Raw genomic sequence first — 56,189 nt, 5'->3', positions numbered from 1 at the left:
GTCCATCGCCGTCTACCGCGGCCTCAACGCCGCACACCGCGCCGCCCGCCGCACCGGCTCCCTCATGCCGCCCGCCCACATCCTCAACGCCCCGACCCGGCTGATGAAGGACATCGGATACGGCAAGGACTACCAGTACGACCCCGACACCACCGACGGCTTCTCCGGCGCCGACTACTTCCCCGAGAACATGGACCGCGAGATCTACTACCGGCCCACCCGCAACGGCCACGAGGCCGAGATCGGCCACCGCCTGGAGCGCTTGGCCCGGCTGCGCGCCCAGCGGCGCCGCACCGAGACCGGACCAGCCAGCGCGGATGCCGCTCTGCCCGGGCCCCCCGATCAGTGGAAGTAGGCACCACCAGGACCCGTGCCATGCGAGCCGCCGTCCTGACCCGGCCCGTCACCGCCGAACAGCTCACCGTCACCGAGGTGCCCGTCCCCCGACTGCGCCCCGGCTGGGTCCGCGTCAGAGTGTTCGGCGTGAACGAGTGCAGGAAGGGGGCCTCCGACTCGGACTTCACCTTCCCCCGCATCCTTGGCATCGAGGGAGCCGACGCCGCCCCTCGCGCCCACGACCCCTCCGCTGAGTCCGCGACGAACTGACCGCCGCCTGGGCCCAGTTCGCCTCCACCGGAGATCCCGGCTGGCCGCCCTACGACCCCGACGCCCACCCCAACGCCCGGCAGTTCGGCGGCGACACGGACATGCTCACCGAGCCGGCAGCAGACGATGCGGCCGTGATCTGGGAAGCATCGCGGCAACGCCCCTGAATGTCCGCACGGAGTGGTGATACGTGCCGACCTGCTATCAGCGGACTCCGCCTCACGTACCGGCGCGACGGTACGCCGATACGGCCTCGTGCCTGTTCGCGCCCGAGCAGTGGACCAGGCAGCGAGACCAGTTCCGCCAGCTGGTCGGCAGGCCTGCCTCGGCCAGGGCCGCGCTGGAGGGGTGCGAGGAAGGCCTTCAGGTGGCGATGGGGACGACCTCGAAGGTCACGAACGGGCTACGGTTCTCGTCCTGCCCTGAGACAGCAACCTGCGAGGTTCGACGTGCACCACTCTTGGCCCTCACGTGGCAGTTGGTGAGACAGGAGAGGGCCTGAGACATGCGAGCTGTTCATAAGGCGCACCGCGGGGACGCCCATCTCGTGGCGCTGCTCTCCGCAGAGCTCGACCCTGTCGAGGCCCTGGTGAGCCACACCGCCACCGGCAAGGGCATGGCGCCGCGCTGGATTCTGGCCACGCGCGGCTGGCGGCGTGCGGACTGGGAGGCGGCCGAGGGACGGCTGCGCGAGCGTGGACTGCTGGACGGCGAGGGCGAGTTGACCGAGGCGGGTACGGCGCTCCGGACCGATCTCGAGGAGCACACGGACCGCCTCGACCGAGCGCCGTACGAGCACCTGGGCGCCGAGGGCGCCGAGCGGCTCACCGAGCTTGCGCGCGGCTTTCTGATGACCGCGGTGGCAGCCGGCGCCTTCCCCGCGAACCTCAGCGGCAAGGGCTGACGTCTACCGGGGCACTCGAAGGCAACCCGGGAGACGACAGCGACCGACTCCGGAGGTATCTCTCGTGTTCCGCGCCATCGCCGACGTACTCCGCTCGATCGGCTCGGCGATCGCCACTGTGGTGACGCTCCCCTTCCGGCTGCCGGCCCGTCCCTTCGGCGGAGCCTCGGGAAGCGGCCGCCGAAGCCGCCACGTCTGAGGCGGCGCGCGACACGAGACCCGGCCACCCGGCACAATGCACTGTCAAGCACAGCCAGCACGAGAAGGCGAGTCGGGGAACCGTGACGACGTCCATCGAAGGCAGGATCGCCGAGGAGCTCGGCGTACGCGAGCGGCAGGTGAAGGCGGCCGTCGAGCTGCTCGACGGCGGGTCGACCGTGCCGTTCATCGCGCGCTACCGCAAGGAAGCGACCGAGATGCTCGACGACGCGCAGCTGCGCACGCTCGAGGAGCGGCTGCGGTATCTGCGGGAGCTCGAGGAGCGGCGGGCCGCGATCCTGGAGTCCGTACGCGAGCAGGGCAAGCTGGACGAGGCGCTCGAGGCGCAGATCCGGAGCGCCGACACCAAGGCGCGTCTTGAGGACATCTACCTGCCGTTCAAGCCGAAGCGGCGGACGAAGGCGCAGATCGCCCGCGAGGCCGGTCTCGAGCCGCTCGCCGAGGGGCTGCTCGGCGACCCGTCGGTGGAGCCGCTCGCGGCCGCGGCGGCCTTCGTGGACGCGGACAAGGGTGTGGCGGACGCCGCCGCGGCGCTGGAGGGCGCACGGGCGATTCTGGCGGAGCGTTTCTCCGAGGACGCCGACCTGATCGGCGAGCTGCGCGAGCGGATGTGGACGCGGGGCCGGCTCACGGCCAAGGTGCGCGACGGCAAGGAGGAGGCGGGCGCCAAGTTCGCCGACTACTTCGACTTCGCGGAGCCGTTCAAGGACCTGCCCTCGCACCGGGTGCTCGCCATGTTCCGTGGCGAGAAGGAGGAGATCCTCGACCTGGTGCTGGAGCCGGAGGAGCCGTCGGAGCACCCAGGGCCTTCGACGTACGAAGGGATGGTCGCCCGGCGTTTCCGCATCGCAGCCCCCGGGGAACAGAGCCGTCCCGGCGACAAGTGGCTCGCGGACACGGTGCGGTGGGCCTGGCGGACACGGATCCTGGTGCATCTGGGCATCGATCTGCGGCTGCGGCTGCGTACGGCCGCCGAGGACGAGGCGGTACGGGTCTTCGCGGCGAACCTGCGGGATCTGCTGCTGGCCGCGCCGGCCGGCACACGGGCGACGCTCGGACTCGACCCCGGTTTCCGTACGGGTGTGAAGGTCGCCGTCGTCGATGCGACGGGCAAGGTCGTCGCGACGGACGTCATCCACCCGCACGTCCCGGCGAACAGGTGGGACGAGTCGCTGGCAAAGCTGGCGCGTCTCGCCAAGGAGCACTCGGTCGATCTGATCGCGATCGGCAACGGCACGGCTTCCCGCGAGACCGACAAACTCGCCGGTGAACTGTGCGCCAAGCAACCGGAGTTGGGCCTCACCAAGGTGATGGTCTCGGAGGCCGGCGCTTCGGTGTACTCCGCTTCCGCGTTCGCCTCGCAGGAACTGCCCGACATGGATGTGTCGCTGCGTGGGGCCGTCTCCATCGCGCGCCGCCTCCAGGACCCGCTGGCGGAGCTGGTGAAGATCGACCCCAAGTCGATCGGTGTCGGCCAGTACCAGCACGACCTGTCCGAGGTGAAGCTCTCCCGTTCGCTGGACGCGGTCGTGGAGGACTGTGTGAACGGCGTCGGCGTCGACGTCAACACCGCGTCCGCACCGCTGCTTTCACGGGTGTCGGGCATCGGCACCGGCCTCGCCGAGAACATCGTCGCGCACCGCGACTCCAACGGTCCCTTCCACTCGCGCAAGGCGCTCAAGGACGTGGCACGGCTCGGCCCGAAGGCCTACGAGCAGTGCGCGGGCTTCCTGCGGATCCGGGGCGGGGACGACCCGCTCGACGCCTCCAGCGTGCACCCGGAGGCGTATCCGGTGGTCCGGCGGATGGTGAAGACCGTCGGCGACGAGGTGGCCTCGCTGATCGGCAACGCACCGGTGCTGCGCTCGCTGAAGCCGGCGGAGTTCGTGGACGAGACGTTCGGTCTGCCGACGGTGACGGACATCCTGCGGGAGCTGGAGAAGCCGGGGCGCGACCCGCGGCCGGCGTTCAAGACGGCCACCTTCAAGGAGGGCGTGGAGAAGCTCGGCGACCTTGCGCCCGGGATGGTTCTGGAGGGCGTGGTGACCAATGTCGCGGCATTCGGCGCCTTCGTGGACGTCGGTGTCCACCAGGACGGTCTGGTCCATGTGTCGGCGATGTCCAAGACCTTCGTCAAGGACCCGCGGGATGTGGTGAAGCCGGGCGACGTGGTGAAGGTGAAGGTCATCGACATCGACATCCCGCGCAAGCGGATCGCGCTGACGCTGCGGCTGGAGGACGAGGCCGCGCCGAAGGCGGGCGGCGGCCCGAAGCAGCGTGAGCGGGGTGAGCGCGGCGGCCGTCCGCCGCAGCAGCGGCGTCAGCAGGGCGGCCAGGGCGGCCAGGGCGGGCAGGGCGGCCAGGGCGGCCGCGGCGGGGACCGTGGCGGCAACCGCCAGGCTCCGGCGCCGGCGAACAGCGCGATGGCGGACGCGCTGCGGCGCGCAGGCCTCGCGGATCCCAAGCGGCGCGGCTGACCACGCACGCGGGGCCCCGCCACCGGACGGTGGCGGGGCCCCGCGTCGTTTTTGCGTTCTCACCCCAGTGAGTGGTCACCGATGCCCGGCCGACGCCGGCGGACTGTGCCGGCCGGACCCCGCTCGAAGGTGGTCAGTGCTCCGTGATCTTTCCTCCGGACACCTCGATACGGCGCGTGGTGTGGACCGCGTCGAGCATCCGGCGGTCGTGCGTGACCAGCAGCAGCGTGCCGGTGTACGAGTCGAGCGCGGACTCCAGCTGTTCGATCGCCGACAGGTCGAGGTGGTTGGTCGGCTCGTCGAGTACAAGGAGATTGACGCCGCGGCCCTGGAGCAGCGCCAGCGCGGCGCGGGTGCGCTCGCCGGGGGAGAGCGTGGTCGCCGGGCGCAGTACGTGGTCCGCCTTCAGTCCGAATTTGGCCAGCAGGGTGCGGATTTCGGCCGGTTCGGTCTCCGGGACGGCCGCGCAGAAGGCGTCGAGCAGTGTCTCGGTGCCGTAGAAGAGGCCGCGGGCCTGGTCGACCTCGCCGACCACGACGCCCGAGCCGAGCGAGGCGTGCCCCGCGTCGAGGCTCAGGCGGCCGAGCAGGGCGGCGAGCAGTGTGGACTTGCCCGCGCCGTTGGCTCCGGTGATGGCGACCCGGTCCGCCCAGTCGATCTGCAGGTCGGCCGGGCCGAAGGTGAAGTCGCCCCGGCGGACCTCCGCGCTGCGCAGGGTCGCGACGACCGATCCCGAGCGCGGGGCCGACGCGATCTCCATACGGAGTTCCCACTCCTTGCGGGGCTCCTCCACCGTGTCGAGGCGTTCGATCATGCGCTGCGTCTGGCGGGCCTTCGCGGCCTGCTTCTCGCTGGCCTCGCTGCGGAACTTGCGGCCGAGCTTGTCGCTGTCGGTGGCCTTGCGGCGGGCGTTCTTGACGCCCTTGTCCATCCAGGACCGCTGCATCTGCGCCCGGCCCTCGAGCGCCGCCTTCTTGTCTGCGTACTCCTCGAAGCCCTCGCGGGCGTGCCGGCGGGCGGTCTCCCGCTCCTCCAGGTACGCCGAGTATCCGCCGCCGTACAGGGTGATCTGCTGCTGTGCGAGATCGAGTTCCAGGACCTTGGTGACGGTGCGGGTGAGGAACTCACGGTCGTGGCTGATGACCACGGTGCCGGCGCGCAGGCCCTGGACGAAGGCCTCCAGGCGCTCGAGACCGTCCAGGTCGAGGTCGTTGGTGGGCTCGTCGAGCAGGAAGACGTCGTAGCGCGACAGAAGAAGCGAGGCGAGGCCGGCGCGGGCCGCCTGGCCGCCGGAGAGACCGGTCATCGGCTGGTCGAGCCCGACGGTCAGACCGAGCGAGTCGGCGACCTCCTCGGCGCGCTCGTCGAGGTCCGCGCCGCCGAGGTCCAGCCAGCGCTCCAGGCTGGTGGAGTACGCGTCGTCGGCGCCGGGCGCGCCGTCGACGAGCGCCTGGGTCGCCTCGTCCATGGCGATCTGGGCGGCGGCGACGCCGGTACGGCGGGCGAGGAAGTCCCGTACGGTCTCCTCCGTCCGCCGCTCGGGCTCCTGCGGCAGATGGCCGACGGTGGCGGTGGGCGGGGAGAGCTTCAGCTCGCCCTGTTCAGGACTGTCGAGTCCGGCGAGCAGGCGGAGCAGGGTCGATTTGCCGGCGCCATTGACACCGACGAGGCCGATCACATCGCCGGGCGCGACGACGAGGTCGAGCCCGGAGAAGAGCGAGCGGTCGCCGTGTCCTGCGGCGAGATCCTTGGCGACGAGGGTTGCTGTCATCAGATGGCTGATCCTAACGGGACGCTTTCACAGGAGGCCCGCCAGCCGGTACAGGGCCAGGGATCCCGCGACCGCGACATTGAGGCTGGCGCCGGTGCCGACCATGGGGATCTCGACGCATTGGTCGAGCAGGTCGAGCGCCTCGGGCGGGATGCCTTTCTGTTCGTGGCCCAGGACCATGACGGTGGGCTGCCGGGCGGCGGGCAGGTCGCCAAGTCGTACGGCTTCGTCCGCGAGCTCCACCCCGATGATCCGCGCGCCCCGCTCACGCTGCCGTGCGAGCCAGCCCAGCGGGTCGCCGGTCCAGTGCACGCAGAGCGGTTTGCGCAGGGTGTTGCCGCGGGCCAGGGCCTCGGGCACCCACGGGAAACGCGGCACGGTGAGACAGGCGCCGACGGCGTCGCAGGTACGGGCGAGGGTGCCGAGGTTGACCCCGTGCAGCGGCCAGAGGGGCGCGGCGTAGAGGTGATCCCAGCAGGACTGGGCGCGGGGACGACGGGTGCGGCGAAGTTCCTCGCGGGTACGGGTGCGGATGGAGGGTCCGCCGTTGCGGCCGCTCATCGGTCGCACGGCTCTGGTTGCCGCCCCCGGCCGGGTCTACGGTCGCCCCGGTCGGCGGACGGAGTCCGGCGCAGCGCCCCGAAGCCCATGAGGCCCCCCAGGGCCGAACGGCGCGAGGGACGCGTCCGGGAAAGGCCGGCGGGTCCGCCGTTGCGGTCGCTCATCGCCTCCGGGTCGCTCGCGGCGAAGGGCCGAGTCCGGGGCCATCCGGGCCGGCGGACGGCGTCCGGCGCGAGGGGCACGTCCGGGAAAGGCCGGCGGGCCCACGGTTCAGTCGATGCATCATGCGTGGCGATTCGCGGCTCGCCCGGGCCATCGTCGGTGTCAGTGCACCATCGGTGCGACCAGCACGCTCCCCGTGGTGCGTGCCACAAGGAAGGATTGCCCCTTCACCGCCCGCGCGTCCACCGGAATTCGGTGCTCCCCCGGCTCCAGCATCCCGTCGAACAGCTCCCGCGCATGCGTGCGGTGGAGCCGGTCGAGGCGGTACGCCACCAGTCGCACCCGGCACGCCGAGGTCACCTCCACGTCCGCCGCGTCGTCCGACACCGTCAGCCGGGTCAGCCGACGGCGCTCCAACGGGCTGCGGTCCAGGGCGTGTTCGATCTGGGCGACCAGCAGCGGAATGATCGGGGCGAGCCCGTCGACGTACGCGACCCGCACCTCCGCACGCTCGAACGCCGCACGCACTTCCGCACGTTCCCGCTCGCCGACCGCGCGCCCGAAAGCGACCGCGCCATAGGTGCGCAGCTCCTCCGCGGGGACGCCCGCCGCATCGCTCGTGATCTCCGCGCCGATGCCGATGGTCCGCAGCGCCGCGGCGAGCTTCGCCAGCACGGCCACCCGCGCGCCGATCAGCAGCACCCGGCGGCGCACAGGCCCGGCGTCCCCGCCGTCCGTCAGCAGCCGTTCCAGCTCGGCCCTGTACTCATCGCCACGGAAGCGGAACGGCCCCATCCCGTGGTAGCCGTTGAGCTCCAGGTCCGCTCCCTCGTCCGTCTGCCAGGCGAAGTCCCGCCACACGATGTCGTCCCCGTCGCGCTCGATGACGGCGGTCACCGCTCCGCATTCGATGCCTTCGCACTCGGGACAGCCGTAGATCACACAGCGCCCGCCCTCCAGCGGCGCCGGGCACTCCAGCAGCAGCATGCGCACATGGGCGGTGAAGATCGCCGGCGGTACGTCGGAGGCCAGCGGCGAGACCGCGTCGAGGTCGGAGAGCTGGAACAGCAACGGCCGCCCGTCGACGATGAAGTCCAGGAAGTCCCGGTGCACTTGGTAGCCACCATCCGCGAGGACTCCGCCGGCCCGCATCGCCGGCGCCAGCCCGAAGGTCGCGTACTCGGCAGACATGTCCTGAGTATCCCCAGTTATGAGGTGATCTGAGCACGGCATCCGGCATTGGGCTACGGTCCCGCCATGAGCGGCGATGTGACGGTGGTGGGCGGCGGGGTCATCGGGCTGACGACGGCCATAGTGCTGGCGGAGAGCGGCCGCCGCGTACGGGTGTGGACGCGGGACGCGGCGGAGGAGACCACATCGGCGGTGGCGGGCGCGCTGTGGTGGCCGTACCGCATTCAGCCGGAGAGGCTGGTCGGCGACTGGTCGATCGTCTCGCTGCGGGTGTACGAGAAGCTGGCAGCCCGCCCGGAGGAGACCGGCGTGCGCCTGGTCGCGGGCGTCCAGGCCGGTGAGCGGCTGACAAGGCTGGGGCCGTGGGCCGCGCAGGTGGAGGGGTTGCGCGAGGCGCGAGCGCGGGAGCTGCCGCCGGGGTACGACTGCGGGCTGTGGGCACGGATCCCGCTGATCGACATGCCGGTTCATCTGGCCTGGCTGCGACGGCGGTTCCAGGCGGCGGGCGGCACGCTGGAGACCCGTACGGTCGGCGGTCTCGCCGAGGCGGCCGAGGAGGCGCGGGTCGTGGTCAACTGCACGGGGATCGAGGCAAGGCGGCTGGTGCCTGACGATCAAGTGCACGCGGTGCGGGGGCAGTTGGTGCTGGTGGAAAACCCGGGGATCGAGGAGTGGTGCACCGCGGTCGACCATGCCTCGGACAGGACGACGTACTTCTTTCCGCAGCCGGGGCGGCTGATCCTCGGCGGCACGGCCGACGAGGACGACTGGCGGCTCGAACCCGATCCCGCGACGGCCGAGGAGATCGTCGCGCGCTGTGCGCTGATCCGTCCGGAGATCGCGGATGCGCGGATCCTCGGACACCGGGTGGGCCTGCGCCCGGCACGGACCGAGGGCGTACGGATCGAGGCCGGACCCCTGCCCGGCGGTGGCCTGCTGGTGCACAACTACGGGCACGGGGGCGCGGGTGTCACGGTCGCCTGGGGCTGCGCGGAGGCGGCGGCCCGGCTGGTGCCGTAGGCGCGCGGGCTCCGGTGGCGTACGGCGCCGCAGACGAACGCACATGCGGCACCGCCCGCCCCGACAGGAGCGGGCGGTGCCGCACGGCCGGGAACTACGCGTTGCGGTCGGCGTCCTCGCACTGCTGGGCCTTGGCCCGCAGCGCGTTCGCCTTGGCGTTCAGCCGCCTGTACTCCTCGATCTTGCGCGCGGCGCGCGCCCGCTGCGCCGCCTGCTCGGTCTTCGCGGCCTCCTGGCGGAGCTCCTCCGGGTTGCAGGTGATGACACCCCTCGCGGACACGGCCGACACGGCGGACTCCGTGCCGGTGCCGGCAGCCTGCGCGGGCGCGGCGGCGAACAGCAGTCCACCGGCCATCGCCGTGGTCACTGCGAGCATGGTTGTACGACGCATCTCAATCTCCAAGTACAAAGTCGTGCGCCCCCGTTGGGCGTGTTGTCAATACTCGCCGGTAACTTTAGCCGACGTGATCACGCGGTCCCGTACCGGCCGCTTCAACACGCGATGACCGCCTCCCCCGAGGCGAGGTGGTAGGTCGCACGGGCATCGAGCAGCAGCGGGATCAGCTCGCGCTGGGACTGCCGCAGCGGCACGAAGGCCCCTTCACCGACCGGCCGCACCATGACACCGTGCAGGGCCAACTCGTCCTTGACGTCCGCATACTGCGCCGCGTCCAAACGGTAGCCGCAGGGTGGATCGGCGAGGATCTGCTCCGGCTTCGCCGGGTCGTTGTCGGCGCCACCGAGATAGACCGGGCCGCGGTCCTTGAACCCCGCCAGCCGGGCACCGGTGGTCGCGGTCTCGATCCGGGTACGCCGTTCGTCGGCGAACGAGAACAGCCCGCCCAGAGCGTCGAGTTGGCTGGCCACCCGGCGCCGGTTGTTCAGCGACGTGTCGGCCTTCTCCACATCGGTCACGGGATCGACGCGGCTCTCAATGAGGAGACCCACCGCGTTCTTGACGCCGGCGGCATTGCGCAGGATGCGCTCCTGACCGTCTCCGGCGGTCTGCTTGATGGGATCGCCGGTGACCGGGTCGGTCCAGATGCCGTAGGTGCCGGTACTGAAGCCGCCTTCGTGCGCGGCCGGGCGGACATACCGGTCGGAGAGTATCTGCGACTCCTGGTGGACCTTGGCGTCGGTGTTGAGATTGCGCGGCCAGAGGTCGAAGAGATCCTTGTCGTAGTACGGCGGGGTGGCGCCGTACTCGTGCAAGTCATAGATGACGTCCGGGCGTTGGTCACGGACAACAGCCGCCATCGCCCGCCCCTCGGCGGTCTGGAGCGCGATGTGGTCGCGGTTGATGTCGACGCCGTCGGAGTTGCCGCGGGTGTCCGCGGCCCGCCCGTCCGGGTTGGCCGTGGGGACGACGAGAATCCGTGTCCGGGACAGCAGGCGCCGGGTCTCGCTGTCCCTCGCATACGCCAGATCACGTATCCGGCTCAGACAGGCGTCGCGGCCCGAGGGCTCGTCGCCGTGCTGACTGCAGATCAGCAGCACCGCGTTCGAGGTGTGCTGCGCGCCGATGCGTACGAGCTGCAGCGGACGGCCCTGCTTCGTCGTCCCGATCCGGCCGACCGACACCCGGTCGCTGCCCCGGTCGACGGCGGCGAGGAACTCCTGCTCCTCGGGCTGACTGGTCCAGCGCGCGCCGTTGCTGGTCTCGAAGCCGGTACGGGGCAGGGCGTGCGCCGCCTCGGCCGGCGCCGTCACCAGCGGCACTGCCAGCGCCGCGGCCGTGACGGCGAAGGCGAGCGTGCGTATACGGAACTTCATCGGCTGCCGCCTCCCGGAATCGGGCGGATGGCTCGCGGCTCGGCCACACCGCTGAGCCGGGACGGGCTCGGGGCAACCGCTGCGGCGGACCCGGCGGTGGCACGCACAAAGGCGGCCGCACCGCCGACGATCGGCAACCGCGCCGACGTCCGGGCCAGATCGAGGCTGAGTGTCGGCGTGGTGGCGGGCGGGTCGATGAGGTCCTTGTCCGTGCCTCCGACGATCAGGGCGAGCCGGTGGCCTGCCGGGACGACATGGTCACTGGCGTGCAGATCGAGGGTGATCGTGTACGCCCTGCCGGGGGTCAGCGGGCGGCCCTTGGCGTCGGAGGCGTAGTTGCCCAGATCGGCCCAGCCGCGGCTGAAGACCGTGTAGTCGACGGCAGCCGTGCGCGCTTGCGTCGCCTTGAAGCAGGGGCTGTCGCCCGGGGTGCTCGCGCCCCAGCAGGTGCGTTCGGTGAGGGTGGTGATGCCTTCACCGGCGGTGGCGTAGTCACGGATGGTGCCGGGGCCGAGATCCACGAGCACGGCGGAGAGATGGGCGCTGGAGGTCGACGGCGTCGCGGTGATCGTCACCTTGGAGGAGCCGGACAGCCGTAGATCACGGCCGAGCGGTTTGGTGATGAATCCGGCCTTGGCGGAGGTGGACCGGTCGATCTGGGTGGCCCAGTCGGTCTCGTCCAGCTTCGGGTCGTCGTTGAAGGTCTCGACCGAGCCGGGGCGCGCGGGCTTCAGACCGAGAGTGCCGACGCCGGCGGCCGTGCCGTTGCCCGGGCGGAGGCTGGTGGTGTGGGTGGCGCGTGGCGGCCAGACGCGGTCGGTGGACCACTGGTCGGGGGCGCGCTCGATGTCGGCCATCGGCTCATGGTCGATACCGTTGTCGTAGCCGAGGAGGTAGTGGTCGAACCAGCGGTGCAGGGTCGCGACCCACTCGGCGCGCCGGAAGTCGAACGGGTCGACATGCCCGGTCTGCGAGAGCCAGACCTTGCGCTCCACGCCTTCGTCGGCGAGCGCGTCCCACCACTGACCGAAGTGCTTGGTACGGACGTTGAGGTCCTGCATACCGTGAACGGCGAAGACGCTCGCCGTGACATTGTCCGCGTTGCGCACATAGTCGCGCTCGCTCCACAGCCGGGTCAGGTCACCGGTCCGCGGAGCCTCGTCCACCAGGCGCTTCTGGACGGCCTGGCAGCGGGCTCGGGCCTCCGGGCTCTCGACATAGTCGGAGAGCCACTCGGGGCCCGAGTCGTAGAGCGGGGCGCCCTTGGCGAAGTAGTAGTCGTACCAGGAGGAGATGGCGGAGATCGGGACGATCGTCTTGAGCCCCTCGACCCCGGTGGCGGCAACGCCGTTGGCGATCGTGCCGTCGTAACTCTTGCCGATCATGCCGGTGCTGCCGTTGGTCCAGCCGGCGCGGGCGGGCTCGCCGCCGGTGCGGGTGGTGTACCCCCGGGCGCGGCCGTTCAGCCAGTCCACAACAGCCTTGGCGGACTGGATGTCGGAGCGGCCGCCGACGTCGACACAGCCGTCGGAGCGGTTGGTTCCGGCCAGATCGACCGCGACGAAGGCATAGCCGCGCGGAACGAAGAAATTGTCGTAGAAGAGCGGGAACTGGACGACATTGCCGTTCGCGTCGTACGTCTTCTTCTGGCTCTCGTTGCCGCGACCGCAGCAGGAGTAGTACGGACTGGCATCCATGATCACGGGAATCTTCCGGCCCTGCTGGGCGGGTTCGCGCGGCCGGACGATGTCGACGGCGACGCGGTCGGTCTTCCCGTCGCCGTCGCCGTCGAGCCGGGTGTCCACCCATACGGATTCACGGATCGCGTGCTCGTAGGAGTAGACGGGCCTGCTCTCCCGTACCGGCGCGCTCTGCGCCCCGGTCGGCGAGAGGGTCATGGTCATCAGGGCGGCCGAGGCCGCCACCACCAGCGATCTGTACGTCAAGCGGGTGACCCGCGCACGAATCGGCATGGGCGGAAGGTACTCCGGCCAACTCCCCTGCAACAGGGGGCAATCTGGGCATCAAAGTGACCGAAGGGACACCCGGGATCATGTCGGCCGAATGGCGATCACGTGAAAGGCCGAGCGGCGTCCTGACTGCGGGCGCCGGGTCTGAATAGGCTTCAAGAGATCATCAGTCCCCACGACTTGGAGCATCCGTGCACCGCAGACTTATCGTCCCGAGCGCGCTCGCGGCCTCTCTGCTGCTGGCGATCCCGGCATCGGCCGCCGACAGCTCTCCGGGCGCCCCGGGCATCGGCGACCCTTACTACCCGGCCAGCGGAAACGGCGGATACGACGTATCCCACTACGACCTGAGGCTCACTTACGAGCCCAGTACGGATCTGCTGACGGGTACGGCAACGATCCTCGCCACCGCCAAGCAGAACCTGAACCGCTTCAACCTCGACTTCGGACTGAAGGTCAGCGAGGTGCGGGTCAACAACAAGATCGCGAAGTTCGCCAAGGAGGGCGACCAGGAGCTGGTTGTCACTCCGGCCACGCCGCTGGAGAAGGGCACCTCCGTCTCGGTGGTCGTCCGGTACGCGGGCAAGCCCTCCGAACTGAGCATCGGCGGCTACACAGCCTGGCACCGCACTCCGGACGGCGGCGTCGCCGCCCAGGAGCCGGACTCGGCCGTGTGGTGGTTCCCGAGCAACGACCACCCGCTGGACAAGGCGACGTACGACATCTCGGTGTCGGTGCCGGACGGCACCCAGGCGATCAGCAACGGCGTGCTGCAGTCGCAGAGTTCGAAGCTGGGCCGGACGCGCTACAACTGGCGCTCCAACAAGCCGCAGGCGTCGTATCTCGCCACGCTCGCCATCGGAAAGTTCGACATCACCACCGACAAGACCGCCGACGGGCTGCCGATCCTCAACGCGTACAGCAAGGATCTCGGCGACAATGCCGGGGCGGCGCGGGCGAGCGTCGAGCGGACCGGCGAGGTGGCCGAGTGGCTCACCGGGGTCTTCGGCCCGTACCCCTTCAACGCACTCGGGGGCTACGTCCCCAATGTCACCAGCAGTTTTGCGCTCGAGACGCAGACCCGGCCGTTCTACAGCCCGCGGCAGTTCGCGAACGGCGCGAATGTCTCCGTGGTCGTCCATGAGCTGGCCCACCAGTGGTACGGCGACAGCGTCTCCGTCGACGGCTGGAAGGACATCTGGGTCAACGAAGGCTTCGCCCGCTACAGCCAGTGGCTGTGGTCGGAGAAGGAGGGCGAGGGCACCGCGCAGGAGCTCGCGGACTACGTCTACGCCCAGCACCCGGCCGACGATGCGTTCTGGACGGTCAAGCCGGGCGACCCGGGTCCGGACAAGCAGTTCGACATCGCCATCTACGACCGGGGCGCGCTGGCGCTGCAGGCACTGCGCAACAAGGTCGGCGACAAGGACTTCTTCGCCATCCTCAAGGGCTGGCCGAAGGAGCACGCCTACGGCAACGCAAAGGTCGGCGACTTTGTGAAGTACGCCGAGAAGGTCTCGGGCAAGCCACTGGCCGGGCTCTTCGACAGCTGGCTCTACCAGCCGTCGAAGCCGGGCGCTCCTGCGGCGGCCGGAGCGCGGAGCGCTCGGGCGGACGTCAAGCACGTCCAGCCGAAGTCCTGGAAGACGATCGCAGCGACGAACACCGTCCACGACCACTGAGACGTGGCATGAGCGCCGCCGTCCCGCGAGAGGGACGGCGGCGCTCTGCCGTGCCACCTTCTCGCTGCCCTCTCCTTTCCCTTCCGCGGACTGGAGGGGAGCGCTCTCAGAAGATCATCGGGACCCGGATATCCTGTTACCCGGCAGCGTTCTCCCCCGCTGTCGCCTGAAGCAGCTGACTGAAGCAGACGAGGAGCGCCCGCCTTGCCCGAGCAGACCACTGGGTCCCGCCCCACTCTGGAAGCCGTCGCCGCCCGCGCCGGCGTCTCCCGGGCCACGGCCTCCCGTGTCGTCAACGGCGGCGCCGGTGTCCGGCCGCCGCTGGTCGACAAGGTCCGCCAGGCGGTCGAGGAGCTCGGATACGTACCGAACCACGCGGCGCGCACCCTGGTCACCCGGCGCAACGGCGCAGTCGCCGTGATCATCGCCGAGCCCGAGTTCAGGATCTTCTCGGACCCCTTCTTCGAGCAGCAGGTGCGTGGCATCAGCCGCGAGCTGACGGCCTACGACTCCCAGCTGGTGCTGCTGTGGGTGGAGGGGCCCGGTGACTACGACCGGATCGCCCGCTATCTCGGCGGCGGTCATGTCGACGGCGCGCTGGCCTTCTCGCTGCACAACGACGACGAACTGCCGTCGATCATCCGCCGGGTCAAGGTACCGACCGTCTTCGGCGGCCGCCCCGGCTGGCCCGGTGCCGCCTCCGAGCTCGCCGTCCCGTATGTCGACTGCGACAACCGCGGCGGCGCCCGGGAGGCCGTACGGCATCTGGTCTCTCTCGGCCGCGAGCACATCGCGCACATCGCGGGCCCGCGCGACCAGACCTCCGCGCTGGACCGGATCGACGGCTACCGCGATGTCCTGCTGGACGCCGACCCGGAGCTGGTCTGCCAGGGCGACTTCACCGCGGACAGCGGCGCACGCGCGATGGCTGAGCTGCTGGAGCGCCGCCCCGGTCTGGACGCCGTCTTCGCCGCCAACGATCTGATGGCCTCGGGGGCGCTGCGGACACTGCGCGAGCAGGGTCGTCGGGTGCCCGAGGATGTCGCGCTGGTCGGCTTCGACGACATGCCCTCGGTCGTCGAGTCGACCGATCCGCCACTGACAACGATCCGGCAGGACATAGAGGGAATGGGCCGGTTGATGGTCCGACTGCTGATGCGCGTACTGAATGAGGACGAGCCGGGGGCCGGGGCCCCCGCATCGGTGATCACTCCGACCACGCTGGTGCGGCGGGCCTCGGCCTGAGTCGCCGGGGACCCGTCGCACACCGCATGGTTGCTTCAGTCGTCAGGTGAAGGGGATCACCAGCACCGAACGGTCGGTGCCGGTCTGGAGCGTGGCGGTTCCGTTGCCGATCGCGTTCCACACCTCGAGGCGTACGGTGCCGCCCTTGAGGTCGCCGAGGGTTCCGGTCGCCGACTTCAGGCCGCGTGACTGGGCGTACTCCTCCCAGCCCGTGACCGGGTCGGTCGCGAAGTACTGGTAGGTCTCGGTCCGGTCGAAGGTGCCGTCGCCCGTGAGGTCGTAGCTGATCCTCGCCTGCTGGCCGAGTCCGACCGTCGTGCCCGCGTCCAGCTGGAGGCGGAACGCCGTGGCCGCGCCGGGAGCGAGCGTGCCATTGACCTTCTTGATCTCATAGACGAGCGGCTGGTGCGGGGTGCCGTCGTAGTTGGCGCCGGCCGCCGAGGAGATGGTGTCGGCACCCGCCGTGCCACCCGCCGCGGTGGTCAGTACCCCGCCGGTGCGGAGCTGGAAGGTGTTGCCCGTGGGCGGTTCCGGGTCGGGACCGGGGTCCGGGTCGCCTCCCCCGGTGCCCGTGCCGGTCGCCGTCGAGCGCGCCGGGACGGTGAGCTTCGCGCCGTCGGAGAAGGTCACCGTGCGGGCCGTGGCACCGTAGTTGTGCGCGGCGTAGGTCCGTACCGTGCCCTTGGTGAAGACCGCGGAGCTCGGGATGTCGCCCGTGACCGTCGCGTCGGGGGCGCCGAGCGCGTCGAGTGTGCTGATCCAGTGGTAGGTATGCGCCTTGGACTCGCCCTGCTCCGGGGTGTAGCCCGCGTTGCCCGCGTCCCACTTGGACTTCGCCGATGCCGGGTCGGCCAGCGCCTGGAACTCCCAGAGGATGTCGCGCCATTCGACGGCCGGGCCGCCGTTCTCCCGTTCCATCTCGGCGATATTGCGGCGGATCGCGGCCTTCTGGCTGCCCAGATGCAGTGAACCGCCCGTCAGCGGAAGGGCGTTGATGCCGTGGATTTCCTCGGGGTTGGCGGTCCACCAGGTGGCGTACGCCGCGCCGCTGCCCCACACCATGCCGACCGTGTCATGCCCGAAGGAGGACGGGAAAACCTGCTGGTCGGCGTCGAACCAGTACTGCGCGATCGCCTCGGACTCGGTGGTGAGCAGATAGGTGCCGAGGTCGCGCAGCGCGGTGTCGCCGGTGGCCGAGCCCCACAGCACGAGGCCCGCGCTGAGGTTGATGGACTCCGAGGACGACTCCTGGTTGTTGCCGGCCGCGAAGCCCTGGTGTCCGGAGGCCCAGCTGTGGCCCGCGTACACGTCGAAGCCCCGCAGGAACGGGAAGGCGGTGTCGGTGCGGCTGGGGTTTGCCGCGTCCCGCACCAGGGTCTTCACCATGCCGCCCCATGCCGAGTCGGCAGCCCAGGCCTGGTCGTACTGGGCGACGATCGCGGCCGCGTACACGTAATAGCTGTAGTGGAAGTGGTGGTCGTTGAGCTCGGTGTCGCTGCCGTACGAGGCCGGGTAGCCGGTGAGGGTCTTCCAGTCCTTGTCGTACGAGAACTCGTTCGCGCCGCCTGCCGTGAACCAGTCCTGGAGCCGGCCCTTCATCAGGGCCAGCAGTTTGTCCCTGGTCGCGGTCTCACCGATCTGGTCGGCAACGGGCACGAGCTGGGCGAGCTGTCCGAGCACCTTGCCGGTCCAGTAGGTGTCCGTGTAGCCCTTGAACGGGTCGGGGTCGTTCGCCACCGCGTCGAGGTAGCCCCTGAGCCGGGCCGTGTCGACAGCGTTCGTCTTCGGCAGTGCGGGCAGCACCGCGGACGCTTTCTGGCTGGTGGTGAAGGAGGTCGCCTCACGGACCTTCATGGTGCCGCGCGGCGATACATAGGTGTACGGAGTGAGCGCGTCCGTGGTGTTCAGCCACTGATGGCGGTAAAGGGCCTGGAGCGTGCCGCGCTCGGTGCCCTCCTTGGCCTCGGTGGTCAGGGTGTAGGTGGCGTTCACGGTGCCACCGGTGTAACTCCAGCTCGCCTTGGAGCCGGTGACGAAGCTGTACGCGTACTTCTTGTACGTGGCCAGTGCGTCGGTGGAGGGCAGTACGGCGAGCGAGAAGTAGTCCTTGGTGCCGAGTCCCGCGGTCACGGTGGAGCCGGAGACCGTCCAGTCGCTGCCGCTCGGCGCGAACAGGGCGTAGTGATGCCCTGCGACGGTGATGCCGAGGACATTGCCCTGGTCGGCGAAGACGGTGGGCGCGGCGGCGGTGGTGATCTGGGCGTTGCCGCCGGAGCCCTTGGCGTATACGAAGGGCAGGCCGTGGCCGATGGTGGTGCGCAGCGTGCGGACGCCGTCGGACCAGTAGGGGGTCACGGTCCAGTCGGACCAGTCGTCGGCCTTGGTGTCCGGTGAGTTGAGCCCGGTGATGCCGAGGGTCAGGTCCCGCTTGTGGGCGTACTCGTACTGGCGGCCCTCGCCGACGATCGCCGGGGTCGTCGGGTAGCCGACCTCGAGTCCGCCGGCGGTGGCCTGGTAGGTGAGGGGATGGCCGTACATGGGGGTGGAGTACGGGTTGTCGCCGTACCGCTGGAAGGCGAGCGAGGTCCACCAGTCGTTGGTGGGGACCGGCTTGTCCTTGGCTGCGGGGGTGACCTTGGGCGTGACCGGCGCGCCGGTGTTGGTGGTCGGGCCCGACGTACCGGCGGGGCGGGTGTCGGAGTAACTGCCGGAGCCGACGGGGACGGTGGCGGCCGCCGCCGGGGTGGCGGCCGGGCCCAGACCGAAAGCGGCCAGGGCTGAGACCAGTACCAGCGCGGCAGCTGGTCTGGTGCGGGTGGCTGGCATGGACGGCACCTCGAAGTCATCACGGGAAGGGGCGTCCGAGAGCGCTCTCAGATGGGGAGGAACGTAAAACTCCTGAAACAGAGGTGTCAATACGCGGGACACAGGGAGTAGTTCGCGCCGAGTCCAAGCCGTTATGCCTTCGAGTCTTGACGGGGCGGACGCCTCCGGGGCACGCTCCAGACGCATCTCTGAGAGCGCTCTCAAGCGATCTCGCTCCACCGAAGCCAAGGGAGGCTTCCCATGCCCAACGCCCGAGCCGCCAAGAGAACCGCGGTCCGCCTGGGTGCGGTCGCGCTCGCAGGGGCACTGCTCGCCGCCTGTGGATCCGGATCGTCGGACGGCGCATCCGACAGTGCGGGCGGCAAGGTCACGCTCACCGTGGACCTCTTCGGATCCTTCGGCTACAAGGAGGCCGGGCTCTACGCGGAGTACGAGAAGCTCCACCCGAACGTCAGGATCAAGCAGACCGACACCGAGGACGAGCAGGACTACTGGAAGTCGCTGCAGACGCGGCTCGCCGGCGGTGGCGGCCTCGCGGATGTGCAGGGCATCGAGGTGGGCCGGATCGCCGCGGTCACCCAGCAGCAGTCCGACAAGTTCGAGGACTTGAAGCAGTACGGCGCCGACAAGCTCAAGGACCAGTTCGCCGAGGCCAAGTGGTCGGCGGCGACCGGCAAGGACGGCCAGGTCCTCGGACTGGGCACGGATGTCGGCCCGGAGGCCATGTGCTACCGCTCCGACCTCTTCAAGCAGGCCGGTCTGCCCACCGACCGCGCGGAGCTCGCGAAGAAGTGGTCCACCTGGGACGGCTATCTGGCGCTCGGCAAGGAGTACAAGAAGAAGGCTCCGGCCAAGAGCGCCTGGATGGACAGCGTCGGCAGCCTCTACACGATCATGATCGGCCAGGAGAAGGAGCGGTACTACGACGCCTCCGGGAAGCTGATCTACGAGAACAACCCGGCGGTCAAGGCCGCCTGGGACGCCTCGGCCGAGGCGGCGAAGTCGGGCCTGAGCGCCAAGCTCGACCAGTGGTCACCGCAGTGGAACCAGGCATTCTCCGCCGGCTCGTTCGCCACGATGCCCTGCCCCGCCTGGATGCTCGGCTACATCAAGGGCCAGGCCGGTGACGCCGGCAAGGGCAAGTGGGACATCGCCAAGCTGCCCGCAGGCGCCGGCAACTGGGGCGGTTCGTATCTCTCGATCCCCCGTGCCGCCAAGCACAGGAAGGATGCGTACGAGCTGATCCAGTGGCTCACCGCACCCGAGCAGCAGGCCAAGCTCTTCACCAAGCAGGGCAACTTCCCGTCATCGACCGGCGCCATCGCCAAGGTCGCGGCGGCCAAGGACCCGTACTTCTCGGACGCGCCGATCGGCCAGATCTTCGGCGACGCCGCCAAGGCGGCACCCGTCCAGGTCCTCGGAGTCCATGACAAGAGCGTCGCCGACCAGATCACCAACGCGCTCAGCGAGGTCGAGCGCAAGGGCACCGCGCCCGACAAGGCCTGGTCGACCGCGAAGAAGAACGTGGAGAACGCCACCGGCTGACCCATCGGTGCCGGGGAAGTGCGGGACGCCACCCGAACCTCCCCGGCACCGCTCAACTTCCTCAGGCCGGTCCTGATTCCCGGCCGGACCGGCCTCCGGCTGCTGGTCTTCCGCAACCTCCCGTTCCCACTCCTCGAAGGGCCGCACCGTGACCCTCACCGCCAGCGCGAAGCCGGTCTCCCCCCGGCCCTCGGCCGCGCGCCGCACCTGGCGCACGCTCTCGCCGTACGCCTATATCGCTCCGTTCTTCGCCTTGTTCACCGCCTTCGGGCTCTTCCCGCTGATCTACACGGCCTTCGTCTCGCTCTACCGGGTCGAGCTGCAGACGCCCGGGGAGATGGAGTGGCGTGGCTTCGGCAACTACACCGCGCTCTTCGGCGACGAGATCTTCTGGACCGCACTGGGCAACACGTTCACCATCGGGGTGCTGTCCACCGTCCCGCAGCTGGTGATGGCGCTGGGCCTGGCCCACTTGCTCAACTACCGGCTGCGCGGCCGGACTTTCCTGCGCACGGCGATGCTGCTGCCGTACGCCACCTCCGTCGCCGCCGCGACCCTGGTCTTCGCGCAGCTCTTCGGCCGCGATTTCGGCCTGATCAACTATGTGCTGGGCCTTGTCGGTTTCGATCCGGTGGACTGGCAGGCCGGCACCATCTCCTCGCAGATCGCCGTATCGACCATCGTCATCTGGCGCTGGACCGGCTACAACGCGCTGATCTATCTGGCGGGCATGCAGTCCATCCCGAGCGAGCTGTACGAGGCCGCCGAGATGGACGGGGCCTCGCGCTGGCGGCAGTTCGTCCATGTCACCCTGCCGGGGCTGCGTCCCACGATCCTCTTCACCGTCGTCGTCTCGACGATCGGCGCCACCCAGCTCTTCGGTGAGCCGCTGCTGTTCGAGGGTTCCATCTCCGGCGGTATATCGCACCAGTACCAGACGCTCGGTCTCTATATGTACGAGCAGGGCTGGGGCTTCTTCCATCTGGGCCGGGCCGCCGCCATCGCCTGGGTGATGTTTCTGCTGATCCTGGTGCTGGTCGGGGTCAACGCCCTGATCGCGCACCGCCGTTCCCACAAGGAGGCCGGCCGATGACCGTGCTCGCCGCTCCGCCGACCGAGCCGGCCGCCGAGGGCACACGACCCGGGCCCACGCGCCGGACGAGGAACCGGGCCGGGGGCACGATGCAGGGCGGCAAGCTCGCGTACGCGATCCTGATCGCCGCCGTCCTCGTCTCGGCGTTCCCCTTCTACTGGACGATCGTCGCAGCCAGCCGCTCCAACGCCGATCTGGCGAAGGTGCCGCCGACGCTGCTGCCGGGCTCGAATCTGTTCCACAATTTCCAGGCGGTGATGGAGGAGGCCGATATCGGCAAGGCTCTCCTCAACTCCTTCATCGTCTCCGGCTCGATCACCGTCGGCACTGTGCTCTGCTGCACGCTCGCCGGATTCGCCTTCGCCAAACTGCGCTTCCGCGGCCGCGGCGCGCTGCTGGCGGTCACGGTGGGCACGATGATGATCCCGCCACAGCTCGGTGTGATCCCGCTCTTCATGCTGATCGCCAAGCTGCAGTGGGTGAACCAGCTGCAGGCCGTGATCCTGCCCGGCCTGGTCTCCGCCTTCGGTGTGTTCTTCATGCGGCAGTACCTGGTGCAGTCGCTGCCGGACGAGCTGATCGAGGCGGCCAGGGTAGACGGCGCATCCACCGCCCGGATCTTCTGGTCGATCGTGGTGCCGATCGCCCGGCCCGGTATGGCCGTGCTCGGAATGCTGACCTTCATGGCCGCGTGGAACGACTTCTTCTGGCCGATCGTCGCGCTCTCCTCGCAGGAGCCGACCGTGCAGGTCGCCCTGCGCCAGCTCGGCGGCGGCTATGTCCACGACCAGTCCGTGATCATGGCGGGCACGCTGCTCGGCACTCTCCCGGTGCTGCTCGTCTTCGGTCTGCTCGGCCGGCAGATCGTCGGCGGCATCATGCAGGGCGCCGTCAAGGGCTGACCCCCCTCCCCCGCACCGCTCCATCTCTATTCCTGGGAGTTCCACGTCATGACCGCTGTCGACGCACGCCCCGAGACGACGACGGACCTCCGGTTCCCGGCCGGATTCCGCTGGGGCACCGCCACCGCCGCGTACCAGATCGAGGGCGCCGCGGCGGAGGACGGCCGTACGCCGTCCATCTGGGACACCTTCAGCCGTGCGCCGGGCAAGGTCCGCAACGGCGACACGGGCGACATCGCCGCCGACCACTACCACCGGATGCGCGAGGACGTCGGGCTGATGAAGCAGCTCGGCGTCACCGACTACCGGTTCTCGGTGGCCTGGCCGCGGGTGCAGCCGACCGGGCGCGGTCCCGCCGTACAGAAGGGCCTGGACTTCTACCGTCGGCTCACCGACGAGCTTCTCGAGGCGGGCATCCGGCCGGTGGCCACGCTCTACCACTGGGATCTGCCGCAGGAGCTGGAGGACGCGGGCGGCTGGCCGCAGCGCGAGACCGCCGAGCGTTTCGGCGAGTACGCCGGGATCATGGCGGACGCGGTCGGGGACCGGGTGAGGACCTGGACCACACTGAACGAGCCGTGGTGCGCCGCGTTTCTCGGTTACGGCTCCGGCGTGCACGCCCCGGGGCGCACCAGCGCGAGTGCTTCGCTGCGCGCCGCGCACCATTTCAACCTGGCGCACGGGTGGGCCGCGCAGACGCTGCACGCCGCGCTGCCGTCTACGTCCGAGATCTCGCTGACGCTCAATCTGCACGCGGTGCGGCCGCTCACGGATTCCGAGGGCGACCGGGACGCGGCTCGCCGGATCGACGCCGTCGGGAACCGGATCTTCCTCGATCCGGTGTTCCACGGCCGCCTTCCGGAGGATCTGGTCCATGACACGGCTACGGTGACCGACTGGGCCTTTGTCCAGGACGGCGATCTGGACATCATCTCCACGCCGATCGACTCGCTGGGCATCAACTACTACTCCCCCACGGTCGTCGGGGCGGGGTCGTCGGACTCGCCCTCGCCGTGGGCCGGCGCGGAACAGCACGTCCGCTTTCTGCCCGCGCCCGGTCCGCGTACCGCGATGGACTGGCCGGTCGATGCCGACGGCCTGCACGAGCTGCTGATCCGGCTGCGCGACGAGCTGCCGGGCGTACCGCTGGTGATCACCGAGAACGGTGCCGCGTACGACGACTACGCCGATCCGTCGGGCGCGGTCCATGACCCCGAGCGGGTGGCGTATCTGCGGTCCCACCTCGCGGCGGTGCACCGGGCGATCGAGGACGGCGCGGATGTGCGCGGCTACTTCCTGTGGTCGCTGCTGGACAACTTCGAGTGGGCCTACGGCTACAGCAAGCGGTTCGGCATCGTCCATGTCGACTTCGCGACCCAGCGCCGTACGTTCAAGGACAGCGCCCGCTGGTACGCGGACGTCATCGCACGGGGCGGGCTGACCGGCTGAGCCGGGCGGCCCGTCGCGCCTCGCGCGCGAGCGGGAGGTAACGCAGTCGCTCGGGGAGCACGGGAACCACGGCCCGTACGACCCGGGCGACTCTGCGCAGCCGCCGCTCCTGCTCGTCCGTCCACTCGAGGCCGATCGCCTCGCGTGCGTCGGGCGGCATCAGCCCGATCGTCATGAAGCGGCGGAAGCGGGCGAGCGGCGGCAGCAGCAGCGGCCACACCGTCCTGAGCAGCAGTCTCACCGCGAGCGGCCCGCGGTCGGGCGGTGGCACCGGCTGGTCCGTGGCGATCAGTTCGCGTACGACGACGGTCGCCTCTATCTCGTCTGCGAGCACCTTGCGGTAGTACGGCCAGAACTCCTCGATCGTCTGCGGCATGTCCCGGTCGTGGATGCCGAGGATCCGGCCGACCTGGAGCCACTCCGCGTACAGCTGCCGCTCCTGGACGTCGGTGAGCGGAGGCGCCAGATAGCGCAGCGCGTGCTGGTAGACCGGGAAGCCGGTGGCGTGGACCCAGGAGTAGGAGGCGGGGCTGAGCGCGTGGTAACGACGGCCGTGGGCGTCGGTGCCCCGGATCGTCTTGTGGAGCTCGCGGAGTCTGCGGCCCTCTTCGGCCGCCGCCTCGCCGCCGTACACCCAGAGCTGGAGCGAGTGCAGGGAGCGCTCTCCCCGGCCCCAGGGGTCGGTGCGGAAGACGGAGTGGTCGTCGACGCCCGCGCCGACGGCGGGGTGAGCGACCTGCAGGGTGAGGGCGGCGGGCAGCATGAGCAGGGCCCGGATGTCGCCGGCGTAGGTCCAGAGCACTCCGCCGGGCGGGAGCGGTACGGGTTCTGCTGCGGCCCTGCTCATCTGTGCGCTCCTGGCGGGTCCGAGCCCGGTCTGAATCAGTGTCAGCGCTGTTGACGAGGCCCGTGAACAACTCGGTAGTAATTGTAAACTGCGACCCTCCTGTGCGGGAGGGTGTGAGCCGTGACAGCCGGTTACGCGGATGCGCAGGACGGACCCCACCTGGCATGACGACCTGACGACATGGGTCCGCACTGAGCGCGGCACCGATCGCTGGAGCCGCTCGAGGGAAAGGCGTCAGTCGGCGGTGCGGGCGCCGTCCGCGGAAGCGCCGATCGGCTCGCCGAGGAGCCGTTCGGCCGGCTCCAGCGCCCAGATGTCCGCCTCGGCCCGCAACTGCGCCTCCGTGGCGGTCCGTTCGGCCTCGATGAGCGCGGCCCCGGCGGCGAGTATCTCCTCGCGCTCGTGCAGCCCTGTCGCGCGGGCGGCCACGATCAGGGCCACGCCCTCCTCGTGCGCCCGTCGGCGGGTGCGGGCGGCGTCATGGCGGGCTTCGGCGAGCACGGCCTCGTAGTCGGCGTGTTGGGCCGCGGCGGCGCGCAGCTGCTCGGCCTGCTCGACGGCGCCGTCGATCCTCCATTCGTGCGAAGGACCGTACGAGTTGGAGGAGTTGGTGTGATCGTGGGCCTGTGGAAAGAAAGTGGACACCTGGTCATTACCAGGAGGTAACTCCGGCTGATTGGATGTGCGGCGCCGGTCGTACCCCCCACCAGACCCTGGAGTCCTTGTGCCGCACTCCGTGCTCCGCCGTATCCCTGGCGCAGCCCTGTCCACCGCCCTCGCCGCCGCCGTCCTCACCGGAACGGCTCCGACGGCCTCCGCCGCACCGGCGGAGGCGACGCCGTCCCTCAAAGTGCTGACGTACAACCGGGGGTGGAGACGATCGGGGCTTCATGGAGCGGACAGGGCTGCGGTGGCCGACCTCACCGGGCCGCAACCCTGCCGCCCCACCGTGCGTCAGCCGGCGAACCGGCCAGCACACGGGCTAGCACCGCTCCAGCCGCGGACGGGGACCAGAGCCGACGGGACCTGAATCGTCGGATCTCGGATTACCGCAGCCGGAGCGGCGTTCATGGGGGTGGAGCTGCCGTCAGGAGCTCCGTCGGCGGGTCCGCAACGTCGGAGTCTTCCGACGGGAACACGCGCCAGAACGTCGTAGCGACGGCGCGGTACGACCTGTGTGACGGGTGCTGCCCGACGTGGACGAGCGTCCAGAGCTCCGGCGTCATCCGGTCGCCCTCCGTCGTCTCTGATTGGTCCATGCACGTCGTGCACTCAGCTTGATACAGAGGTTGCGTCGGGGCGCCAGGCTCCGTGTCCTGACGGACCGTCCATAGGACGGAGCGAATGACCGTGCGAACGCTCATCTCGGCTTCCGTCCGTGCGGGTGCCGGCCGATCTCCACGGCGATATCAGAGGCGTGCGACGGGTTATATGCGGGTCCGTCAACTTCCGTCGCCTGACGCCATTGCTTCATCAGCGCTCCGCAAACGTCGCACCCGGCATGAGGCGTCGGAGCAGTTGCAGGTTCCGTTAAGTGGACTGGATTGGTGATCGTCGTCTTCGAAGGCATGCCGTCCGCACCTCGTTTCGTCGTCCTACAGACGACGCTATGTAGGCGCGGGCAGGGTTTCTACGAAGTTCTACAGAATTGCACGGCCGTCAGCCGAGAGAGTCAATCGCGGCAGTGATGAGAGCACGTGCAGGCGCGCCGTATACCGCCAGCTCTGACAGCTCCGCGAAGGCGCCGACGTACTGAGCGACTTCTCCCGGGGCCGTCACACTGACGGCTGCAGTCAGCAGCTCCACATGAACTCTGTCCTCATCGAAGACGTTGAACGTCTCCAGCGTCCACATCTTCCGCGGGGCGCCCGCAGGGATGATCCCGAGCGATACGGCAGGGAACGCCATGGACGCGAGCAGATAGCCCAGTTGGCCCGCCATGGTCTCCGCTACCCCGACCACGTGTCGGAGGACGGACTCTTCGAGTAGGAAGGCGAACCGGTGATCGCCTTCCCTGATCACGCGCGACCGTGCGAGCCGTGCCGCTACCGCCTCCCCGACGTCGTCCGGCGTTCCGTGGAACTCCGTGATGTTCGTCAGGAGCGACGTTGCGTACTCGTCAGTCTGGAGCAGTCCGGGGACGACGCTGGAGCAGTAGACGCGAAACACACGGGTGCGCTCATACAGCGGGACCCGGGACTCCTGGAGCCGGCGCAGGCCGGAGCGCTGCAACCGTCGCCACTGGACGTACATCGACTCAGCCGTCCGGCTCGCGGCAATCAGGTCGGGTGCCTGATCCTCTGCCCCGCAGACGCGGCACCACGTGCGAATGTCGGAGTCCGATGGAGGCGTCTTAGCGTTCTCCAGCCGCGACACCTTCGACGGCTGCCAGTCGGCTTGGGCCGCCAGCTCCCGACCCGTCAGCCCAGCATCGAGCCGGAGATCCCGCAGGCGCGCAGCGAGCGCGCTACGGGCAGCCTGGACGCTGGACGACGGGAACGGGGCCATAGTGTGTATCAGTCAGATCCGGTAGTCCCCGTGCGGTAGCGCACGGCCCCACACTGCATCGAAGGACGCTGCACACTGCTTGACGACGTCCGGGGCCTCTTCCATCTCGTGCCCGATGAACGCGCCGTCGCCAGAGAACAGACCGAACCGGATCAGTCGGTCGTCGAAGATCCACAGATCGTTGCCGGGCAGCATCAAGTCCGACGCCATCCGACGTGGCAGCCAGCGCACTTGCTCGCCAGCCGCGATGTTCTGCGCGGTGCATGCATGCTCGTACCGAATGTAGTCGGTGACTGGCTCCGAGACGATGCGGGCACGCCGTACAACGGCGCCGCGCCCTACCGCTTCAGCCACGACGTCATGGAAGCCGTTCCACCACGTCGACCGGTCGTCCAGGTCATAGCGATGTCCTGCCTTCCATGCCGCGAAGTCCGCGTCTTCGTCCGCAACCCCGTAGACGTCTCGCATCTCCAGGTGCACGGCGGAGCGCTGGCAGTCAGCCAGCAACTCAGCGAAGGGCGGAACCTTCTGCGGCATCGCATGCCTCCCTCAAGACAGCTGCCATACGGACGGGCAGACGGAGGACAGTCTCCGTGTCAGGGATGGGCCCGGTTGCCAGGCACTCAGCCTGCGTCACCTCGTCGGCCTTCCAACCCTGGATCACGAACTCCTGCTTCTCCTCGTCGACCCACACCGTCGGGCAGTTGTCGCCGTTCGTGTTCGGGTCCTTCGCGATGAACCGTAACGTCATGGCTCCTCCATGGTCGCGTTCGTTTCGCAATGTTCTACGACGATCCCGCTCGCAGTTCCGGGGGTCAAGGGCGCGCAGAACGCAAAGAGCCCCTGCCGGATGTCCGACAGGGGCTCTCGTGCTCTTACTCGTACATCACACGCCAACGAGCTGCCGACGGGCCTGAACTGCCTTGCACTCCTTCAAGTCGACCCGACGCGTGTGCGCAGTCAGGCCGTCGTACTTCTTCACCGTGCCGTTGTTGGCCCATCCGCGGACAGTCTCCGTGGCGACGCCCAGGGCGTCCGCAGCGTCGGCGTAAGAGACGAGAACGGGCGGCTCCGGGGCGTCCGCAGGCTCCGGTGCCTCCTCGTCCGCAGGCTCCGTGACAGGCTCCTCAGCGGACGCCTGCGGCTCCTGCGCTGGCAGTGCGGGGACGTCCTCCAGCTCCGTCGGGGGGTCGATGTGAAGCACGTGCGCGGCGACGAGCGGCGGCACTGCCGAGACGATGATGACGACCCATGCGCGGGCGCCCGTCGCTCCGGTTGTCAGCACGTGCTCCGCAATCTGCGCGGCAGTTGCCATCAGGAGCGCAAGCAGCGCGCCCGACGTTGCGTTCTTCGCCCGACGCTTCGCCTCCGCCTCCATGCGCGTCCCGAGCGCCCGACCGGCCTTCAGGCTTCTCCCAGCAGCCAAGCAGCTGGAGGTGTCCGTCAGAGACGCGGCAGACAGTCAGCGCCGTGGCGTCATCGCGGATCGAGCCGTCGAACCCGAGCGTGACGAGGTCACCCGCGGCTATTTCCTCCGGCCGGCGGCACAGCGCCCACGCGTCTGTTTCCATCCACGCGTCAGAGGAGGAGGTACGGCTGTTCAGGAAGTACCGCTTACCGTCCGCGGAGTCGTTACGCAGGTCGTAGAAGTCATCGACGAGCGTGTCTAGGTCCATCCACTCCATAGCGTCGCCGTAGGAGTCGATCAAGGCCGCGCGTAGCTCGTCCTCGTTCTTCAAGTCCTTGCAGACGCCGTATCGGTGGTCGTACATCAGCCTTGCGCGACCGCGCTTCTTACGACCCTCACGGATCGCTTCGGCTTCCTCGTAGGTGCGCTCCGCTACGGAGTCCTGCCCGGGGGCGAACATCGTCGTGGTTTCCAGGTACCACGTCTGCGCGCCCTTCTTCCTCTTGCGGAGGTTTCGGGTCACGGTCGCGTACATGCGCCGGAGCTCCGGCGTGTTGTAGAGGTGAGTCTCGTCGAAGCAGACCCACGTCTCTTTACCGCCGTCCTTCGACGAGCTGGACGCAGTAGACGGCGTGATCTCCCCGCCGTCGGGGAGGATGATTCGAGTAATCCCCACGTCCACGTTGGGGACTTGCGACAGGGGCGACGCCTCGTCGGTCAGGTTGAAGTGGATGGTGTCGAAGACGTTGCCGGTCTGGCCTTCCTCCGTCGCCATGATGCGGAGGTAGGGGACCCTGACCGGACGGCCCATGGGCTCACCGGGCTCGTATATGTACTCGAAGCCCAGCCCCCACGGGTCGCGGTAGACCTCCCCGCCCTCAGCCCAGCCATCGAAGCGGCAGGGGCCGAAAGCCTCGAAGAGGCCGATGCGCGCGCCCAGTCCGGACTTGTCGCAGCCCTTCGCGCGCGAGAAGAACGCACTGTCGTAGAGCATTCGGCCGGCGTTGTCATCGAGCGCGTAGCAGTCGACGACGAAGCCCGTGTATTCGTCTCCGTGGCGCACTAGTTCGCCCTGGACGTCGCCAGGGCCGTGTACGACGAAGTACTCCATCCATGCGACCGACAGCCAGCCCAGAGAGCGGGAGCGGTCATGACCGGGGGCGCGCACGGTTACGTGCGGCATCCGGGCTCCTAGCCAGTCAGGCGCGCTCTGCGCGAGTTGATGTCAGAGACGTTGCCTGCGTGCGGCGGAGTAGCCGGCTTGCTCGTCGGGTCGTCTACCTTGATCTTCAGTCGAGCCCGATCCTCCGGCGTGGCGCCGTATTTCGACGAGCGGAGACGGACCTCAGAGAGGAACTCCCACTTACCCTTCGTCCACGCCGTGTGATGCATCAGGGCCGTGTCAATCAAGAAAGCCCAGTCGGTGCCGATGAAGGCCTGAGCGAGCGGAGATTCCCGCCAGGTCTGCCACCATGCGACCGTCTGCGGGTGCCAGTCCTCGTCACCGGGGAGGACGTCCTCCGGCAGCTCAGGGCCGTGGAGTTCGCCGTCAGAGACGACTACCGTCTCCGGCTCGCTGGCATTGCGCCGGCGGCGCTTGGTTGGGTCCTTCGGTGCGGGACCGTGTCCGGCCATCGAGCCTCCTTCAACCGAATTGAGTGATCACTAGCGAGCCCTCATCACCCGCATGGGCCATGTCAGGCATAGCCCATATGGGCTATGCCCTGTAGTCTGAACTACTCATAGGCCATGCCTAGTTGGGGGCATGGGGGGGATCATGAGGAAGAGAGCGACCTGAAGTGGACACGGCCTCTTCGGCCTGCGAGCTCCCCGTGGGCCGAAGGTAGGAGTCGCCCGTTCGAGAAGCCGTCCGCCCACGCACCCCTCTGGGGACTGCGCGATGGCAGTCGTAAGGTCCCGTTGAGCTAGCGGCCATCTCCCATGAATTCGCAAGCATGCTGTCGACACAGATCAGCCAGCCTGCGGGGATGCATCGGCTTGCGTGAGCACCCTGGATGACGGATGGAAACGGTTGGATGGGTCGCTGCGGCCTTAGGTGGAATCTCCGGTGTCGTTGCGATCACGGCATACGCTCTCGACCAAGTACCCGCACTAAGTCGCAGACTGGTAAATGCGATCAGGTCTGTGCGTGAAGTGCGCGAGGAGCTTCGGTCAGACAGGAAATGACGGTCGTCAGATCCGCGAGTGTCGACGGGGCGTTGCCATGTCGGCGTCCCGTCGGGTCCTTCGGTGCAGGTCCGCGTCCGGCCATCAATCCTCCTTCGTGCTGTGTATCAGGTGCGCGACGAGGTACGACACCTGAGGGGCACTACCGAGCAGCGGCGGCAGCTGAACGCGCCGTCAACCTAGCCAGTCATCAGCTTGGAAACCACTTTCGAGAGATCCAGGAGTGTTGATGAGGCGTGGCCTGTCAGCGCTCCATCCTCCCAGGTTCAACATCTGCAGCTTCATACGTTGCGGGAAGAATAGCCGTTAGGCCAGGCCACTAATTGTAGCCCTTGAATCTGCTCACCAGCCGACGCACACTTGAAGTGTCCGAGCTATCGCCTTCACGGTCTCTCCTGACCGGCCTCCTCGCTAGGCCGCCTTGCCCCCGCAGGGGGGCATCGAGTGATCGAATGGAGGTGACAAAGTGGAGTCAATCCTGCTTGCGTTGGTTATTTTTGCCATAAGTAACGGCATCACGTGGCAAGTTGCGGTGAAGATAAGTCTTCGCCAAAGCAAGTCATACAGCACCCTCAAGAGCGAGGACGGCAAGAAGAAGCGCTGTTCCAAGTGTCGCCGTAAGTGAGTATCGGACCCCGGGGCGCCGGGATATGAGCGGTGGGTCCCGGACCTGGGTCGGGGCTTATTAACCCTGGCTCGGGGCGACAGAAAGCGCCGACACAGCAGCCGAAATGTCCGCCAGAATCGACGGGGCGTTGCCGTGTCGGCGGCCCGTCATTGCGATATACCGGCCCGTCCCGTAGATCTCCACGGCGGTACCGTCAGGGCGTCGGATGCGGCGTCCCTGTCGGACGTCAGCGCGACCCCAGATGTGCAAGCCGTAGGTGGCGCCCGCGTCGCGGAGGACGGCAGCTGCCCACGGAGCCAGACGGCCCGTGAGCGGGTTAAGACAGTGGTCCAGGTCAATACAGACCACGTCGTCGACGTCGGAGAGGACGAAGCCCAGTCCGACGCCGGCCACGGACTCCGTGGCGTTCTTGTACGTGCTCCAGGTCTTCGCGTTCGTCGACGAGGCAGCCATGCCGGTTGTCGTCAACGGGCGCTTGTCCGCGGCTCGTCGGACCCACCTCCAACGCAGGGTGCGTACGTGCGGGCCGTGCGGTACTCACGCGCCTCTGTGCTGCAGCTGTGCCGTCTTCATGGCCGCTCTTGTGGCTGTGATGCCAGGTGCACAGCAGCTGCAGGTTCGTGTCTGTGTGATCGTCTCCGGGGATGACGTGGTCTACGTCGGTGCCCGGTAGGTCGCACCTGCGGCCGTCGCTGTAGCGGGCCGTACAGACGCCTCCGTCACGCCGGATGATGCGGCGCCGGATGCGTGCCCAGTCCTTCGGGAGACGCTGCCGGCGGGTGCTTCCTTCCCACGCCATTCCGCCTCCTCGTCCACGCTCAGTGCCCTACCCTGAATCACTCGTATGGCCAGGGGAGGCCGCGGATAGCGCAGGGTGGAATCATGAAGTCTGTTCGCTGTGCCGCGATTGTCGTTGCGGCTCTTCTTGCTGCGGGGTGCTCCGCAGAGAAGTCGTCGGAGAAGCCTGCTTCGGCTCCCGGCAAGAGCAAGGCTGCCGCGAATCCCGCGCCTAAGCCGTCGCCCTCCGCTCCAGCCGTCCCGTCAATCGCCGTCGGTCAGACGGGCGTGTACGACGACATGGAATCCGACGAGTACGGAGAGAACCGCGCCGTAAAGACGCGCATGCAAGTCATGGTCAAGGAAGCGAAGTACGTGACGCCTGCCGACGTCGACACGACGAACGAGCCGGAACACGGTCAGTACGTCCGCCTCACGCTCACCGTGAAGAACGTCGGCACGAAGGTGGGCACCTTCTCCGGCTACGGAATGATCAAGTGGGAGGACGCAAAAACGGCCGCGCAGGAGGCAACGACGCTGGAGGGCGTCGGAACCGGTCCTGATCTCGACACGACGTACAAGCCGGGACAGTCCGTCACCGGCACGCTCGTCCTGGACGTCGCCAACAAGGGCGGGACGCTCAGCTACTGGGACGAGCTCTTCACCGATAAGCCAGCGTTCACGGTGCCACTTCCGAAGTGATCCTGAAATAGCTCAGCCCCGCACGCGGGAACTCTCCTCCGCGGCGGGGCTGCGTCTGTTGCGGCATCCCTCGCGCTTCCGCGAGGGATGCGTGAAGTCGGGACGGTGCGATTCGAACGCACGACTCCCCGGTCCCAAACCGGGTGCTCTGACCTCTGAACTACGTCCCGTTGCACGAGAGTTGAGCGCACAGTACGATGTAGGTTCCTCTACCCAACGGAGTCGGGTGCTAGTTGTTTCGCCATACGCGCGATAGCAGCCTGGAGGCTGCATATGGGGCCGATGGCCCGTCGCGCACCGCTGGACTTGACCTCACCTAGATGAGGCGTGTCCATATCCAGCGTGCTCGCGAACAACGCAACAGCGGAGGAATCCCGGTGTCGTCCAATTCGGCGAACCAACATGCCTGCAACCACCCTGGCCGTGACCTGACGATCGTCGCCCTGAGCGCGACTCTCGCGGCCCTTTCAGCCGTCATCATCGTCATGAGCGTTCACGGTGCCCCCCTCGATGTCCTGAAGGCTGGCGGTGGCGCCTTCAGCGCCGTCGCTGGCGTGGGCATGGTCGTCCTGCAGTACCTGAAGCGCAGCAACTAGGCAGACCTCGCATGGGCGGCTTCGCTGAGGCCGCCCATGCAGCACTCCCCTTTGAGCGAACGCGGCGTGTATCTGCTGATCAGTCACGCACGGGACGACCACGGCAGATCCAGGAGGAATCGAACCTCCGAGGGCGGTTTTGGAGACCGCTGCTCTCCCACTGAGCTATGGACCTTCGTCCGGACCGTGAGGCCCGGGTGTTGGCCGTCGCGCCACGGTGACAGCACCGAAGCCACGTCCTCTGTGCGCGGCATGTAGCCCCGTTGCCGGCGCCTCGCGGTACAGCAGTCGACAGCGAAGGAATCGAACCTCCGTCTCCGGACCTCGTGCGCCGCCGGATCTAGTCGTCAAGGACCGCTCGGCATTTCTCCGCGAAAGCCTCAATAGCGTCCCTGTGCTGCACTCTCCCAACAATGAGGCCGTTCCTAGTATCCTCTGAGCCTGGGTCTGGATCTCCCAGCCTGAGCATCTGAATCCAGCGCCAAGCGCTTCTAACAAGGTCGGCGCTAGCCTCCGCTATGGTCTCGGGGCCTTCGAGGAAGACCAGGGTGGCGACCTGCTCCACCTTGTGCCCCTCTTGGTAGAACTCTTCGATCGCCGCAGGTGCTTGCGGATCCTGAGTCAAGAAGGCGTGGCTGGCCGCCTTGCCCGCGTGATGAGCACGGCGAGCTTCGAGCAGAAACGAGCTCGGACGCGCTGAAGCAGAAGGCCGCAGCCCAGTATCCGTATCAGACCCCGGTGATGGGGCGGAGCAAGGACGGCTGGGACGCGACCGGCGGTTCGTACTCGGCCACCACCCCGGAGGACGGCGGGGTCGCGGTGCTCAGCAAGTGGCCGGTCGTCCGCAAGGAGCAGTACGTCTACAAGGACGCCTGCGGGGCGGACTGGTGGTCCAACAAGGGCTTCGTCTATGTCGTGTTGAATGTGAACGGCGCGAAGGTGCATGTGGTCGGCACGCACGCTCAGTCGACCGACCCCGGCTGCGGCGCGGGCGAGGCAGCACAGATGCGCAGCCGCCAGTTCAAGGCCATCGACGCCTTCCTCGACGCCAAGAACATACCGGCGTCCGAACAGGTCCTGGTCGCGGGCGACTTCAATGTCGACTCGCGGACGCCGGAGTACGCGACCATGCTCGCCGACGCCGGCCTCGTGGGGGCGGACGCGCGCACCGGGCACCCGTACTCATTCGACACGAAGGAGAACTCGATCGCCTCCGAGCGCTATCCCAACGACCCGCGCGAGGACCTGGACTACGTCCTGCACCGGGCCGGGCACGTAAAGCCGGCAGGCTGGACGAACGAGGTGATCAAGGAGCAGAGCGCGCCCTGGACGGTCTCCAGCTGGGGCACGAAGTACACCTACACCAACCTCTCCGACCACTACCCGGTCATCGCGTCCGGACAGTAGTCGCAAACCCTTCGCAGCTGGTCAGCGGCCGCTTTTCGGCAGTGGCTGCAAGGGATTTGATGCGCCAGGGTGGTGACCATGACGGGTCACGGGCACGTCCATGGTCACCACCCTCACCACACCCACGACCGCATCGACGCCGCCCTCGAACGATCGGCCGAGGGGCTGCGGACGCTGTGGTTCTCCTTCGGTGTGCTTGCCGCCACGACCGCCGTCCAGGCGGTGATCGCGACCGCGTCGGGTTCGGTGGCGCTGCTCGGTGACACGGTCCACAACGCCACCGACGCGCTGACCGCTCTGCCGCTCGCCCTCGCCTTCATCCTCGGCCGGCGGGCGGCCACCCGCCGCTACACCTACGGCTTCGGCCGGGCGGAGGACCTGGCGGGCGTCTTCGTGGTGCTGGTGATCGCCGCGTCGGCGGTCTTCGCCGGGTACGAGGCGCTGCGGCGGCTGTTCGAGCCGCAGGATGTCAGCCATCTGGCCGCAGTGGCCGCGGCCGGTCTGGTGGGTTTCACCGGCAACGAGTGGGTGGCAAGGGCCCGGATCCGTACGGGCCGCAGGATCGGGTCGGCCGCGCTGGTGGCCGACGGACTGCATGCCCGGAGCGACGGTTTCACCTCACTGGCCGTACTGCTGGGCGCGGGCGGAGCCGTACTCGGATGGCGGTGGGCCGATCCGCTGACCGGGCTCGCGATCACGGGGGCGATCGCGGTGGTGCTGCGCGGTGCGGCGCGCGAGATCTGGCACCGGCTGATGGACGCGGTGGACCCGGCGCTGGTCGACGAGGCCGAGCACGCGCTCTCCCATGTCGAGGGCGTACGGGCCGTGCGGGACGTGCGAATGCGCTGGCTCGGGCACGATCTGCGGGCCGAGACCTCGATCGTGGTCGACCCGGCGCTGACGGTGCGACAGGCGCATGCGGTGGCCCTGGCCGCCGAGCACGCGTTGCTGCACGGGGTCCGGCGGCTGACCGCGGCCACGGTCCAGGTCCATCCGTGACTCCCCCGAACGGGTGGGTGGTTCGGCGTTCTCGCGGCTTCTGGATGCATGGCGGGGTCATGCCACGTCGCGTCCGCGCTTCGAACTGATCCAGACCAAACTTCTCCTCGAATCCCCCCACCGCGGACTCGTTCGAAGGAGAAGCCCCCATGAGACGCACGCTCCGCGCGCGCATCTGCCTTGCCGTCATCCTCGCCCTGCCCGTCGTCGGCCTGGGCCCGGGCACCGCCGGGGCCGCCCCGGATCCGGTGCCGGGCGTCACCGCATCCCCGACGCAGTACAGCCTCGACAGCAGGCTCGAACGCGCCCTCGGCGACCACAGCGCCGGTTCGTATCTCGACACCAAAACGGGCGAACTGGTCGTTACCGTCACCGATGCAGCCTCGGCCGACAAGGTACGGGCCGCCGGAGCACACGCCAAGCTCGTCAAGCGCAGCACGGAACGGCTCGAAGCGGCCATGGACACCCTCGAGGCCCAGGCGAAGATCACCGGTACCTCGTGGGGCATCGACCCCTCGACCAACCAGGTCGCGATCGAAGCCGACCGGTCGGTCTCCGCACCCTCCATGACCCAGCTGCAGAAGGTGGCCGCAGGTCTCGGCGACGCCGTACGGATCAAGCGTGTGCCCGGAGTCTTCAAGAGGGAGGTGGCCGGCGGCAACGCGATCTACGGCGGCGGCTTCCGCTGCTCGGCGGCCTTCAACGTCTCGAAGGGCACGGCCCGATACTTCCTGACGGCAGGTCACTGCACCAACGAGGCCGTCAACTGGTACGCGTCACCCGGCGGCCCGATCATCGGGCTACGAAGGGGGACCAGCTTCCCCGGCAACGACTACGGCATCGTGCGGTACACGGGTGGCGCCCTGCCCGCCGGAAACGTCAACCTCTACAACGGCAGCTACCAGGACATCACGACCGCGGCCAACGCCATCGTCGGCCAGGCCATCCGGAAGAGCGGCTCCACCACACACGTGACCAGCGGCAGGGTCACCGCCGTGAACGTCACCGTGAACTACGTCGAAGGGCCGACCTACGGCATGGTCCGCACCACCGCCTGTTCGGCCGCCGGCGACAGCGGCGGTGCGCACTTCGCGGGTACCACCGCGCTGGGCATCCACTCGGGCAGCTCCGGCTGCACGGGCACCAACGGCTCGGCCATCCACCAGCCGGTGCGGGAAGCGCTCAGCGTGTACGGCGTGGCTGTGTACTGATTGACCGACCGATTGACCGACCGACTCGCTGATGCGTGCGGGCGTGCCATCCATTGAGCACGCCCGCCGCGCTGTTCGGACAGGTGGCTTCGGCGCGAGCCCGACGCGTGCCGCGGAGGCCGAGCAGTGCGGCCGAGCAGTGCCGCAGCGCGACGCTCAGCCCTCGTGGTCGTACACCGTCACCGATATCCCCCGCGCCGTCAGCCGCCCCGCCATCAGCGGCTCGATCCGCGACCACTTCCCGCCCGCGAGACCGCACCCGATCCGCGGCATATGGACGGACGCCCCCAGCTCCGCCGCCTTCCCGGCCACCACCCCGAGCGCCGCGTCGATCGCCTCGTACCGCACCGGAACCCCCTTGCTGCCGGTCCGTATCCCCCGCTGCCCCACCATGTTCGCCACCCACAGATACGGCGCCACCTGGACGTACTGCACGGCGCCGAGCCCGAAGTCATTGCCGGCGCGCTCGCGGTGCCAGCGGCGGTACGCCGCCTCCGGCTCCGGCCAGCGGCGCGATATCGCCAGCACGAAGCCCTTCCCCCAGCCGCCCAGGTCGTTGCAGACATGCGCGATCAGCTTCACCCCCTTGCCCTGCGGCGCGGTGGCATCCCCCCGTACGTACTCGATCTCGGACATGCACCCACCGTACGGACCACCACTGACAATCGGCGGGACGCTTTCACAACAGTGGTGAGACAGCAATACTGTTGCACTGCACGGAGATCAGGAACGGGCAGCGGAAAGCGAGGCGCACAGATGGCGACCGAGACCGAGGAGCCGACGCTCACCGTCGACGAGCTGGCCGCGCGCGCCGGGGTCACCGTACGCACCATCCGCTTCTACAGCACGCGCGGACTCCTGCCGCCTCCGACAATCGGACCCCGCCGCGTCGGTCACTACGGACCGGACCATCTCTCCCGCCTGGCCCTCATCGAGGAGCTCCAGCACCAGGGCATGACCCTCGCCGCGATCGAGCGCTATCTGGAGCAGCTGCCACCGGACCTGAGCGCGCACGACCTCGCAATCCACCGTGCGCTGGTCGCCTCCTGGGCGCCGGACTCGGCCGAGGAGGCGACCCGCGCCGACCTGGAGCGCCGCGCGGGCCGCACGCTGAGTGAGCAGGACATCGACCGGCTCGCGGCGATGGGTGTCCTGGAGCGCGCGGACGTCGCGGCGGGCTCGGACGGCTACCGGCTCGACCCGGGCCTGCTGCGGCTCGGTGTGCAGCTGCTGGACGTACCGATCGCGCACGAGACGATTCTCGCCGCCCGCACGGTCCTGCTGGAGCACACCCGCTCGGCGGCGCGCGAGCTCACCAGGCTGTTCCGGGACGAGGTATGGAATCCGTACCGCGAGCAGGAGCCGGACCCCGAGCAGGTGGCGGCGATGAAGTCGCTGTCCGCCCATATGCAGCCGATGGTGGTGCAGGCGCTGGTGACGGCCTTCCAGCGGTCGCTCAAGGAGGAGCTGCGGGCCGCGTTCAGCCAGCAGGACTGACGCGGGCCGCGTCCAGCCGGGAGAGCTGAGCGCGGCCCGGGCCCGGCGTCACGCGTCGGTGAAGACCTCGCCGCGCTCCGCCTTCTCGACCAGCAGCGCAGGCGGGTTGAAGCGCTCGCCGTAGCGCTCGGCAAGCTCACGCGCGCGCGCCACGAAACCGGACAGCCCGCCCTCGTAGCCATTGATGTACTGCAGCACACCGCCCGTCCAGGCGGGGAAGCCGATGCCCATGATCGAGCCGATATTGGCGTCGGCGACCGAGATCAGCACGTTCTCCTCCAGGCAGCGCACAGTGTCCAGCGCCTCGGAGAAGAGCATCCGCTCCTTCATGTCCTGGAAGGGCACGTGCAGGTCGGAACGCGTGAAGTGCTCGCGCAGGCCCGGCCACAGCCCGGTCCGCTTTCCGTCCTCGCCGTACTCGTAGAAGCCCGCGCCGCCACTGCGGCCCGTGCGCCCGAACTCGTCGACCATCCGGTCGATCACCACGTCCGCCGGATGCCCGGCCCAGCTGCCGCCTGCCTCCTCGACCGCGCGCTTCGTCTCGTTGCGGATCTTCCGCGGGAGAGTGAGGGTCAGCTCGTCCATCAGCGAGAGCACCTTGGCCGGGTAGCCGGCCTGGGCTGCGGCCTGCTCGACCGACACGGGATCGACGCCCTCGCCGACCATCGCCACGCCCTCGTTGATGAACTGACCGATCACGCGCGAGGTGAAGAAGCCGCGCGAGTCATTGACGACGATCGGGGTCTTGTTGATCTGCCGGACCAGGTCGAAGGCGCGGGCCAGCGCCTCGTCGCCGCTGTGCTCGCCCTTGATGATCTCGACGAGCGGCATCTTGTCGACCGGCGAGAAGAAGTGCAGCCCGATGAAGTCGACGGGCCGCGACACTCCTTCGGCGAGGACGGAGATGGGCAGCGTCGAGGTGTTGGAGCAGAGCAGCGCGTCCGGCTCGATGATGTCCTCGATCTCCTGGAACACCTTGTGCTTGAGGGCGGTGTCCTCGAAGACCGCCTCGATCACGGCGTCGCAGCCGGCGAGGTCCGCCGGGTCGGCGGTCGGCGTGATGCGCGCGAGCAGTGCGTCACGCTTGGCCTCGGTCGTACGGCCCCGGGAGAGCGCCTTGGCGAGCAGCTTCTCGGAGTACGCCTTGCCCTTGGCGGCCGCGTCCGCCGTGACGTCCTTGAGGACGACCTCGATGCCCGCGCGAGCGCAGGAGTAGGCGATGCCCGCACCCATCATCCCGGCGCCGAGGACGGCGACCTTGCGGACGGGGCGCTGCTCGATGCCCTTGGGGCGGTTGGCGCCGGAGTTGACTGCCTGCAGATCGAAGAAGAACGCCTGGATCATGTTCTTGGCGATCTGCCCGGTGACCAGCTCGGTGAAGTACCGGGCCTCGATGATCTGCGCGGTCTCGAAGTCGACCTGGGACCCCTCGACGGCCGCCGCGAGGATATTGCGCGGGGCGGGGTAGGGCGCGCCGGCGGTCTGCTTCTTCAGGTTCGCGGGGAATGCGGGCAGGTTGGCGGCGAACCGCGGGTTGGACGGGGTCCCACCGGGGATCTTGTAGCCCTTGACGTCCCAGGGCTGCTGCGATTCGGGATGGGCGTCGATGAAGGCGCGGGCCTTGGCGAGCATCTCCTCGTCGGTGGCGGCCACCTCGTGGACCAGGCCGTTCTCCAGCGCGCGCTGCGGGTTGTACTGGGTGCCCTGCAGCAGGACCTTCAGCAGCGCGTCCGCGATGCCCATCAGCCGTACGGTGCGGGTGACGCCGCCGCCCGCGGGCAGCAGGCCGAGGGTGACCTCGGGCAGGCCGATCTTGGAGCCGGGCGCATCGAGGGCGATGCGGTGGTGACAGGCGAGGGCGATCTCGTAACCGCCGCCCAGGGCCGCGCCGTTGATGGCTGCGACGACAGGCTTGCCGAGGGTCTCGATCCGGCGCAGAGCGCGCTTGATGCCCATGCCGGCCTCGAAGGCGGCCTCGGCGTCCTCGCGACCGGCCTTGATCATGTCCTTGAGGTCGCCGCCCGCGAAGAAGGTCTTCTTGGCGGAGGTGAAGATGATGCCGCGGATGGAGTCCTTCTCGGCCTCCGCGCGGTCGGCGATCGCGGCGATGGACTCCTTGAAGGCCTGGTTCATCGTGTTGGCGGACTGGTTGGGGTCGTCGAGGACGAGGGTGACGACGCCGGTCTCGTCCTGTTCCCAGCGGATGGTGGTGCTCTCGGTCATTGCGGAGTCTCCAGGAGGTCTTGGTCAGGTCGTTTCGAGCGATGGCGGTGTCGGCGCGGAGGGTGTGGGCGCTGCCGCTCGAGTGCCGGCCGTTCGGGGTGCCGGCCCGGGGGCGCGCCGCCGCACCGCTACACGCGCTCGATCACCGTGGCGACGCCCATGCCGCCGCCGACGCAGAGTGTGACGAGGCCGTACCGCTTGTCCTGGCGCTCCAGTTCGTCCATGACCGTGCCGAGGATCATCGCGCCCGTCGCACCGAGCGGATGGCCCAGCGCGATCGCGCCGCCGTTGACGTTGATCTTCTCCAGCGGGATGTCGAGATCGCGGGCGAAGCGCAGTACGACACCGGCGAACGCCTCGTTGATCTCGACCAGGTCGATGTCGTCCATCGTCAGTCCGGCCTTGGCGAGCGCCTTGCGGGTGGCGGGCGCGGGGCCGGTGAGCATGATGGTCGGCTCGGATCCGGAGACCGCGGCCGAGACGATCCGGGCGCGCGGCGTGAGTCCGTACCGCTCGCCGACCTCCTTCGTACCGATCGCGACGAGCGCGGCGCCGTCGACGATGCCGGATGAGTTGCCCGCGTGGTGGACGTGGTCGATCTTCTCCACCCAGTGGTACTTCTGCAGCGCCACGGCGTCGAAGCCGCCCATGTCGCCGATGCCGGCGAAGGAGGGCTTGAGCGCGGCGAGGGAGTCCGCGGTGGTGCCGGGGCGCATGTGCTCGTCGTGGTCGAGGACGACCAGGCCGTTGCGGTCCAGGACCGGTACGACGGAGCGCTCGAAGCGGCCGTCCTTCCAGGCCGCTGCGGCCCGCTCCTGGGAGAGCGCCGCGTACTCGTCGACATCGCGGCGGGAGAAGCCCTCGATGGTGGCGATGAGGTCGGCGCCGATGCCCTGCGGCACGAAACCGGTGTCGAAGTTGGTCATCGGGTCGGCGAACCAGGCGCCGCCGTCGGAGGCCATCGGCACCCGCGACATCGACTCGACACCGCCGGCCAGCACCAGGTCCTCCCAGCCCGAACGGACCTTCATCGCCGCCATGTTGACGGCTTCGAGGCCCGAGGCACAGAAGCGGTTCTCCTGGACGCCGGCGACGGTGTCGGGCAGTCCGGCAGCGATCGCCGAGATGCGGGCGATGTCGGAGCCCTGGTCGCCGACAGGACCGACCACGCCGAGCACGATGTCGTCGATCGCCGCCGGGTCGAGACCGGGGAAGCGGCTGCGGAGTTCGTGGATCAGACCGACGACGAGGTCGATCGGCTTGGTGCCGTGCAGGGCGCCATTGGCCTTGCCGCGCCCGCGCGGAGTGCGGATCGCGTCGTACACATACGCTTCGGTACTCAAGACTGCAGCCTTTCGAGGGTTATGTCATGCGGGTTGCGTTTCGAGGGTTATGCAACGAGGGCCGGGCGAGTCCGGGAGGTCAGCCGAGGAGCGAGCGGCCGATGATTTCCTTCATAATCTCGGTCGTACCGCCGTAGATGGTCTGGATACGGCCGTCCGTGAAGGCCTTGGCGACGCGATATTCAGTCATATAGCCGTAGCCGCCGTGCAGTTGGAGACAGCGGTCGGCGACCCGCTTCTGGAGTTCGGTGGCCCACCACTTGGCCATCGAGGCATGGACCGCGTCGAGTTCCCCGTTCGAGTGATCGACGATGCAGCGGTCGAGGAAGGTACGGGTGACGGCGCACTCGGTGGCCATCTCGGCGATTTCGAAGCGGATGTGCTGGAGCTTGGAGAGCGGCCGCCCGAAGGCCTCACGCTCCTTGACGTACTGGGTGGTGATCTCCAGCAGATATTCGGCGCCGGCGATTCCGGCGACGGCGATGCCCATCCGCTCCTGCGCGAGATTGGTCATCAGATGGATGAAGGCGCCGTTCAGTTCACCGAGCAGGTTCTCCTTGGGGACGCGTACGTCGTTGAAGAACAACTCTGCCGTGTCCTGGGACTTCTGGCCGATCTTGTCGAGATTACGGCCGCGCTCGAAGCCCTCGGTGCCGCGCTCGACGACGAGCAGCGACAGCCCTTTGGCGCCGCCTTCGGGCGTCGTCCTGGCGACGACGATCACCAGGTCGGCGAGGATGCCGTTGGAGATGAAGGTCTTGGAGCCCTTGAGGATCCAGTGATCGCCGCGGTCCTCGGCGGTGGTACGGATGCCCTGGAGGTCGGAGCCTGCGCCCGGCTCGGTCATCGCGATGGCGGTGATGATCTCGCCGCTGCAGAAGCCGGGCAGCCAGCGCCGCTTCTGCTCCTCGGTCGCCAGGCCGGTCAGATACGGGCCGATGATGTCGTTGTGCAGTCCGAGCGCGAGCCCGGCGGCTCCCGCCCTGGTGAACTCCTCGGCGAGGACGGCGCTGTAGCGGAAGTCAGTGTTCCCGCCGCCTCCGTACTCCTCCGGCACGGCGAAGCCGAGCAGCCCCTGCCGGCCCGCGGCGAGCCAGGCCTCCCGGCTGACGATGCCGTCCTTCTCCCACTGCTCGTAGTGCGGCAGGACCTCCTTGGCGAGGAAGGTTCGTACGGTCTCACGGAACGCGTCGTGCTCGTCGGTGAAGATCTGGCGCTTCAACGGTCGTCCTCCTTGGCGGTGCCGGCAAGGCCGGGAATGTCCCAGTCGAGAGCGACCTCTGCGGTGTCCGCGCCGGGCTGGGCGGGCGGACGCACCACGGCGCCGGGGGTGGCGGAGAAGCGGGGCGCGGGTGCGGGCTGGGTGAGTCCGCTGTGCTCGACGAAGGTTCCGCGGGCCGCGAGATGCGGATGCGAGGGAGCCTCGCCGAGCGAGAGCACCGGCGCCACGCAGGCGTCCGAACCCTCGAAGACGGCGGTCCACTCGTCGCGCGTCTTCGTCCTGAAGCGGGCAGCCACAGCGCCGCGCAGCTCGCCCCAGCGGGCGAAGTCCTTCCGGGCCGGGACCTCGTCCTTGATGCCGAGCAGCTCGATGAACTCGTTGTAGAACTGCTGCTCCAAGGCCCCGACCGCCATGTACTCGCCGTCGGCGGTCTCGTAGTTGCCGTAGAACGGGCAGCCGCCGTCGAGCAGATTCGCCCCGCGCCGGTCCTGCCAGCCGCCGGCCGCCATCATTCCGTGGATCATCGTTGCCAGATGAGCGGCTCCGTCGACGATGGCCGCGTCGACGATCTGGCCGGCGCCGCCCTCGGTGCGGGCGTGCTGCAGCGCGGCGAGCACCCCGATGACGAGATAGAGCGAGCCGCCCGCGTAGTCGCCGACGAGGTTGGCCGGGACGGCGGGCGGCTCGCCGGCCTTGCCGATCATGCCGAGGGTGCCGGTGATGGCGATGTACGCGATGTCGTGTCCGGCGCGCTGGGCGAGCGGGCCCTCCTGGCCCCAGCCGGTCATCCGTCCGTACACGAGCTGCGGATTGCGCGCGAGGCATTCCTGCGGGCCGACCCCGAGCCGCTCGGTGACACCCGGCCGGTATCCCTCGATGAGTACGTCGGCGCGTTCGACAAGGTCGAGGACCTGGTCGGGGCCGCCCTCGGCCTTGAGGTCGATGAGCACCGAGCGCTTGTTGCGGTTGGTGAGGTCGTAGGCCGGATCGATGTTCAGCCCCGCGCCGCCGGGCCGGTCGACCCGTACGACATCGGCGCCGAGGTCGGCCAGCACCATCGCCGCGAACGGGCCGGGCCCGATGCCCGCCAGCTCGACCACACGCACCCCGGCCAGCGGGCCGTTCCCTGTCGCCGCCATTGAGCCCCCAGCACTGTGACACAAATGATGTAACACCAGAGATGGTAAGAACGCGTTCCACTCCACACAAGGGCCTGGGCCGAGCAAGCGCTTAGATCCGGCCGCCACCGACTCTGAGAATTCCCGCACAAACCGCATGTTTACGGCCAATATAGGAGGTGAGCTCGGATCGTCGTCGCACGCTCGGCCTTCGGCGAGCGGCCCGCCGCGTTGATGACCGCACTAATCCGCGACGCCAGGTGGGCATGTCCTCACGCTGGATCCGGCCCCCGGGGACCCGGCATGTTACCGATGGGAAACGCATCTACTGCCAAACCCGTTCGCACGCTAGCCTCAGCCACCGACAGGACCGCGGGGGCAACGGCGGAGGGGCCATTGAACAGGCAGAACGGTATCGATCGCGCACAGCGCCCGTACGACATCGTGCTCTTTGGAGCCACGGGATTCGTCGGTGTGCTCACCGCGGAGTACCTCGCGGCGCACGCGCCGGACGATTGCCGCTGGGCCGTCGCGGGCCGCAGCCGTCAGAAGCTGGAGCAGCTGCGCAAGCGCCTTGCCGCGGTGAATCCCGGCTGCGCCGAGCTGCCGCTGATCGAGACGGACGCGGACGACCCCGACGCGCTGCGCGAACTCGCCGAGTCCACCCGTGTGGTGGCGACGACCGTCGGCCCGTATCTCTGGTACGGGGAGGCGCTGGTCTCCGCCTGCGCGGAGGCCGGAACCGACTACGCCGACCTGACCGGCGAGCCCGAGTTCGTGGACCTGATGTACGTACGCCATGACGCGCGGGCCCGGGAGACCGGGGCGCGGATCGTCCACGCGTGTGGCTTCGACTCGATTCCGCACGACCTCGGCGCGTACTTCACCGTGCAGCAGCTTCCGCAGGACGTACCGCTGCGCGTCGACGGCTTTGTACGCTCCAACGCCACGTTCTCCGGCGGTACGTTCGCCTCGGCGCTCACCGCGATGAGCCGAGGACGGCAAATGCTGCAGGCTGCGCACGAACGGCGGCTGCACGAGCCGCGGCTGATGGGACGCCGGGCGCGGGCTCCGCTGGCCGGGCCGCGGTTCAGCCGGGAGACCGGCGCCTGGGCCCTGCCGCTGCCCACGATCGACCCGCAGATCGTGGCGCGATCGGCGGCCGCGCTGCCCCGCTACGGCCCGGACTTCCGCTACCGGCACTACGCGGCCGTCCGGACGCTTCCGATGGCGGCGGGCGGTGTGACGGCTTTGGGCGCGCTCTACGGTCTGGCCCAACTGCCGCCCGCCCGGCGCTGGTTGTCGGACCGCCTCAAGCCGGGTGAGGGGCCTGACGAAGGGCGCCGGGCGAAGAGCTGGTTCTCGGTGCGCTTTGTGGGCGAGGGCGGCGGCCGCCGGGTCTTCACCGAGGTCTCGGGTGGTGACCCGGGCTACGACGAGACGGCGAAGATGCTCGCCGAGTCGGCGCTCTGCCTCGCCTTCGACGCGCTGCCGAAGACATCGGGCCAGGTCACGACCGCCGTAGCGATGGGTGATGCGCTGCTGGAGCGACTGCGGGCAGCCGGGATCACCTTCCGGGTGGCTGCCACACGCTGAGGTCAGGTGCCGGCCGCGAACGCGGTCTTGAAAACCGTCGTGGCAGCGATGTCACCGTGGGTTCAAATCCCACACCCACCGCAGGCGAGAGGCCCCTGACCAGTACGTATGGTCGGGGGCCTTTGCCATGCCCGGTCCCTGCTGCGCACCGCTGTTCCCCCTGGTTTCCCGCTCTATCGGGCACGGAAGGGGCACGCGGGGGGCACGGCTGGGCACTGCCTTTTGTAGCTGCTGGGGTCCGCCAGTCAGCGACTGATCGGGATCTCGTAGACGATCTCGCAGTGCGCTGCGGGCACCACGATGTCCGCCGTCTCCACGGGTCGGCCCTGGTCGCTGTAATACGTCCGCCGGATGTGCGTCACGAGTGCGGCTTTCTGGATGCCGAGTAGTGATGCCTCCTCGGCGGTCGCGTGCCTCGGTTCGGGCTGCTCCACCGCGTGGCTGATGGTGACTCCGATCGCGGCCATGCGGTTCACGACCCCGGCCCCCGCGTGCGGCCCTCCCTCGGGGAGAACGACGAGGGTGCCGCCAGTGACGGCGTACGGCTCCCAACTTGTCGACAGCTGGACCGGCTTCCCGTCCGCAAGGAACTCGTACGTCGTCCGCACGCACAGCTCGCCCTCGGCGATCCCGAGCCGCGTCGCGATCTCCGCCGGGGCCGGCACCTTCGCGTCGGTCCGGCTCTCCCAGTCGCTCTGTCGGCGAAGGGCCTTCATGTCCTGGCGGAACGGGGATCCACTGGACTGCTCACGCGCCGACGACCGGACGACTCTCACGCGCTGCCGAGGCTCGGCGACGTAGGTCCCCGATCCCGCCCGGCCTTCCAGGACTCCTTGGGAGATCAGCAACTCCTGTGCCCTGCGCACCACGTTCTCGCCCACGCCGCACTCCTGGCCGATCTGGGCGCGGGATGGGAGGCGGTCACCCGGTTCCCAGACGTGCTCCGCGATGCGCCGCCGGAGTTCGTCGGCGATGCGGAGGTACGGCGGTTGCTCAGACATATGGAAAATCTAGTCCACTAGCTCTAATCTAGTTAACTAGCTTCACTGAAAGTAATTGCTGGCAACGGAGGGTGCGCTGTGTCCGCTTCGGGAGTGACCGCGGCGGCTCTCGCCGCCCGCTTGTCTGCCGCTGGCCTCCGCCCACGCGTGGAGGAGCACACCCGGTTCACGACGGTCGAGGCAGAAGTACCGGACACGCTCTCCGTCGATTCATGGAGGGAGGTCCTGGAGGCGGTGGCTGAGGCCGATCGGTTCGGGCTCCTGGCTACCAACTTGAACGGCCGCACCTTATGGGCGGTCGTACGCAAAACGGTCCCCACGACAGGCGACGTCGGGGGACCGGGCTATCAGCGATAGGAGCTGAACAGCATGCTCAACCGTATCCGCCACGTCATCTCGCGCACCAGAGCGCGGTGCTTCCCCAAAGGTCGGCATCGCCGCCCCTTAACGCCCTCCCGGCCGCTTGCTTCTCGCGCCTACCTCGCACCTGCTGACGCTTCGACCGTCGCCATGGGTCGGGCTCCGGCCGGCACGGTCCACCGTTACCCGCTGAGGGGAGAGGACGTCGCGCTTGTCCGTCCGTACCTGCTGGCGCGGGAAGAGCGTGTACGGACGCGCACGGTGCTCGTCGCTCCGCACCTGCCGGCCGATGCCTGGTCGGCCCTCGCGGGGGTCCACTGATGCCTCTTCGCCGACAACCGCACCCGATGGGCGCAGCTTCCGTCCCCTACCGCTCGATCGCGTGCTGGATTGGCACGCACCACTCGTGCATCGAGCCGTCCCCGCCTGCGGCGACGGACGACGTACCGGTGATTTACGAGGTGTGCATCTGCCCGTGCCACTCGACCCCCGACCCGTCCGTGCCCGTGAAGGTGATGACGTGAAGGTCCCAGCTCCCGGCGGTGCACTGGTTTCCCCCGTCGAGGTCACGGCGGCCACCGTGCAGCGTGGCGACATCATCCAACTCGGCGGTCAGGCCTGCCGAGTGAGAGACCTCTTCCAGCTCTCCCAGGGGGCCAAGCAGCTGGTCTTCGAGTCGGGCGAACTGCTGGCCATACACGCGCGTACGCGGCTCATCGCCCTGCGACTGCTGAGAAGGCGGTGACCGGCTCCGTGCCCCGACGCTATTGCGACATCGCCGACGATCTACGTCACCAGATCACGACGGGCAGCATCAAGCCTGGCGAACGTTTCCCGTCCGAAGCCGGTCTTGCCGCCCGGTACAGGGTCAGCACGGTGACCCTGCGACGCGCTCTCGCCGTGCTCCAGGGCGAAGGACTCGTCGAGAAGATCCACGGCAAGGGGAACTACGTCCGTCACCCCCGCCGCAAGATCATGTACGTCGGCGGCTGGGGCACGCTGGACCCCTGGACCGCCGCTGAGCCGACGTTGCGCATCACGGTTCGTAGCAGCACGGTTCCGGCCTCTGTGCACCTGACGACGTTGCTGAAGGTGCCAACGGGCAGCCCTCTCGCGGAGTACACCTGCCTCAGCCTCGAACAAGGGACGCCGCACGGCCTGGCCCGCATCTTCATCCCGCGCGAACTGGCCCCGGCTGGAGTCCTCGACGACGACTCCGTGTGCCGGGAGGCCGCCACGAGATTCGCCGTCCTCGGCCCGTCGCCGGCCACCATCCGAGAGACGGTCTGCGCCCGCTCTCCCACCCCAGACGAAGCGTCGGCCCTCCGGATCGGAAACAGCATGGCCGTTCTCGCGATCACGCGCATCGCCACCGACGCCACCGGCCGCGTCGTTGAAGCCGCGCTCCTGGCCTTTCCGGGAGACCGAGTCGACGCCGTCTTCACCCCCCACCACGTGCTCAACGAGAGGCCAACCCAAGGATGACAACACCGAACGAGCTTCGGCTCCTCCCGTGGTCGGGCCCTGGGGACAAGCCCTGCTACCTGAGCACCGACGATCCGGACGGCTACATGTCCCGTCTCGCCGACAGCATCGAAGCGATCCAACTCGACACGGCAAGCGAACTGATGGAAGAGGCCTCAGAAGCTCTCGACAGCCAGGACACGTCCCTTGACGAGATGCGGTGCCTGGTCAAAGAGCTGACCGGGGCTCTGCGGGGCATCTTCCGCGTTGCAACGAGCCGCGGTCGCCTCCGGGCAACGAGCGATCCGCGTGAGCCCACCTGTTGATCTACGGTCCCCCCGACCAGCACAGCAAGGGAAGCCCATGGCTCTGACCAGATCAGATGCCATGGGCTTCCGGCTTTGCCGGCTGACTTTCGTCGACCTTGGACGGCCTGAGGACTGCTTCGTCCCGAAGCAACTTGGGCGGTGGCTCGACCTTGGGCCGGTGTGCCTCTCACCTCCTGCGATGGTCCGTAGGTGTGCGTGGATGTCCGCCGGCGTTGTCACGCAGTTAGACACTCACCGGCTACAGGTCCGTGTTCGCCCAGCCCTGGCTCTCGATGCGCCGCTAAGCGGGTCTTCCGTTCCAGTCGTCCAGGTGGTCACGCGCTACGGTCGGACCGCGGCTTCGCTGAGCTGGGCTGCCAACATCGCTATGTGCTCAAATCCCATGCCGGGGGTCTTGGCCAGTGGGACAATGGCATCCAGGGCCTTTCAACGGTCTGGGTTCGTACGGCTGTTCCTGGAGGTTGCAAGGATGACGGCAAGATCGACAAATCGGGCAAAGCTCTCACAGTCCGCAAAAGACATACTTTGGTCAGAATCTGGCGGCCACTGTCAAAATCCGGGATGTCGAGTTGATCTACATGCCTTTGTAGACCAGGTGCACGTGGCGGAGCTTGCACACATCATTCCAGCAAGTACCAAGGGGCCTCGCGCAACAGAGGGTGCGGACCTCACCGAGTCAGAGCGTGCTGATCCGACGAACATTCTCGTACTGTGCCCTACGTGCCATACCATGATCGACAAAGGTCCTAGTCAGTACCCTGCGGGAATATTGCGCCGTTGGAAAGAGCGGAGTCAGCGAGCGCGTGCCATCGCTTTCGGGACGCCGCAGTTCACGTCGAGGGCTGAAGCGCGAGCCGCCATAGAACCCCTCCTGGGCGCCAACCGGGCAGTCTTTCAGCTATACGGCCCACTCGATGACGTATTCGATGACACCCGCGCCGATCAGTGGAGTCGGCATGTGGTGGATACGGTCATCCCGAATAACAGGGCCTTGCTGCACCTCCTCCAATCGAATCGTGACTTTCTGACAGTCGCAGAGAAGGCAACTCTCGATATTTTTGCCATACATGCGCAGCAGCTTGAGGAGCGTCACCTGGAGGGGAACTGGACTCCAGGGTCCACGCGATTTCCGGAGGGGATAGACTCGATTATGAAGGGTGATACATGAGCATCCGATCATGGGTGGTCAAACAGCTCAAGGACTCCGGGAGAACCGTCCAGGCTGTCGGCGACTGCGGTGTGAGGGTGGCGCGCGCTGGCCGGCCAGATGCTACCGGATACTGCGTGGAGCCGGACAGCTTGCCATTTACCGTGCCAATGCTTGAAGAGGCGCTTGGAAATCTCCCCGAAGCGGGCATGGTAATCGTGACCAGGCGGCCGGTTGACCCTGATGTTCATTCACGGGCACTGGAACTTGGTGTTTGTGTGGATACTTTCGGTGGCTTCAACCGTGCGATCACATTTCTCGATGACATCTCTGATTACGTCCACCCTGAAGAGTCATATTTCAGGAAGCGCATGTTTTCCACAAGAGCTGTGGTCTCTGTGAGTCGTCGAGGTCATCGGGCGTGGGAGCTGCAGCGAATCAATGGGCTCCGATCGTTGACCGTGGTGACCCATGACCGCTACGAGCTGACCGATGAAGGATTTTCCGGAATTCTTGACGAGTACCCAAGCCTCGACATCGATGCCCTAGTTATCACAAACCCTTCAGCACAAGGATTCGGGAAGCGGGTGGTTACTAGCGCTCGCGAAGCCAATGTTCCCCTGTATAAATTGGATGACTTTGCCAGTAAAGTCCGCGATAGATGGACCTGAGGCGACGTTGGCCAATCCTCGATGAGCTATGCGAGTGCGCCGCCGGCTTCCCCGACATGGAGATCTGGATGTTCGGATCGATGCTGCGGTCGGAGCAACCACGCGATTTGGATGTCTTGATCATCTACGGCTGCCGAGAGGATGTGACCAGCATCCGAAAAATGGGCTATTGGGAACTCTCATTGCCGCCCGTGGAAATCATTGCTATGACCCGGGATGAGGAATCTCACTACGACTTCATAAAGATAACTAATGCTAGGCGACTTATTGCAGCTTGAGTCCTCGGCCGGCCTGGCAACCGTTCGGGTCGTCGCTCGATGCTCGCTCTCCTGTCCGCCGGCGAGGAGTCCGTCAAGGTGGGGCTCCCCGGGGGAAGCGAGGAAGAGCGACCTTGGCGGGCAACGAGCGGCGGCGATTCTCAGCGACGAGCGAGGCCGGACCACGGCATCCTGCTGGAGCGCATCGCCCAGCTTGTCGGCCACACCAGTCAGGCGACGACGGAGGCTGTCTACCGGAAGCAGCTTCGGCCGGGTTAGACACTCAGGTGCCGTCACAGGCGTTAAGTTGGTATCAGATGTCAAGCTGGCGCGTCCGTAGTGGTCGGAGTCGCTTCTAGTTTCTCAACGTCGCCGATTAGTTCACGTACGCTCTGGTACCTGTCAGCAACATCATGTGCTGTACATTTCCGCACGATCTGACTCGGCGCATTTGTTTGAGACATCAAGGCTTCCCTGCCGGTGAATATGTAGGAAAGCACCCACCCGATCGCATAGATTTCATTGCAAACGTCGTATTCTTTGAAGCTGACCAGTAGGGGGTCCCGGATTGTTCCGCGCATCTCGGTCCTCGTCTGGGTGTATTCTGAGTTCCTGTCTTTGACAAGGCCGAAGTCTGAGAGCTTCACGAGAACGGCTCCGCCATCGAAGGTCTTCACCAGGACGTTTTGTAGGCTTACGTCGCGATGAAGTAGGTTCTTGCTGTGGATATAATTTATGCCGTACAAGAATTGAAGCGCAATTCTCTTCCGTGAGGAGAACGGTAGCTGATTATTGCGCCTCTTGATGTAGTTTCGAAGTGTGGATTCGCAGAACTCCATTTTGTATTCGTTTCGATTTTCATCGAATTGAAACACCTGCACGATATAAGGGAAGCTCAGTTCCTTGAGGATCTCGAACTCTTTCCGAAACCGGTAGAGGTCGCGCTCTCCTAGGCTCTTGTTGGCGCGCTTAAGTGCGAATTTGATTCCATAGTCAGTGTCGGTGAATGAGAAGACCTTCGCGTACGACCCCTCGCCGATCAGCTGCAACTGATTGCGTTCTGCGGACTTCTTGAGTTTGATCTCAGTGTCTGGGCGAGAAAAAACCGGCGCGTATTTGATGATCTCGATCTGCTCAAAATCATTTGGAACGGTGCTACCCCCGCTACGCACCAGCCATGACTGGCAACTCTTCATCGCAGCCGTGTAGGAACGTGTCAAGTGCACTTCTAGACCGGCATGCTTAAGAGAGTGGAGAAAGTCGTTCACTTCTCTGGCCAGTGCGAGCATTTGTCTGCTGTTCTCGGCCCAGTAATGCTTGGTCGTCTCAGCTCTGTCGTTTATGGACTCGAAATGCCCGTTCAGTCGCTCGTGGAGGCTAGCGAAAGCGCGACCGAAGCGCGCGTCACTCTCGTAAAGTCGCAGGAATGCATTCGAAACATTCATGTCCGCGTACCTCTGTGAGAGGTCGGCCAACATCAACTCGGTCGGGTCAGTCACTTCTCTAGCCCTATCCTCTGTCTGTATTTGACGGTTACGTCAAACGTGAGCGGTTATTTCTGCAAGCCTTCTCGATTTCGCTATGCAGTCAGGCTAAGGGGTGACTAGAGGTGACGGGATGAGAATCCAGGAATTTCCATGTGGAGTGGCCCGCCCGCCACTCTCCCTAGAGCTCGGCGACCATCTCCGGGTCTCCTTCGGCAAGGTCGCCGAATTCCAGAAGCGCGGAGCACTCCACTTCCACGCTGTCGTACGCCTCGACGGCCCGGACGGACCCGGCACACCGCCACCCGCTTGGGCCACGGCCGACGCCCTCACCGACGCGATACGCGCCGCCGCCGCACACTCGTACACCTCGGTCTCGGTCCCGGCTGCCGGTGACCAGCCGTCCCGGACGTTCCGTTGGGGCCGACAGCTCGACGTCCGCCCGGTCAAGGCCTTCGCCGACGGCTCCGACGTCACCGAACAGGCAGTGGCCTCCTACGTGGCCAAGTACGCCACCAAAGCGGCCGAGAACACCGGCACCCTGGACCGCCGCATCGGCGAGCTCGCCGAACTCGACCGCCACCGCGTTCCCGATCACACCCGTCGGCTCATCACCGCATGCCGTGAGCTCGACCGCTTCTATCCGGACCGGCGCCTCTGGGCCTGGGCGCACATGCTCGGCTTCCGCGGCCACTTCTCGTCGAAGTCGCGCACGTACTCCACAACCCTCGGCGCCCTCCGCCAGGAACGCGCCGACTACCGTGCCGCCCAGGAAGCACCCGCCCTCGGCCTCGCCGACCGCGAACCGGACACCGTCCTCGTCCTGGCCGACTGGCAGTACGTCGGCCACGGGCACACCCCCGGCGAAGGGGCCCTTGCCGCCACTATCGCCCGTGATCTCCAGACCAACCGTGAGACCGCCCGCGAGGCCCTGAACGGTCGCACCGCCGACGAAGGGGAGTGGTGACCGTGGACCGACTGCTCACCGTGGGCCAGGTCGCCGAACGCCTCGGCACCGGTCTCCGCTTCCCGCGTCGGCTCATCGAGGAACGTCGCATCGCGTTCGTCAAGGTCGGTCGACACGTTCGAATCCGGGAGAGTGCCGTGGACGAGTACGTCAGTGCCCACACGGTGGAACCGATCGTCCTGCGGCCCACCCCGCCGTACCGGCGGGCTGCCTGATGGCCGGCAAGCGCAAGTCCCGCCGCGCCTTCGGACGGATCCGTAAGCTGCCATCCGGCCGCTTCCAGGCTCGATACCCGGGGCCCGACGGCGTGCTGCGCGCCGCTGATCGCACGTTCGCCACTACGACGGACGCCGATCGCTGGCTGGGCCGGAAGCGCATCGAGATGGAAGAGGGCCGCTGGCTCGACCCCGCCGAGGGGCAGGCCACCGTCCGCGACTGGTCGGCGCGCTGGCTCGCCGCTGTCTCCCCGCAGCTGAAGCACAAGACGCAGGCGTCGTACCGATCCCTGATCAACTCACTGATCGTTCCGGCTCTCGGTGACCGTGAGCTGTCCAGCCTCAGGCCGATCACCGTCGTCGAGTGGGTCGGCTCGATGAAGACTCGGGGTCTCAGCGCGTCGCGGATCAGGCAGGCGTACCGGGTGCTCTCGCAGATCATGCGGGCGGCCGTCGACAACGAGATGATCGGGCAGACGCCTTGCAGGGGAGTGAAGTTACCTCGGATGCCGCAGACCGAGCCGCACATCCTTACCCCGCTGGAAGCTTCGAGGGTCGTCCGGAGCGCGGCCAAGCCGCATGACCTGCTGATCTCCTTGCTTGCCTACGCGGGTCTGCGGGTTGGTGAGGCGTTCGCGCTGCGGCGGGCGGACATCGACGTACTCGGCGGCCTGGTCGTCGTTGACGAGAACCTGGCGGAAGCGAACGGCACCCTCGTCTTCGACACTCCCAAGTCCCATCAGAAACGAGTCCTGCGGATCGGCCCCTCGCTCGCGTCGCGGATCGGCCAGCACCTGGAGACGCTGTCGGGTGGGGAGGAGGCTCTCCTCTTCGTCACGCCCGGTGGCAAGCCTCTGCGCTACAACCAGTGGCGCAAGGCGTACTTCGACCCTGCCGTGGCGGCTGCCGGGCTCACCGACGTCACGCCGCACGACCTCCGCGCCTCGCACGGAACATGGGTCGCCGACCGGTACGGGGTGATGACCGCCGCGCACCGGCTCGGACACTCAAACGCGAGCGTGACCACTCGGCATTACGCCCGGCCTGTGGCTGGTCGCGACGACCAGGTAGCGGAGGCGTCGGACTTCTGGCTTAGCGGGCGCGAGCGCGAGCGAGTGGAACGCAGCGGACACGACGATGGCGACGGAGCCGCTGGAGTCACCGCACCCCTTTGACCTGCCACGAAGTTGCGGGTACCAGGCTGCCGAGCTCGAACGCTGGCACATGGAAGTACGGCTCCTGACCGGGAAAGCGGTCAGGAGCCGTTGTGCTGAGGGTTCACCAGGTGAAGGAATCAGATCCACCCTTAAGAGATAGCGGTATTTTCGATCCAAAAGCGCTGTCTAACATGACACTTCGATCGAATGCAGGCAGTCTTTGTCAATTTTTGACATTTAGTCGTGTTGAGGCAGGGGATCGCGGTATTAATGTGTCGACGTAGTTGCGGAGAGTTAGGAACGTAAGTGAGTGGCGACGCCTTCCAGGACCTGAAGCAGGAACGGGCGAATATTCTAGAAAAGGCGCATTCGGAAGTGCTTCGCCTGCATGCGGAATCGAACGAAAAGCTGCAGAAGATCGCTCGGAGGGCAGCGAAGTTGGCTAGAGAGAGTCAGGAGATTCCGTGCCTGGTTCGTTGGACGCCGGGCCCAGACTTGACTATCTACCACTCTGCTGATTGCCCGTGTGGCCGCGTCCGCGAGCGCCAGAATTTTCGGCGAATGACGGAGAAGGCGGCTAAAAATGCCTCGCAATATGCATGGCTTGAGCGTTGCAGTGCCTGTTCATGGTCTGTGGCTGCCGTGATCCACGGTAAGAGGATGCTGGAATGGAAGTAGCTACCAGTAGCCGTAGCGACGGTGGCGGAGGTTAGGGTGGGTGTGTCGCGACCCGACCTTCCTGCAGCATTGGAGCGTGACCTGCGACTTGAGGTCGGAGGAGTGTGCCCGTTCGCTGCCTGTCGGATGCCTGCGCAAGAGAACTGTCACATTTGGGATCGCGCCAAAGGTGGCCCTGATGTCTTCGGTAATCTGCTTAGGGCGTGTGCTGCGCACCATCATGAGCACACTGCCGGACGCATTCAGGGTCATGATTTGCGCGTGATTAAGGCCCGTCTCGCCTGGGGCAATGACAGGTACACTCCGGCGGAGTGTTTTTGGTTACAAGTACTTTCGCAGCATGGCGGTATGTATTTCAAGCATCCAAAGTCTCAGCGGGTCTGTCTCAGGTTTCTGCAAGCGGATGGTTACGCGGAAGTATCCGAGCCGTCAAATACGGAAATCGATGGTCGGCTAATGGATGTATGGCATCTGACGAAGATCGGCGGATGGTTCACGAGGGCCTGGGTGGAGTCTGGGGCTTACCCTCTTTCCATCTCGACTCGATAGTCCTGCCTGCTCATGATGTTCTGGCGGTTCCTGAAGCTGATCCTCCATCGCCTACTGATGGGGCACGTAGGGGGCACGACAAGCGCGGCTATGCCTGCGGCGGTGCGATTTCGCCGGTCTGACCTGCGCGGGAGCGGTGATCCCGTCTAATACTCCAGCCGTAGATCGTGATCTTCATGGTTGGTGGGCGGCCTGCCGCTGGTAGTGGCAGGCCCGGGCCCGGGCCTGATGGCGGCGTCGCCAGT

50 protein-coding genes, 3 tRNA genes and 3 pseudogenes (1 of these 56 running past the window's edge) are annotated in these 56,189 nt (G+C 67.6%); 31 read left to right on the top strand and 25 right to left on the bottom strand.

Features of this window, described 5'->3' with window-relative positions:
• The 5 genes and pseudogenes from AB0D12_RS17555 to AB0D12_RS17535 all read left to right on the top strand — a co-directional run.
• Window positions 1-355, top strand: the 3' portion of a protein-coding gene (locus AB0D12_RS17555) for a replication-associated recombination protein A (protein WP_362682940.1). 1,007 nt of this gene lie to the left of the window's left edge; 355 of the gene's 1,362 nt are visible here — the last part of the coding sequence; its start codon lies off the left edge, out of view; the stop codon is at window positions 353-355.
• A gap of 20 nt (window positions 356-375) precedes the next feature.
• On the top strand, window positions 376-606 hold the full coding sequence (locus AB0D12_RS17550; RefSeq protein WP_362682937.1) for a hypothetical protein: 231 nt from the start codon (window positions 376-378) through the stop codon (window positions 604-606).
• 526 nt (window positions 607-1,132) lie between these two features.
• Window positions 1,133-1,510, top strand: a pseudogene (locus tag AB0D12_RS17545) (hypothetical protein); the annotation flags it as partial.
• Window positions 1,511-1,574: 64 nt separating this feature from the next.
• Window positions 1,575-1,709 carry an LPFR motif small protein gene (locus AB0D12_RS17540; RefSeq protein WP_362682934.1) on the top strand — a complete coding sequence of 45 codons (135 nt, stop codon included), beginning with the start codon at window positions 1,575-1,577 and terminating at the stop codon, window positions 1,707-1,709.
• An 82-nt stretch (window positions 1,710-1,791) separates the two neighbouring features.
• Window positions 1,792-4,206: a Tex family protein gene (locus tag AB0D12_RS17535; protein ID WP_362682931.1), complete on the top strand. Its 2,415-nt coding sequence runs from the start codon at window positions 1,792-1,794 to the stop codon at window positions 4,204-4,206.
• 133 nt (window positions 4,207-4,339) lie between these two features.
• Here AB0D12_RS17535 and AB0D12_RS17530 read toward each other — a convergent pair whose 3' ends face one another.
• The 3 genes from AB0D12_RS17530 to AB0D12_RS17520 form a co-directional block, all read right to left on the bottom strand.
• Window positions 4,340-5,977 (bottom strand): ABC-F family ATP-binding cassette domain-containing protein, encoded by a 1,638-nt coding sequence (locus AB0D12_RS17530; RefSeq protein ID WP_362682928.1) that lies wholly within the window; start codon window positions 5,975-5,977, stop codon window positions 4,340-4,342.
• 27 nt (window positions 5,978-6,004) lie between these two features.
• On the bottom strand, window positions 6,005-6,538 hold the full coding sequence (locus tag AB0D12_RS17525) for a TrmH family RNA methyltransferase (RefSeq protein WP_362682925.1): 534 nt from the start codon (window positions 6,536-6,538) through the stop codon (window positions 6,005-6,007).
• A 324-nt stretch (window positions 6,539-6,862) separates the two neighbouring features.
• Window positions 6,863-7,891 carry an oxidoreductase gene (locus AB0D12_RS17520; protein ID WP_362682922.1) on the bottom strand — a complete coding sequence of 343 codons (1,029 nt, stop codon included), beginning with the start codon at window positions 7,889-7,891 and terminating at the stop codon, window positions 6,863-6,865.
• Between the two features lie 66 nt (window positions 7,892-7,957).
• On the opposite strand from AB0D12_RS17520, the gene AB0D12_RS17515 reads away from it, so the two are divergent.
• The gene (locus AB0D12_RS17515) at window positions 7,958-8,911 is read left to right on the top strand and encodes an FAD-dependent oxidoreductase (RefSeq protein WP_362682919.1); all 954 of its coding nucleotides are present in this window, start codon (window positions 7,958-7,960) and stop codon (window positions 8,909-8,911) included.
• Window positions 8,912-9,005: 94 nt separating this feature from the next.
• Here AB0D12_RS17515 and AB0D12_RS17510 read toward each other — a convergent pair whose 3' ends face one another.
• From AB0D12_RS17510 to AB0D12_RS17500, 3 genes are all read right to left on the bottom strand, one after another.
• Window positions 9,006-9,302 (bottom strand): hypothetical protein, encoded by a 297-nt coding sequence (locus AB0D12_RS17510; RefSeq protein ID WP_362682916.1) that lies wholly within the window; start codon window positions 9,300-9,302, stop codon window positions 9,006-9,008.
• Window positions 9,303-9,403: 101 nt separating this feature from the next.
• On the bottom strand, window positions 9,404-10,684 hold the full coding sequence (locus tag AB0D12_RS17505) for a M14 family metallocarboxypeptidase (protein ID WP_362682913.1): 1,281 nt from the start codon (window positions 10,682-10,684) through the stop codon (window positions 9,404-9,406).
• Window positions 10,681-12,657 carry a Xaa-Pro dipeptidyl-peptidase gene (locus AB0D12_RS17500; protein WP_362682910.1) on the bottom strand — a complete coding sequence of 659 codons (1,977 nt, stop codon included), beginning with the start codon at window positions 12,655-12,657 and terminating at the stop codon, window positions 10,681-10,683. Before AB0D12_RS17500 ends, AB0D12_RS17505 begins: the two co-directional genes overlap by 4 nt.
• A gap of 188 nt (window positions 12,658-12,845) precedes the next feature.
• On the opposite strand from AB0D12_RS17500, the gene AB0D12_RS17495 reads away from it, so the two are divergent.
• Window positions 12,846-14,336, top strand: a complete 1,491-nt coding sequence (locus AB0D12_RS17495) for a M1 family metallopeptidase (RefSeq protein ID WP_362682907.1) — start codon at window positions 12,846-12,848, stop codon at window positions 14,334-14,336.
• A 204-nt stretch (window positions 14,337-14,540) separates the two neighbouring features.
• Window positions 14,541-15,581 (top strand): LacI family DNA-binding transcriptional regulator, encoded by a 1,041-nt coding sequence (locus AB0D12_RS17490; protein ID WP_362682904.1) that lies wholly within the window; start codon window positions 14,541-14,543, stop codon window positions 15,579-15,581.
• Between the two features lie 42 nt (window positions 15,582-15,623).
• Here the strand turns inward: AB0D12_RS17490 and AB0D12_RS17485 are convergent, their stop codons facing one another.
• Window positions 15,624-18,407 carry a glycosyl hydrolase gene (locus AB0D12_RS17485; protein WP_362682901.1) on the bottom strand — a complete coding sequence of 928 codons (2,784 nt, stop codon included), beginning with the start codon at window positions 18,405-18,407 and terminating at the stop codon, window positions 15,624-15,626.
• A 240-nt stretch (window positions 18,408-18,647) separates the two neighbouring features.
• Between AB0D12_RS17485 and AB0D12_RS17480 the strand changes: the two genes are divergently transcribed.
• From AB0D12_RS17480 to AB0D12_RS17465, 4 genes are all read left to right on the top strand, one after another.
• Complete coding sequence (locus AB0D12_RS17480; protein ID WP_362682898.1) at window positions 18,648-19,952, top strand: extracellular solute-binding protein; 1,305 nt, start codon at window positions 18,648-18,650, stop codon at window positions 19,950-19,952.
• Window positions 19,953-20,100: 148 nt separating this feature from the next.
• Window positions 20,101-21,045, top strand: coding sequence for a sugar ABC transporter permease (locus tag AB0D12_RS17475; RefSeq protein WP_362682895.1), 945 nt, complete (start codon window positions 20,101-20,103; stop codon window positions 21,043-21,045).
• Window positions 21,042-21,947 (top strand): carbohydrate ABC transporter permease, encoded by a 906-nt coding sequence (locus tag AB0D12_RS17470; protein ID WP_362682892.1) that lies wholly within the window; start codon window positions 21,042-21,044, stop codon window positions 21,945-21,947. The genes AB0D12_RS17475 and AB0D12_RS17470 overlap by 4 nt, the downstream gene beginning before the upstream one ends.
• Window positions 21,948-21,995: 48 nt before the next feature.
• Window positions 21,996-23,396 (top strand): GH1 family beta-glucosidase, encoded by a 1,401-nt coding sequence (locus AB0D12_RS17465; protein ID WP_362682889.1) that lies wholly within the window; start codon window positions 21,996-21,998, stop codon window positions 23,394-23,396.
• Here AB0D12_RS17465 and AB0D12_RS17460 read toward each other — a convergent pair.
• The 8 genes from AB0D12_RS17460 to AB0D12_RS17425 all read right to left on the bottom strand — a co-directional run bounded on the left by AB0D12_RS17460 (window position 23,368) and on the right by AB0D12_RS17425 (window position 31,427).
• Window positions 23,368-24,243, bottom strand: a complete 876-nt coding sequence (locus AB0D12_RS17460) for an oxygenase MpaB family protein (protein WP_362682886.1) — start codon at window positions 24,241-24,243, stop codon at window positions 23,368-23,370. The genes AB0D12_RS17465 and AB0D12_RS17460 overlap by 29 nt on opposite strands.
• A 234-nt stretch (window positions 24,244-24,477) precedes the next feature.
• Window positions 24,478-24,888 (bottom strand): hypothetical protein, encoded by a 411-nt coding sequence (locus AB0D12_RS17455; protein ID WP_362682884.1) that lies wholly within the window; start codon window positions 24,886-24,888, stop codon window positions 24,478-24,480.
• Window positions 24,889-25,902: 1,014 nt separating this feature from the next.
• Window positions 25,903-26,751 carry a helix-turn-helix transcriptional regulator gene (locus AB0D12_RS17450; protein WP_362682881.1) on the bottom strand — a complete coding sequence of 283 codons (849 nt, stop codon included), beginning with the start codon at window positions 26,749-26,751 and terminating at the stop codon, window positions 25,903-25,905.
• Between the two features lie 12 nt (window positions 26,752-26,763).
• Window positions 26,764-27,288, bottom strand: coding sequence for a DUF6879 family protein (locus tag AB0D12_RS17445; RefSeq protein WP_362682878.1), 525 nt, complete (start codon window positions 27,286-27,288; stop codon window positions 26,764-26,766).
• Window positions 27,260-27,502 carry a hypothetical protein gene (locus tag AB0D12_RS17440; protein ID WP_362682875.1) on the bottom strand — a complete coding sequence of 81 codons (243 nt, stop codon included), beginning with the start codon at window positions 27,500-27,502 and terminating at the stop codon, window positions 27,260-27,262. The genes AB0D12_RS17445 and AB0D12_RS17440 overlap by 29 nt, the downstream gene beginning before the upstream one ends.
• Before the next feature lie 376 nt (window positions 27,503-27,878).
• Window positions 27,879-29,270, bottom strand: coding sequence for a hypothetical protein (locus AB0D12_RS17435; protein ID WP_362682872.1), 1,392 nt, complete (start codon window positions 29,268-29,270; stop codon window positions 27,879-27,881).
• A gap of 80 nt (window positions 29,271-29,350) precedes the next feature.
• Window positions 29,351-29,794, bottom strand: a complete 444-nt coding sequence (locus tag AB0D12_RS17430) for a hypothetical protein (RefSeq protein ID WP_362682869.1) — start codon at window positions 29,792-29,794, stop codon at window positions 29,351-29,353.
• Between the two features lie 1,237 nt (window positions 29,795-31,031).
• Window positions 31,032-31,427 carry a hypothetical protein gene (locus AB0D12_RS17425; RefSeq protein ID WP_362682866.1) on the bottom strand — a complete coding sequence of 132 codons (396 nt, stop codon included), beginning with the start codon at window positions 31,425-31,427 and terminating at the stop codon, window positions 31,032-31,034.
• Window positions 31,428-32,051: 624 nt separating this feature from the next.
• Between AB0D12_RS17425 and AB0D12_RS17420 the strand changes: the two genes are divergently transcribed.
• Window positions 32,052-32,453, top strand: a complete 402-nt coding sequence (locus AB0D12_RS17420; protein ID WP_362682863.1) for a DUF4352 domain-containing protein — start codon at window positions 32,052-32,054, stop codon at window positions 32,451-32,453.
• 97 nt (window positions 32,454-32,550) lie between these two features.
• Here the strand turns inward: AB0D12_RS17420 and AB0D12_RS17415 are convergent.
• Window positions 32,551-32,623, bottom strand: a tRNA-Pro gene (locus AB0D12_RS17415).
• 207 nt (window positions 32,624-32,830) lie between these two features.
• On the opposite strand from AB0D12_RS17415, the gene AB0D12_RS17410 reads away from it, so the two are divergent.
• The gene (locus tag AB0D12_RS17410; protein WP_362682860.1) at window positions 32,831-33,049 is read left to right on the top strand and encodes a hypothetical protein; all 219 of its coding nucleotides are present in this window, start codon (window positions 32,831-32,833) and stop codon (window positions 33,047-33,049) included.
• A 104-nt stretch (window positions 33,050-33,153) separates the two neighbouring features.
• On the opposite strand, the gene AB0D12_RS17405 is transcribed toward AB0D12_RS17410, so the two are convergent.
• Window positions 33,154-33,224 (bottom strand) — tRNA-Trp (locus AB0D12_RS17405).
• A gap of 165 nt (window positions 33,225-33,389) precedes the next feature.
• Entirely contained in the window at window positions 33,390-33,614 is a 225-nt protein-coding gene (locus tag AB0D12_RS17400) for a hypothetical protein (RefSeq protein ID WP_362682857.1), read from the bottom strand.
• A gap of 116 nt (window positions 33,615-33,730) precedes the next feature.
• Here AB0D12_RS17400 and sph point away from each other — a divergent pair.
• The 3 genes and pseudogenes from sph to AB0D12_RS17385 all read left to right on the top strand — a co-directional run.
• Window positions 33,731-34,456: pseudogene (gene sph / locus AB0D12_RS17395) on the top strand (sphingomyelin phosphodiesterase); the annotation flags it as partial.
• Between the two features lie 78 nt (window positions 34,457-34,534).
• The gene (locus AB0D12_RS17390; protein WP_362682854.1) at window positions 34,535-35,455 is read left to right on the top strand and encodes a cation diffusion facilitator family transporter; all 921 of its coding nucleotides are present in this window, start codon (window positions 34,535-34,537) and stop codon (window positions 35,453-35,455) included.
• 149 nt (window positions 35,456-35,604) lie between these two features.
• The gene (locus tag AB0D12_RS17385; protein ID WP_362682851.1) at window positions 35,605-36,666 is read left to right on the top strand and encodes a S1 family peptidase; all 1,062 of its coding nucleotides are present in this window, start codon (window positions 35,605-35,607) and stop codon (window positions 36,664-36,666) included.
• 156 nt (window positions 36,667-36,822) lie between these two features.
• Here AB0D12_RS17385 and AB0D12_RS17380 read toward each other — a convergent pair whose 3' ends face one another.
• On the bottom strand, window positions 36,823-37,302 hold the full coding sequence (locus AB0D12_RS17380; RefSeq protein ID WP_362682848.1) for a macro domain-containing protein: 480 nt from the start codon (window positions 37,300-37,302) through the stop codon (window positions 36,823-36,825).
• Between the two features lie 120 nt (window positions 37,303-37,422).
• On the opposite strand from AB0D12_RS17380, the gene AB0D12_RS17375 reads away from it, so the two are divergent.
• Complete coding sequence (locus AB0D12_RS17375; protein WP_362682845.1) at window positions 37,423-38,163, top strand: MerR family transcriptional regulator; 741 nt, start codon at window positions 37,423-37,425, stop codon at window positions 38,161-38,163.
• 48 nt (window positions 38,164-38,211) lie between these two features.
• Here the strand turns inward: AB0D12_RS17375 and AB0D12_RS17370 are convergent, their stop codons facing one another.
• From AB0D12_RS17370 to AB0D12_RS17355, 4 genes are all read right to left on the bottom strand, one after another.
• Window positions 38,212-40,386 carry a 3-hydroxyacyl-CoA dehydrogenase NAD-binding domain-containing protein gene (locus AB0D12_RS17370; RefSeq protein WP_362682842.1) on the bottom strand — a complete coding sequence of 725 codons (2,175 nt, stop codon included), beginning with the start codon at window positions 40,384-40,386 and terminating at the stop codon, window positions 38,212-38,214.
• 128 nt (window positions 40,387-40,514) lie between these two features.
• Window positions 40,515-41,729, bottom strand: a complete 1,215-nt coding sequence (locus tag AB0D12_RS17365; protein WP_362682839.1) for an acetyl-CoA C-acetyltransferase — start codon at window positions 41,727-41,729, stop codon at window positions 40,515-40,517.
• Between the two features lie 79 nt (window positions 41,730-41,808).
• Window positions 41,809-42,951 carry an acyl-CoA dehydrogenase family protein gene (locus AB0D12_RS17360; protein ID WP_362682836.1) on the bottom strand — a complete coding sequence of 381 codons (1,143 nt, stop codon included), beginning with the start codon at window positions 42,949-42,951 and terminating at the stop codon, window positions 41,809-41,811.
• Entirely contained in the window at window positions 42,948-44,090 is a 1,143-nt protein-coding gene (locus AB0D12_RS17355) for a CaiB/BaiF CoA-transferase family protein (protein ID WP_362682833.1), read from the bottom strand. Before AB0D12_RS17355 ends, AB0D12_RS17360 begins: the two co-directional genes overlap by 4 nt.
• 375 nt (window positions 44,091-44,465) lie before the next feature.
• Between AB0D12_RS17355 and AB0D12_RS17350 the strand changes: the two genes are divergently transcribed.
• Both AB0D12_RS17350 and AB0D12_RS17345 read left to right on the top strand, forming a co-directional pair.
• A complete protein-coding gene (locus tag AB0D12_RS17350) occupies window positions 44,466-45,665 on the top strand; it encodes a saccharopine dehydrogenase NADP-binding domain-containing protein (RefSeq protein WP_362682830.1) in 1,200 nt (399 codons plus the stop codon).
• Window positions 45,665-45,743 (top strand) — tRNA-Ser (locus AB0D12_RS17345). Before AB0D12_RS17350 ends, AB0D12_RS17345 begins: the two co-directional genes overlap by 1 nt.
• A 167-nt stretch (window positions 45,744-45,910) precedes the next feature.
• On the opposite strand, the gene AB0D12_RS17340 is transcribed toward AB0D12_RS17345, so the two are convergent.
• Window positions 45,911-46,666, bottom strand: a complete 756-nt coding sequence (locus AB0D12_RS17340) for a GntR family transcriptional regulator (protein WP_362682827.1) — start codon at window positions 46,664-46,666, stop codon at window positions 45,911-45,913.
• Between the two features lie 78 nt (window positions 46,667-46,744).
• Between AB0D12_RS17340 and AB0D12_RS17335 the strand changes: the two genes are divergently transcribed.
• From AB0D12_RS17335 to AB0D12_RS17305, 7 genes are all read left to right on the top strand, one after another.
• Complete coding sequence (locus tag AB0D12_RS17335) at window positions 46,745-47,023, top strand: hypothetical protein (RefSeq protein WP_362682824.1); 279 nt, start codon at window positions 46,745-46,747, stop codon at window positions 47,021-47,023.
• Between the two features lie 523 nt (window positions 47,024-47,546).
• Complete coding sequence (locus tag AB0D12_RS17330; RefSeq protein WP_362682821.1) at window positions 47,547-47,771, top strand: hypothetical protein; 225 nt, start codon at window positions 47,547-47,549, stop codon at window positions 47,769-47,771.
• Window positions 47,768-48,511: a GntR family transcriptional regulator gene (locus AB0D12_RS17325; protein ID WP_362682818.1), complete on the top strand. Its 744-nt coding sequence runs from the start codon at window positions 47,768-47,770 to the stop codon at window positions 48,509-48,511. The genes AB0D12_RS17330 and AB0D12_RS17325 overlap by 4 nt, the downstream gene beginning before the upstream one ends.
• Window positions 48,508-48,816, top strand: coding sequence for a hypothetical protein (locus tag AB0D12_RS17320; RefSeq protein WP_362682815.1), 309 nt, complete (start codon window positions 48,508-48,510; stop codon window positions 48,814-48,816). The genes AB0D12_RS17325 and AB0D12_RS17320 overlap by 4 nt, the downstream gene beginning before the upstream one ends.
• A 37-nt stretch (window positions 48,817-48,853) precedes the next feature.
• Window positions 48,854-49,987 (top strand): HNH endonuclease signature motif containing protein, encoded by a 1,134-nt coding sequence (locus AB0D12_RS17315; RefSeq protein ID WP_362682812.1) that lies wholly within the window; start codon window positions 48,854-48,856, stop codon window positions 49,985-49,987.
• The gene (locus AB0D12_RS17310) at window positions 49,984-50,637 is read left to right on the top strand and encodes a hypothetical protein (RefSeq protein ID WP_362682810.1); all 654 of its coding nucleotides are present in this window, start codon (window positions 49,984-49,986) and stop codon (window positions 50,635-50,637) included. Before AB0D12_RS17315 ends, AB0D12_RS17310 begins: the two co-directional genes overlap by 4 nt.
• The gene (locus AB0D12_RS17305) at window positions 50,628-50,915 is read left to right on the top strand and encodes a nucleotidyltransferase domain-containing protein (protein WP_362682807.1); all 288 of its coding nucleotides are present in this window, start codon (window positions 50,628-50,630) and stop codon (window positions 50,913-50,915) included. The genes AB0D12_RS17310 and AB0D12_RS17305 overlap by 10 nt, the downstream gene beginning before the upstream one ends.
• A 299-nt stretch (window positions 50,916-51,214) precedes the next feature.
• Here the strand turns inward: AB0D12_RS17305 and AB0D12_RS17300 are convergent, their stop codons facing one another.
• The gene (locus AB0D12_RS17300; protein WP_362682804.1) at window positions 51,215-52,393 is read right to left on the bottom strand and encodes a protein kinase family protein; all 1,179 of its coding nucleotides are present in this window, start codon (window positions 52,391-52,393) and stop codon (window positions 51,215-51,217) included.
• 169 nt (window positions 52,394-52,562) lie between these two features.
• Here AB0D12_RS17300 and AB0D12_RS17295 point away from each other — a divergent pair.
• The 4 genes and pseudogenes from AB0D12_RS17295 to AB0D12_RS17280 form a co-directional block, all read left to right on the top strand.
• Window positions 52,563-53,345 (top strand): annotated as a pseudogene (locus tag AB0D12_RS17295) (replication initiator); the annotation flags it as partial.
• Window positions 53,339-53,560 (top strand): helix-turn-helix domain-containing protein, encoded by a 222-nt coding sequence (locus tag AB0D12_RS17290; RefSeq protein ID WP_362682802.1) that lies wholly within the window; start codon window positions 53,339-53,341, stop codon window positions 53,558-53,560. The pseudogene AB0D12_RS17295 and the gene AB0D12_RS17290, both read left to right, overlap by 7 nt.
• Window positions 53,560-54,735, top strand: coding sequence for a tyrosine-type recombinase/integrase (locus tag AB0D12_RS17285; RefSeq protein WP_362682799.1), 1,176 nt, complete (start codon window positions 53,560-53,562; stop codon window positions 54,733-54,735). The genes AB0D12_RS17290 and AB0D12_RS17285 overlap by 1 nt, the downstream gene beginning before the upstream one ends.
• Window positions 54,736-55,023: 288 nt before the next feature.
• Window positions 55,024-55,395, top strand: a complete 372-nt coding sequence (locus AB0D12_RS17280; RefSeq protein WP_362682796.1) for a hypothetical protein — start codon at window positions 55,024-55,026, stop codon at window positions 55,393-55,395.
• The last annotated feature ends 794 nt before the right edge of the window (window positions 55,396-56,189 follow it).

The organism is Streptomyces sp. NPDC048479, from assembly GCF_040651435.1.
GTDB lineage: Bacteria > Actinomycetota > Actinomycetes > Streptomycetales > Streptomycetaceae > Streptomyces.
Note: the sequence above shows the minus strand (reverse complement) of the source record. Positions and strands in the feature narration are given on the sequence as shown.

Excerpts from the sequence above, each read along its gene's own strand:
- AB0D12_RS17550 (WP_362682937.1), top strand. The coding sequence starts at position 376 with ATGCGAGCCGCCGTCCTGACCCGGCCCGTCACCGCCGAACAGCTCACC.
- AB0D12_RS17530 (WP_362682928.1), bottom strand. The coding sequence starts at position 5,977 with ATGACAGCAACCCTCGTCGCCAAGGATCTCGCCGCAGGACACGGCGAC.
- AB0D12_RS17525 (WP_362682925.1), bottom strand. The coding sequence starts at position 6,538 with ATGAGCGGCCGCAACGGCGGACCCTCCATCCGCACCCGTACCCGCGAG.
- AB0D12_RS17520 (WP_362682922.1), bottom strand. The coding sequence starts at position 7,891 with ATGTCTGCCGAGTACGCGACCTTCGGGCTGGCGCCGGCGATGCGGGCC.
- AB0D12_RS17515 (WP_362682919.1), top strand. The coding sequence starts at position 7,958 with ATGAGCGGCGATGTGACGGTGGTGGGCGGCGGGGTCATCGGGCTGACG.
- AB0D12_RS17510 (WP_362682916.1), bottom strand. The coding sequence starts at position 9,302 with ATGCGTCGTACAACCATGCTCGCAGTGACCACGGCGATGGCCGGTGGA.
- AB0D12_RS17505 (WP_362682913.1), bottom strand. The coding sequence starts at position 10,684 with ATGAAGTTCCGTATACGCACGCTCGCCTTCGCCGTCACGGCCGCGGCG.
- AB0D12_RS17500 (WP_362682910.1), bottom strand. The coding sequence starts at position 12,657 with ATGCCGATTCGTGCGCGGGTCACCCGCTTGACGTACAGATCGCTGGTG.
- AB0D12_RS17485 (WP_362682901.1), bottom strand. The coding sequence starts at position 18,407 with ATGCCAGCCACCCGCACCAGACCAGCTGCCGCGCTGGTACTGGTCTCA.
- AB0D12_RS17480 (WP_362682898.1), top strand. The coding sequence starts at position 18,648 with ATGCCCAACGCCCGAGCCGCCAAGAGAACCGCGGTCCGCCTGGGTGCG.
- AB0D12_RS17470 (WP_362682892.1), top strand. The coding sequence starts at position 21,042 with ATGACCGTGCTCGCCGCTCCGCCGACCGAGCCGGCCGCCGAGGGCACA.
- AB0D12_RS17465 (WP_362682889.1), top strand. The coding sequence starts at position 21,996 with ATGACCGCTGTCGACGCACGCCCCGAGACGACGACGGACCTCCGGTTC.
- AB0D12_RS17460 (WP_362682886.1), bottom strand. The coding sequence starts at position 24,243 with ATGAGCAGGGCCGCAGCAGAACCCGTACCGCTCCCGCCCGGCGGAGTG.
- AB0D12_RS17450 (WP_362682881.1), bottom strand. The coding sequence starts at position 26,751 with ATGGCCCCGTTCCCGTCGTCCAGCGTCCAGGCTGCCCGTAGCGCGCTC.
- AB0D12_RS17445 (WP_362682878.1), bottom strand. The coding sequence starts at position 27,288 with ATGCCGCAGAAGGTTCCGCCCTTCGCTGAGTTGCTGGCTGACTGCCAG.
- AB0D12_RS17440 (WP_362682875.1), bottom strand. The coding sequence starts at position 27,502 with ATGACGTTACGGTTCATCGCGAAGGACCCGAACACGAACGGCGACAAC.
- AB0D12_RS17435 (WP_362682872.1), bottom strand. The coding sequence starts at position 29,270 with ATGGAGTACTTCGTCGTACACGGCCCTGGCGACGTCCAGGGCGAACTA.
- AB0D12_RS17430 (WP_362682869.1), bottom strand. The coding sequence starts at position 29,794 with ATGGCCGGACACGGTCCCGCACCGAAGGACCCAACCAAGCGCCGCCGG.
- AB0D12_RS17425 (WP_362682866.1), bottom strand. The coding sequence starts at position 31,427 with ATGGCTGCCTCGTCGACGAACGCGAAGACCTGGAGCACGTACAAGAAC.
- AB0D12_RS17420 (WP_362682863.1), top strand. The coding sequence starts at position 32,052 with ATGGAATCCGACGAGTACGGAGAGAACCGCGCCGTAAAGACGCGCATG.
- AB0D12_RS17390 (WP_362682854.1), top strand. The coding sequence starts at position 34,535 with ATGACGGGTCACGGGCACGTCCATGGTCACCACCCTCACCACACCCAC.
- AB0D12_RS17385 (WP_362682851.1), top strand. The coding sequence starts at position 35,605 with ATGAGACGCACGCTCCGCGCGCGCATCTGCCTTGCCGTCATCCTCGCC.
- AB0D12_RS17380 (WP_362682848.1), bottom strand. The coding sequence starts at position 37,302 with ATGTCCGAGATCGAGTACGTACGGGGGGATGCCACCGCGCCGCAGGGC.
- AB0D12_RS17375 (WP_362682845.1), top strand. The coding sequence starts at position 37,423 with ATGGCGACCGAGACCGAGGAGCCGACGCTCACCGTCGACGAGCTGGCC.
- AB0D12_RS17370 (WP_362682842.1), bottom strand. The coding sequence starts at position 40,386 with ATGACCGAGAGCACCACCATCCGCTGGGAACAGGACGAGACCGGCGTC.
- AB0D12_RS17355 (WP_362682833.1), bottom strand. The coding sequence starts at position 44,090 with ATGGCGGCGACAGGGAACGGCCCGCTGGCCGGGGTGCGTGTGGTCGAG.
- AB0D12_RS17340 (WP_362682827.1), bottom strand. The coding sequence starts at position 46,666 with ATGTCTGAGCAACCGCCGTACCTCCGCATCGCCGACGAACTCCGGCGG.
- AB0D12_RS17320 (WP_362682815.1), top strand. The coding sequence starts at position 48,508 with ATGACAACACCGAACGAGCTTCGGCTCCTCCCGTGGTCGGGCCCTGGG.
- AB0D12_RS17315 (WP_362682812.1), top strand. The coding sequence starts at position 48,854 with ATGGCTCTGACCAGATCAGATGCCATGGGCTTCCGGCTTTGCCGGCTG.
- AB0D12_RS17310 (WP_362682810.1), top strand. The coding sequence starts at position 49,984 with ATGAGCATCCGATCATGGGTGGTCAAACAGCTCAAGGACTCCGGGAGA.
- AB0D12_RS17305 (WP_362682807.1), top strand. The coding sequence starts at position 50,628 with ATGGACCTGAGGCGACGTTGGCCAATCCTCGATGAGCTATGCGAGTGC.
- AB0D12_RS17285 (WP_362682799.1), top strand. The coding sequence starts at position 53,560 with ATGGCCGGCAAGCGCAAGTCCCGCCGCGCCTTCGGACGGATCCGTAAG.